42 protein-coding genes and 1 tRNA gene (1 of these 43 running past the window's edge) are annotated in these 57,671 nt (G+C 72.4%); 31 read left to right on the top strand and 12 right to left on the bottom strand.

Annotation, left to right across the window (positions count from 1 at the left end):
• The 3 genes from AOM00_RS01610 to AOM00_RS01600 all read left to right on the top strand — a co-directional run.
• On the top strand, window positions 1-824 hold the 3' portion of the coding sequence (locus tag AOM00_RS01610) for an MFS transporter (protein ID WP_062516137.1). Its footprint begins 472 nt before the window's first position; the window shows 824 of its 1,296 coding nt (coding positions 473-1,296); its start codon lies off the left edge, out of view; it ends in the stop codon at window positions 822-824.
• Between the two features lie 261 nt (window positions 825-1,085).
• Window positions 1,086-2,411, top strand: coding sequence for an MFS transporter (locus AOM00_RS01605; RefSeq protein ID WP_062516136.1), 1,326 nt, complete (start codon window positions 1,086-1,088; stop codon window positions 2,409-2,411).
• Window positions 2,412-2,654: 243 nt separating this feature from the next.
• On the top strand, window positions 2,655-6,821 hold the full coding sequence (locus AOM00_RS01600; protein ID WP_062516135.1) for a PDDEXK-like endonuclease domain-containing protein: 4,167 nt from the start codon (window positions 2,655-2,657) through the stop codon (window positions 6,819-6,821).
• 36 nt (window positions 6,822-6,857) lie between these two features.
• Here AOM00_RS01600 and AOM00_RS01595 read toward each other — a convergent pair whose 3' ends face one another.
• On the bottom strand, window positions 6,858-7,064 hold the full coding sequence (locus AOM00_RS01595) for an FmdB family zinc ribbon protein (RefSeq protein ID WP_062302211.1): 207 nt from the start codon (window positions 7,062-7,064) through the stop codon (window positions 6,858-6,860).
• Window positions 7,065-7,074: 10 nt separating this feature from the next.
• Window positions 7,075-7,704 carry a 5-formyltetrahydrofolate cyclo-ligase gene (locus AOM00_RS01590; protein ID WP_062516134.1) on the bottom strand — a complete coding sequence of 210 codons (630 nt, stop codon included), beginning with the start codon at window positions 7,702-7,704 and terminating at the stop codon, window positions 7,075-7,077.
• Window positions 7,705-7,771: 67 nt separating this feature from the next.
• Here AOM00_RS01590 and AOM00_RS01585 point away from each other — a divergent pair, with 67 nt between their 5' ends.
• From AOM00_RS01585 to AOM00_RS01570, 4 genes are all read left to right on the top strand, one after another.
• Window positions 7,772-9,004 (top strand): molybdopterin molybdotransferase MoeA, encoded by a 1,233-nt coding sequence (locus tag AOM00_RS01585; protein WP_082096413.1) that lies wholly within the window; start codon window positions 7,772-7,774, stop codon window positions 9,002-9,004.
• Entirely contained in the window at window positions 9,004-9,582 is a 579-nt protein-coding gene (locus tag AOM00_RS01580) for a GNAT family N-acetyltransferase (RefSeq protein WP_228373373.1), read from the top strand. The genes AOM00_RS01585 and AOM00_RS01580 overlap by 1 nt, the downstream gene beginning before the upstream one ends.
• Window positions 9,583-9,634: 52 nt before the next feature.
• Window positions 9,635-10,579 carry a hypothetical protein gene (locus AOM00_RS01575; RefSeq protein ID WP_062516132.1) on the top strand — a complete coding sequence of 315 codons (945 nt, stop codon included), beginning with the start codon at window positions 9,635-9,637 and terminating at the stop codon, window positions 10,577-10,579.
• Window positions 10,580-10,889: 310 nt separating this feature from the next.
• Window positions 10,890-12,782 (top strand): pectate lyase-like domain-containing protein, encoded by a 1,893-nt coding sequence (locus AOM00_RS01570; protein ID WP_062516131.1) that lies wholly within the window; start codon window positions 10,890-10,892, stop codon window positions 12,780-12,782.
• A 63-nt stretch (window positions 12,783-12,845) separates the two neighbouring features.
• On the opposite strand, the gene AOM00_RS01565 is transcribed toward AOM00_RS01570, so the two are convergent.
• Window positions 12,846-14,180, bottom strand: a complete 1,335-nt coding sequence (locus AOM00_RS01565) for a glycosyltransferase (RefSeq protein WP_062516130.1) — start codon at window positions 14,178-14,180, stop codon at window positions 12,846-12,848.
• 10 nt (window positions 14,181-14,190) lie between these two features.
• The gene (locus tag AOM00_RS01560) at window positions 14,191-16,401 is read right to left on the bottom strand and encodes a glycoside hydrolase domain-containing protein (RefSeq protein ID WP_062516129.1); all 2,211 of its coding nucleotides are present in this window, start codon (window positions 16,399-16,401) and stop codon (window positions 14,191-14,193) included.
• Window positions 16,402-16,622: 221 nt separating this feature from the next.
• Here AOM00_RS01560 and AOM00_RS01555 point away from each other — a divergent pair, with 221 nt between their 5' ends.
• Both AOM00_RS01555 and AOM00_RS01550 read left to right on the top strand, forming a co-directional pair.
• A complete protein-coding gene (locus tag AOM00_RS01555; RefSeq protein WP_062516128.1) occupies window positions 16,623-18,101 on the top strand; it encodes a glycoside hydrolase family 43 protein in 1,479 nt (492 codons plus the stop codon).
• A 48-nt stretch (window positions 18,102-18,149) separates the two neighbouring features.
• Window positions 18,150-18,225 (top strand) — tRNA-Ala (locus tag AOM00_RS01550).
• 101 nt (window positions 18,226-18,326) lie between these two features.
• On the opposite strand, the gene AOM00_RS01545 is transcribed toward AOM00_RS01550, so the two are convergent.
• On the bottom strand, window positions 18,327-19,130 hold the full coding sequence (locus AOM00_RS01545) for a M15 family metallopeptidase domain-containing protein (protein WP_156158975.1): 804 nt from the start codon (window positions 19,128-19,130) through the stop codon (window positions 18,327-18,329).
• A gap of 264 nt (window positions 19,131-19,394) precedes the next feature.
• Window positions 19,395-20,240 (bottom strand): Sir2 family NAD-dependent protein deacetylase, encoded by an 846-nt coding sequence (locus AOM00_RS01540; protein ID WP_062516126.1) that lies wholly within the window; start codon window positions 20,238-20,240, stop codon window positions 19,395-19,397.
• A 99-nt stretch (window positions 20,241-20,339) separates the two neighbouring features.
• On the opposite strand from AOM00_RS01540, the gene AOM00_RS01535 reads away from it, so the two are divergent.
• From AOM00_RS01535 to AOM00_RS01495, 9 genes are all read left to right on the top strand, one after another.
• Window positions 20,340-22,682 carry an AAA family ATPase gene (locus AOM00_RS01535; RefSeq protein ID WP_062516125.1) on the top strand — a complete coding sequence of 781 codons (2,343 nt, stop codon included), beginning with the start codon at window positions 20,340-20,342 and terminating at the stop codon, window positions 22,680-22,682.
• A 53-nt stretch (window positions 22,683-22,735) separates the two neighbouring features.
• Window positions 22,736-23,527, top strand: coding sequence for a transglutaminase-like domain-containing protein (locus tag AOM00_RS01530; RefSeq protein ID WP_062516302.1), 792 nt, complete (start codon window positions 22,736-22,738; stop codon window positions 23,525-23,527).
• Window positions 23,528-23,732: 205 nt separating this feature from the next.
• Window positions 23,733-24,677, top strand: coding sequence for an ABC transporter permease (locus AOM00_RS01525; protein WP_062516124.1), 945 nt, complete (start codon window positions 23,733-23,735; stop codon window positions 24,675-24,677).
• A complete protein-coding gene (locus AOM00_RS01520; RefSeq protein ID WP_062516123.1) occupies window positions 24,674-25,615 on the top strand; it encodes an ABC transporter permease in 942 nt (313 codons plus the stop codon). The genes AOM00_RS01525 and AOM00_RS01520 overlap by 4 nt, the downstream gene beginning before the upstream one ends.
• A gap of 28 nt (window positions 25,616-25,643) precedes the next feature.
• Window positions 25,644-27,224, top strand: a complete 1,581-nt coding sequence (locus AOM00_RS01515; protein WP_156158974.1) for an ABC transporter substrate-binding protein — start codon at window positions 25,644-25,646, stop codon at window positions 27,222-27,224.
• An 82-nt stretch (window positions 27,225-27,306) separates the two neighbouring features.
• Window positions 27,307-28,314: an ABC transporter ATP-binding protein gene (locus AOM00_RS01510; protein ID WP_062516121.1), complete on the top strand. Its 1,008-nt coding sequence runs from the start codon at window positions 27,307-27,309 to the stop codon at window positions 28,312-28,314.
• On the top strand, window positions 28,311-29,369 hold the full coding sequence (locus AOM00_RS01505; RefSeq protein ID WP_062516120.1) for an ABC transporter ATP-binding protein: 1,059 nt from the start codon (window positions 28,311-28,313) through the stop codon (window positions 29,367-29,369). Before AOM00_RS01510 ends, AOM00_RS01505 begins: the two co-directional genes overlap by 4 nt.
• Before the next feature lie 15 nt (window positions 29,370-29,384).
• A complete protein-coding gene (locus AOM00_RS01500) occupies window positions 29,385-31,055 on the top strand; it encodes an amidohydrolase (RefSeq protein ID WP_062516119.1) in 1,671 nt (556 codons plus the stop codon).
• 25 nt (window positions 31,056-31,080) lie between these two features.
• Window positions 31,081-32,448 carry an aspartate aminotransferase family protein gene (locus tag AOM00_RS01495; protein WP_062516118.1) on the top strand — a complete coding sequence of 456 codons (1,368 nt, stop codon included), beginning with the start codon at window positions 31,081-31,083 and terminating at the stop codon, window positions 32,446-32,448.
• A 166-nt stretch (window positions 32,449-32,614) separates the two neighbouring features.
• Here the strand turns inward: AOM00_RS01495 and pdxR are convergent, their stop codons facing one another.
• Window positions 32,615-34,156: a MocR-like pyridoxine biosynthesis transcription factor PdxR gene (pdxR, locus tag AOM00_RS01490; protein WP_062516117.1), complete on the bottom strand. Its 1,542-nt coding sequence runs from the start codon at window positions 34,154-34,156 to the stop codon at window positions 32,615-32,617.
• Between the two features lie 29 nt (window positions 34,157-34,185).
• Window positions 34,186-34,920, bottom strand: coding sequence for a sulfite exporter TauE/SafE family protein (locus AOM00_RS01485; RefSeq protein WP_062516116.1), 735 nt, complete (start codon window positions 34,918-34,920; stop codon window positions 34,186-34,188).
• Between the two features lie 230 nt (window positions 34,921-35,150).
• On the opposite strand from AOM00_RS01485, the gene AOM00_RS01480 reads away from it, so the two are divergent.
• Together AOM00_RS01480 and AOM00_RS01475 are read left to right on the top strand one after the other, a co-directional pair.
• Complete coding sequence (locus tag AOM00_RS01480; protein WP_062516115.1) at window positions 35,151-35,885, top strand: SDR family NAD(P)-dependent oxidoreductase; 735 nt, start codon at window positions 35,151-35,153, stop codon at window positions 35,883-35,885.
• A gap of 193 nt (window positions 35,886-36,078) precedes the next feature.
• Entirely contained in the window at window positions 36,079-37,026 is a 948-nt protein-coding gene (locus AOM00_RS01475; RefSeq protein ID WP_062516114.1) for an FKBP-type peptidyl-prolyl cis-trans isomerase, read from the top strand.
• Window positions 37,027-37,077: 51 nt separating this feature from the next.
• Here AOM00_RS01475 and AOM00_RS01470 read toward each other — a convergent pair whose 3' ends face one another.
• Together AOM00_RS01470 and AOM00_RS01465 are read right to left on the bottom strand one after the other, a co-directional pair.
• Window positions 37,078-38,277: an AI-2E family transporter gene (locus AOM00_RS01470; protein WP_062516113.1), complete on the bottom strand. Its 1,200-nt coding sequence runs from the start codon at window positions 38,275-38,277 to the stop codon at window positions 37,078-37,080.
• Window positions 38,274-38,870, bottom strand: a complete 597-nt coding sequence (locus tag AOM00_RS01465; RefSeq protein WP_062516112.1) for an HdeD family acid-resistance protein — start codon at window positions 38,868-38,870, stop codon at window positions 38,274-38,276. Before AOM00_RS01465 ends, AOM00_RS01470 begins: the two co-directional genes overlap by 4 nt.
• A 211-nt stretch (window positions 38,871-39,081) precedes the next feature.
• Between AOM00_RS01465 and AOM00_RS01460 the strand changes: the two genes are divergently transcribed.
• Window positions 39,082-39,525: an Lrp/AsnC family transcriptional regulator gene (locus AOM00_RS01460; protein ID WP_062516111.1), complete on the top strand. Its 444-nt coding sequence runs from the start codon at window positions 39,082-39,084 to the stop codon at window positions 39,523-39,525.
• A gap of 4 nt (window positions 39,526-39,529) precedes the next feature.
• Here the strand turns inward: AOM00_RS01460 and AOM00_RS01455 are convergent, their stop codons facing one another.
• Window positions 39,530-41,047, bottom strand: a complete 1,518-nt coding sequence (locus tag AOM00_RS01455) for a dolichyl-phosphate-mannose--protein mannosyltransferase (RefSeq protein ID WP_062516110.1) — start codon at window positions 41,045-41,047, stop codon at window positions 39,530-39,532.
• Window positions 41,048-41,260: 213 nt separating this feature from the next.
• Here AOM00_RS01455 and AOM00_RS01450 point away from each other — a divergent pair, with 213 nt between their 5' ends.
• The 3 genes from AOM00_RS01450 to rsmI all read left to right on the top strand — a co-directional run bounded on the left by AOM00_RS01450 (window position 41,261) and on the right by rsmI (window position 48,306).
• Window positions 41,261-42,475 (top strand): PASTA domain-containing protein, encoded by a 1,215-nt coding sequence (locus tag AOM00_RS01450; RefSeq protein WP_062516109.1) that lies wholly within the window; start codon window positions 41,261-41,263, stop codon window positions 42,473-42,475.
• 109 nt (window positions 42,476-42,584) lie between these two features.
• Complete coding sequence (locus AOM00_RS01445; RefSeq protein ID WP_156158973.1) at window positions 42,585-47,423, top strand: VWA domain-containing protein; 4,839 nt, start codon at window positions 42,585-42,587, stop codon at window positions 47,421-47,423.
• Window positions 47,424-47,463: 40 nt separating this feature from the next.
• Entirely contained in the window at window positions 47,464-48,306 is an 843-nt protein-coding gene (gene rsmI, locus AOM00_RS01440; protein WP_062516107.1) for a 16S rRNA (cytidine(1402)-2'-O)-methyltransferase, read from the top strand.
• A gap of 9 nt (window positions 48,307-48,315) precedes the next feature.
• Here the strand turns inward: rsmI and AOM00_RS01435 are convergent, their stop codons facing one another.
• Window positions 48,316-49,929 (bottom strand): DUF7937 domain-containing protein, encoded by a 1,614-nt coding sequence (locus AOM00_RS01435; protein ID WP_062516106.1) that lies wholly within the window; start codon window positions 49,927-49,929, stop codon window positions 48,316-48,318.
• A gap of 264 nt (window positions 49,930-50,193) precedes the next feature.
• Between AOM00_RS01435 and AOM00_RS15875 the strand changes: the two genes are divergently transcribed.
• From AOM00_RS15875 to AOM00_RS01400, 7 genes are all read left to right on the top strand, one after another.
• On the top strand, window positions 50,194-51,093 hold the full coding sequence (locus tag AOM00_RS15875; protein ID WP_267127705.1) for a M15 family metallopeptidase: 900 nt from the start codon (window positions 50,194-50,196) through the stop codon (window positions 51,091-51,093).
• A gap of 37 nt (window positions 51,094-51,130) precedes the next feature.
• On the top strand, window positions 51,131-52,201 hold the full coding sequence (locus tag AOM00_RS15735) for a M15 family metallopeptidase (protein WP_228373372.1): 1,071 nt from the start codon (window positions 51,131-51,133) through the stop codon (window positions 52,199-52,201).
• A gap of 53 nt (window positions 52,202-52,254) precedes the next feature.
• Window positions 52,255-54,042 carry a methionine--tRNA ligase gene (gene metG / locus AOM00_RS01420; protein WP_062516105.1) on the top strand — a complete coding sequence of 596 codons (1,788 nt, stop codon included), beginning with the start codon at window positions 52,255-52,257 and terminating at the stop codon, window positions 54,040-54,042.
• A gap of 3 nt (window positions 54,043-54,045) precedes the next feature.
• A complete protein-coding gene (locus tag AOM00_RS01415; RefSeq protein WP_062516104.1) occupies window positions 54,046-54,894 on the top strand; it encodes a TatD family hydrolase in 849 nt (282 codons plus the stop codon).
• A gap of 136 nt (window positions 54,895-55,030) precedes the next feature.
• Window positions 55,031-55,849 (top strand): aggregation-promoting factor C-terminal-like domain-containing protein, encoded by an 819-nt coding sequence (locus tag AOM00_RS01410; RefSeq protein ID WP_082096408.1) that lies wholly within the window; start codon window positions 55,031-55,033, stop codon window positions 55,847-55,849.
• 5 nt (window positions 55,850-55,854) lie between these two features.
• Entirely contained in the window at window positions 55,855-56,712 is an 858-nt protein-coding gene (gene rsmA, locus AOM00_RS01405; RefSeq protein ID WP_228373371.1) for a 16S rRNA (adenine(1518)-N(6)/adenine(1519)-N(6))-dimethyltransferase RsmA, read from the top strand.
• Entirely contained in the window at window positions 56,709-57,641 is a 933-nt protein-coding gene (locus tag AOM00_RS01400) for a 4-(cytidine 5'-diphospho)-2-C-methyl-D-erythritol kinase (protein ID WP_062516102.1), read from the top strand. Before rsmA ends, AOM00_RS01400 begins: the two co-directional genes overlap by 4 nt.
• The last annotated feature ends 30 nt before the right edge of the window (window positions 57,642-57,671 follow it).

Genomic DNA, 57,671 nt, shown 5'->3' with positions numbered 1-57,671 from the left:
CGCTGCTGCATGCCGCGGGCTGGACCACCACGTTCTCCGTGATCGCCGCCTTCGGCGTCGCGGTGGCGGTCGCGGCGGGCCTCGGGCTCCGCGCACCCGTGACGGACGATGCCCCGTTCGAGCGCGAGGGGATGTGGGCCGCGGTGCGGGGGACCACCGGCACCGCGGGCGCGCGGCTGGGCTTCTGGGTGCACTTCGTGACCCTGTTCCCCGTCAACACGCTCGCACTCGTGTGGGCCGTGCCCTTCTTCCTCACGGCGCAGGGCAAGACCCCGCAGGAGGCGAGCGCGCTCCTCACCTGCCTCACCGTGTCGGCGATGGCCGGCGGGCCGATCATCGGGCTGCTCACGGGACGTCACCCGCTGCGGCGCTCATGGCTCGCGCTCGGCTCCGCCGCCCTGTCCTTCGCGGCCTTCGCCGTGCTCCTGGTCTTCGACACCCCGCGTCCGACATGGCAGCTGGCGATGTTCATGGTGGCGGTGGGCCTCGGCGGTCCGGCGTCGGCGGTGGGCTTCGACTTCGCGCGGACGTTCTCGCTGCGTCACCGGCTCGGGACCGCGAGCGGCTTCGTCAACGTCGGGGGCTTCGGGGCGACCATCGTCGCGGTGCTCATGGTCGGGGCGGTGCTCCAGCTCACGTCGCCGGCGGGCGCGACCGTGTACACGCTCGACGAGTACCGCATCGCGTTCGGCTCGCTGCTGATCCTCTGGGTGTTCGGCACCGCCGGCGTGCTCGCCTCGCGCGCCCGCACCCGCGAGGACATGGCGCGTGAGGGCGTGCTGGTGCCGCCGCTGCGCGAGGTCATGCGACGCCGTCGTCGCTGAGCGGTGCGCGGCCGCATGAGCCGGCCCTCGCCCGAAGTGGTACGTGGTGGTCGGTTCTGCCAGGTTCTGCGCCTCGCAGGGGTAGCTGAGTGTCGCGCGCCTCCGGGCGCCGACCACCAGCGACCACTGCGGTGCAAGGATCCGCCAGATCCGACACTCATCTACCACCTTCCGGACGGAGGGGAAGAGGGGTGCCTGGGCCGGAGGTCCGGCGCGCCCCCTCGCTCGGGCGTTTAGCGTGGACCGACCCTGGGAGGATCCATGACCACGCCCGCGCAGCCTCGTGCCCGTGCGCCGCGCGTGGCCTGGATGGTCCTCATCGCCGGCATGGCGCTGTACTTCGTGGCGATCGTCAACCGCACCGCGCTCGGCGTGGCGGGAGTCGCCGCGCTCGACCGCTTCGGCATCGAGGCGGCGTGGCTGTCGATGCTCGCGATCGCCCAGGTCGCCACCTACGCCGCGCTCCAGCTGCCCGCCGGAGCGCTCCTCGACCGCTGGGGTGCGAGGCGGCTCATGGTCGGCGGTGCGATCCTCATGGCCGTGGGCACCGCGATGCTCGCGCTCACCACGAGCCTCCCGGTCGCGATCGCGGCGCGCGTGCTCATCGGCGCCGGCGATGCGCCCATCTTCATCTCCGCGTGCCGCCTCATCCCCCTGTGGTTCCCCGCGCGGCGCGTCCCCGTGCTCGTGCAGGTCACCGGCCTGGTGGGCCAGGCGGGGCAGCTGGCGACGTCGCTCCCCGTCGCGTGGCTGCTGCGCGACCTGGGCTGGACCTGGACCTTCACGGTGCTCGCCGGAGCCACGGTCGCGGTCGGCGCGCTCGCAGCCCGCAGCATCCGCGTACCGCCAGCGTCCGTCGAGCCCGCCGCACCTCCGGGGGCCCTCGCCGCCTCGTCCCTGCGCGCCTCGATCAGGACCGCGACACGTCCCGCGGGGACCCGGCTGGGATTCTGGACCCACTTCCTGTCGCTGTGCTCGGCCAACACGGTCGCGCTGCTGTGGGGTGTGCCGTTCTTCGTGAGCACGCAGGGCCTCGACCTCGGCGAGGCGAGCGCGCTGCTGATGATCATCACGCTCACCAAGATGGCGGCCGGCCCGCTCGCCGGCGCCTTCACCGCGCGGCATCCCCTGCGGCGCAGCTGGCTGGTCCTGGGCTCCGCGGTCGCGACCGCGCTCGCATGGGCCGCGATCCTGGTGCCGTCCACGCCACGGCCCGTGTGGGAGCTGGGCGTCCTCATGGCGGTCATCGGCGCGGGCGGCCCCGTGTCGCTCATCGCGCTCGACTATGCCCGCACCTTCGGCCCGGAGGAGGCGATGGGCACCGCCACGGGATTCGTCAACGTGGGCGGCTTCGCGTCGACCATCCTGGGCATCGTGCTCGTCGGCGTGACGCTGCAGCTGGTCTCGCCCGACGGCTCCTCGACCTACACGCTCGACGAGTACCGGATCGCCTTCGCCACGCTGCTGGTGCCGTGGGTGATCGGGGTGGCGGGGGTGCTCCGCAACCGGCGCCTCACCCGTGCCGACATGGCGGCCGCGGGCGTGGTGGTGCCGCCGCTGCGCGAGGCGCTCAGGCGCCCCCGATGAGGGGCGATGATGACGTTCACACCATCGGTTTGACGCGGGTGCCCGCGTGGTCCCACAATCCTGCCAACAGTGCGTGTCGGCTGCACAAGTCGGCGCGCACTGTCTCTTTTTGAGGGCGGCCGCACGGGCCTGTCACCGTTCCTCCTGGTTGGTCCGGATCATCCCGGGTGCGCGCGCACCCGCACGGCGGCGGTGGCGGCGTGGTGCGTCGAGCGGCCGTGACCGGACCGTTACCGTAGGACGGTGGTCGACTACATCGGGCGCGCGCTCGTCGCGGACGCCCTGCGCGAATGGAGGGAGCAGCTCCAGCAGCTCGCGACCGTCTCACCCCTGCGCGATCTCGCTGCGAGCGAGACCACGATCGTCGACCTGCGAGGCTCCCACCCCGGTGGTCTTGCGCCGCTGTTCGCGGGCCGCGCGACCGCGATCTCGTCGCTGATCCGCGATCCCGAGCAGTACGCCCAGGCGCTCCACCGCGTGCGGGTGATCCGCGAGAGCGCCGACCGCGTCAAGGCCGCGACCGGCGTGTGGACCGCCGCCATGGTGATCGGCACCGTGTCCTGGAGCGACGACGGCAGGCGACGCGAGGTCCCGCTGCTCATGCGTCCCGTGCACTTCGAGCCCGCGCGTCAGGGCGACGTCCTGGTGACGATGCTCGACGAGGTCGCGCTCAACCCCGTCTTCGTGTCCGAGGCGCGTGAGCGCGGCGTGTCGGCAGGTCTCGCGGGCGTGACCCCGGGCGCCGGTCCCGGGGTCGAGTTCGACCCCCGACCGTTGTGGCAGCACGTGCGCTCGCTCGAGGCGGCGTTCCCCGGCGTCGAGGTGGTCGACCGGCTGTTCATCGGCGTGTTCGACGACCCCGAGCAGCGCCTGCTGGACGACCTGGACGACATGGACGCCGTGATCGGCGCCTCCGATGTGCTCGCGGCGACCGCGGGCGACCGGGAGGCCCAGGCGATGCTCGCCCAGCCGCTGCCGGCGTTCCCGGTGGGCGACCGCGACCCGTTCGCCGAGCGGGGTGTGGGCGACCTCGACGACGCCGGCTTCGCGGCGCTCGACCTCATCGCGACCGGAAGGTCCGTGTTCCTCCAGGCCCCGCCCGGATCGGACCCCGCGGGAACGGTCGCGGCGATCGTGGCCGATGCCGCGGCGTCGGGTCGCGCCGTCATGGCCGTGGGCGGGACCGAGCAGTCCGTGCGCGCCGTCGCGCGCAGGCTCGACAAGGTCGGCGCGTCCGATGCCTTCATCTCGGGCGCGGTGGGCTCGTGGAACGAGACCGCCAGGCGCAGGCTCCTCACGTCGATGACCATGGGCGTCGAGGACGTCGACGACGAGGCGCTGCGCAGCTCCGGCGAGAGCCTGCTCACCGCGCGCCACGAGCTCCAGGCGCGTCTCGACGCCCTCCACCGCCCGCATCGTCCGTGGGACGTGAGCGCGTACGACGCCGTGCAGGCCGTGGTGCGGCTCATCTCGACGCTGCCGGCGCCGCAGACGCAGCTGCGGCTCGGTGCGGAGGCGGCCGCGCTGGTCGCGGAGCACGGCTTCGCGTCCGTGGCGCATGCCATGGTGGAGCGGCTCCGGCCCGATGCGCCCGAGGAGGAGCCCGCGCCGGCGCCGGAGCCCGAGCAGACCACCCTGGTGCCGTGGTGGTCGACCGTGACGGACGACCCGGCGGAGGGCGCGAAGCTCGACGAGGCCCTCGCGACGCTGGTGGTGCGGCACCTGCCCAAGATGCGCGCCGAGGCCCAGATCGCCGCCCATGAGACCGGCATGGACGAGGCGCCGACCATCTCCGCGTGGGCGGACCAGGTGGGGCTGTTCACCGACCTGCGGGTGACGCTCGAGATCTTCTCGCCCGCCGTCTTCCACCGCTCGCTGCATGACCTGGTGGCGGCGACCGCGCCTCCGGGGACGCCGCAGGCCGGCGAGCTCGCGCGCCGCGACCGGCGCGCCCTGCGCCGCCGCGCCGTCGAGCTGCTGCGCCCGGGCCGCTCCAAGGACGACCTTCACGAGAGCCTGGTCGCCGCCCATGCGCAGGCGCTGCGCTGGCGTGCCCACTGCTCGGCCGGCGGCTGGCCGGTGGTGCCGGACGACTTCGACCTGTACGCGGACCGTGTCGAGCAGGCGATCCGCCTGTGGTCGCGCATCGCGATCCCCGTCGCGACCGTCTCGGGCGAGAGCGAGCTGCTGGACCAGCCGTGGGACCGCGTCCGCGAGATCCTCGAGCGGCTCGCCGAAGGCGTCCCCGGGACGCTCGAGGCCGCCGAGGCCATGCCGATCGAGCGCGACCTCGAGTCCGCCGGCCTGGGCCCGCTGCTCGCGGAGCTGCGCGAGCGCGACCCCTCTCCCGAGCAGGTGCGGCGCGACCTCGAGTTCGCGTGGTGGGCCTCGGCCTTCGACGCGGTGGTCTCCGCGGACCCGCGCCTCACCGAGGAGGGCGCGATGGGCCGCGTGGTCGAGCGCTTCCTGGTGTGCGACCGCGAGTTCGCCGAGTCGCGCGTGGGCCCGCTCATGCGGGCCGTGGCCGAGCGGCGCCGCCTCGCGATCGCGCGCCACCCCGAATCCGCACGCGACCTGTTCGCGACCCTGGTCGAGGGCGCCGACGCGCCCTACCGCGACCTGTGGCGCGCGCACCCGGCGCTCGTCACCGCCCTGCGTCCCGCGGTCCTCGCGACAGCCGAGCAGGTGTCGCGGCTCGCGCCGCCGTCACGATGCGTGGACCTCGCCATCGTGTTCGGCGCGGAGTCGCTCGCGCTCGCGGAGACGGTGCCCACCCTGGCCCGTGCACGGCAGGTCGTGGTGGTCGGCGATGGCGAGGCGGCGACCCGCAGCGCCGTCACCGCGTTGTCGCGCCTCCTGCCGCGCGTGCCGCTGCACGCGATCCCGCAGCCCCGCGACCCCCGCGTCACCAGCGTGCTCGGCACGCTTGCCTACGGGCGCGCGCTCAGCTCGCTGCCGTCCGCCGGGGAGCCGCATGCGCTCGCCGTCACGGTGCTCGACGCGCAGGGCGCCCCCGTCGCCGGCGCGCGCACGGTCGAGTCGACCCGTACCGAGGTCATGGCGGTGGTCGAGCACGCCGACCGCCGGGTGCACGAGATGCCGCGCCGCACGCTCGCCGTCGTCGCGGGCAACGAGCTCCACGCCTCGCGCCTGCGCGACGCGCTCGAGGAGCGCGGTGCGCGCCTCGCGGAGACCGTCGCCGTGGTGACGCTCGGCAACGCCGCTGGTCTCGACGTGGACGAGGTCATCCTCACGCCCGGCTATGCGCGCGATGCCGACGGCACGCTGCCCGCGCGGCTCGGCGTGCTGTCCGAGGACTGGGGTGCCCACGCGCTCGCGCAGGCCCTGGTCGCGACGCACGAGCGGCTCACGGTGATCACCGCGCTGGGCGTCGACCACCTGGGGGCCATCGCCGAGGGCGTCGACGCCGAGGGCATCGACGGTTTGCGCGACCTGCTGGTCGCCTCCGACGCGGAGCCTGTGCCCGCCGAGCGGCCCGAGCCAGCGCCGGGGGACTGGTTGCTCGCGGACATCGCGGGGCGCCTGCGCTCCGAGGGGTATGCGGTCCACGTGCGCTACGGCGCCGGCGCGGACGCGATCCCGCTCGTCGTGGGAGGCCGCCACGACCGCGGCTTCAGCGTCGCGGTGGTGACCGACGAGGCAGCGCGGCTCGGAGGCGCCAGCGTGCGCGACCGCATGCGGCACCAGTACGCGAGCCTCGAGGTGCTCGGCTGGTCCGTGGTGTCGCTGTGGACGCTCGACGTGTTCATGGACCCCGACGCCGCCGTCGCCTCCATCATCGACGCGGTCGAGGGCAGGCGCGAGCCGCTCGTCTGGGAGCAGCCCGCGCTCGATCTGGGAGTCGAGACCTCCGCGATCCGCGTGCCGCTCGAGGACGTCTTCGACGTCGATGCGGTGGCCGATGTCACGGCGGAGGACGAGGAGCCGGATGCCGAGCCGCTCGTCGAGGTTCCTGCGCACACGGCGCCTGAACCCGCCGTCGAGGCGCCCGACATCACGCTGGGCATCTCCGTGATGCTCGCCGAGCAGATCCTCGCCGACAAGGTGGAGACCAGGGCGCTCGCGGTGCAGCAGGAGCTCGATCTCGACTCGCTCGCAGCCGAGGCGGAGGATGAGCAGATGAGCGACGCGCAGGACGCGGAGGCCGAGGACGCACCCGAGGACGTCGAGGACGCACCCGAGGACGCGGAACCCGCGAGCGAGGCCGACGCCGAGGCCGACCCGGCGCCCGCATCGTCCCCGCCGGCCATCCGTCCCGCCTCGCGCACCGCGGGGCGCCCCCTCATCCCCACGCGTTCGAGCGAGGACCTGGACGAGGGTTGGGGCGGCGGCTACGGCGGGTCGAGCCGCGACGACGAGATCAGGCGGGAGAAGCCGCCGCACTGGTGAGCAGGCGGCGGCGGGGGCGCGGCGCGCCCCCGAGCGTCACGAGGCGCTCGACGACGCCTTCGACTCCGAGCGCGAGTCCGTGCGGTAGAAGCCCGAGCCCTTGAAGGTCACGCCGACCGCGCCGAAGCGCTTGCGGACGGGCGCGGTGCATTCGGGGCACTCGGTGAGCGCGGGATCGTGGATGGACTGCACGGCATCGAACGCGTGGTCGCACGCGGTGCACGCGTAGGAGTACGTAGGCATGGGGGCCATTCTACGCGGGAAGCGAGTGGGCCCCTTCGGGGGTGATGACCATGTCCACCCCGAGGTCGTGGCTCTCGCGCGGGAGCGGCTCGCTCGCGCCGTCACGGACCTCGTTCGCGAACGTGAGCGCGATGACGGGGCTGCTGGGCCGCGCCTCCATGAGCGCGCGGTCGTACCAGCCGCCTCCCTGGCCCAGGCGCGTCCCGCTCGTGTCCACGGCGAGCGCGGGGACCACGATGACGTCGGCCTCCGCGAGGGTGCTGGACGGAAGGAAGTCGCCGCTGGGCTCGGGAGGCCGGCCCGGCGCGCGCTCGATGAGGTCCTCGACACCGCGGTAGACGCCCCAGCCTCGCTGCAGCCCGTCGCCGAGCAGCGGGATCAGCACCCGCACGCCGCGACGATGCAGGGCCTCGATCAGCGGACCGGTCCCGGGCTCGTGGGGCCGGGAGGCGTAGACCGACACGCAGCGCGCGGACTGGATCGCGGTGAGCGCGAGCACATGGTCGCGAAAGGCGGCGGCCGCCTCGTGGCGCCGCCGCTCGCTCCGTTGGAGCCTCTCGCGTCGGATGACTGCCCTGAGGTGCGCCTTCGCCTCGTCCGGTTCGAGCGATCGCACAGAGCTGTCGGACATCGGCGTCATGGGCACCATTGTGCCAAAGTTCGGTAAATCTTTGTTCCACCCTCGGGCATGTCCCTAGGCTTCCCCCATGCATCAGGCAGGAGGAGAGTTGCTCACCCGCACCCTCGACGAGCATCGTGCCGCGGTCTCCCAGGCCCTCGCACCCATCCCGCCGCTGACCGTGCTGGTCGGGGACGCCGCCGGGGCGACGCTCGTGGAGCCGCTCGTGGCGGGCTCCGCGCTCCCGCCTCACGACGTCGCCGCGTGGGACGGCTACGCCGTGCGGTCCGCCGACGTGCCGCACGTGCCTGTCATGCCCGTCGCGCACGAGGTCTCCTTCGCCGATCGCGGGCCACGTCGCCACCTCCCCGGGACGGCCGCACGGCTGTCCTCGGGCATGGCGATCCCTGCCGGCGCCGATGCGGTGGTACCGCTCGCCGCGACCGATCGCGGCGTGGCACGCGTCGCCGTCCACGGGGAGGTCGCGCCCGGCTCCGGGATCCGCGCGGCCGGGACCGATGCGGAGGCCGGTCGGATGCTCGTGCCCGCGGGCCGTCGGCTCGGCGGACGCGAGCTCGCCCTCGCAGCATCGCTGGGTCACGCGCGCCTTACGGTCCGTCCCGTGCCGCGCGTGGTGGTGGTCGCCACGGGCGGCGAGCTGGTCGATGCCGGTTCGGGACGCCCTGGCGTGCCCGAGGCCACCGCCCACCTCGTGGCGGTCTCGGCGCGCAACGCCGGGGCGCAGGCCTTCCGCGTGGGACCCGTGCCGGACGATCGCACCGCGTTGCGCACGGCGCTCGAGGACCAGCTGGTGCGTGCCGACCTGCTCATCGTCACGGGAGGCCTGAGCGAGGGGGAGAGCGACACAGTCGTGTCCGTGCTGCGAGAGCTGGGCACGGTGGACGATGTCGCGCTCGCGTTCGCGCCGGGGCCTCACCATGCCTTCGCGATGCTCGGCGAGGAGGGGGCGCGACGCGTGCCCACCATCGCGCTGCCGGGCGCGCCCGCCGCGGCCGCGCTCGCCTTCGAGGCCTATGTGAGACCCGCGCTCCGCCGCATGTGCGGCTTCTCCGAGGCCGTGCGCCCCGGGGTGAGGGCGCGCTTCGATCGGGGCTGGTCCTCCCCGGTGGGGATCACGCAGGCCGTGCCGGTGAAGCTGGGCCTCGACGCTGCCGGCACGGTCACGGCCACGCCCGCATGCGACCCGGGCGACGTCACGCTCGCGGCGCTGGGCGATGCGGACGGCATCGCGTGGGTCGACGCCTCCGTGACGGCGGTGAGCGCCGGCGATGTGATGCGTTGCACCGTCTGGGACGACTGATGCCGCGCGACCCGGAGCTCGTCGCGCCGGGGCTGCGCCTGCGCGCGCTGCGGCCTCGGGACGAGTCCGAGTGGCTCGCGCTGCGGTCGCGCAACCGCGACTGGCTGCGTCCGTGGGAGGCCACGTTGCCTCCCGAGGCGCAGGCGACCGACATGACCTTCCGCGCGTTCACGCGCCTCGAGCGGCGCCAGCGACGCGAGCTCACCGCGCTGCCGTACGCGATCGAGGTCGACGGCGCCCTCCAGGGGCGTGTGGCGGTCGCCGGCATCCAGTGGGGCGCGCAGCGCTCGGCGTCGCTCGGGTACTGGATCGACGAGGCCCACACCGGGCGGGGGATCGTGACCCGCGCCGCCGCGCTCGCCGCGGAGCATGCCTTCACGATCGGGCTTCACCGCCTCGAGATCGCGATCCGTCCCGAGAACGCCGCGAGCCGGCGTGTCGCGGAGAAGCTGGGCTTCATCGAGGAGGGTCTGCGACGCTCCTACCTCTTCATCGACGGCGGGTGGCGCGACCACATCGTGTTCTCGCGCACTCAAGACGAGCCGCGGATCGGTCGATATTGGGGAGGCGACGGCTGACACGCCGCGCGCCCTCCGCGGGTGCGGGCCTGCGCGGCCGTACGGTCGTGCCATGCTTCCCGCTGGACTGCTCGCGATCATCGCCCTCGGCATGGTGCTCGCCTTCGTCATCCCCCAGCGGATCCGTGAGCGCGCGGACTATGCGCTGGTGCGCACCGAGGACCGCTACTCCGCCGAGATGCGCGTGGTGAAGACCACCGCCGAGCGCGTCAAGCGCGCCGTCTCGCGCGCATCGTCCGACGCGGCCGATGTGCCGCTGCTGGTGACCGGCGCGGCGCGCGCCACCATCGCGCGCCTCGGTGCCGACTCCATGTCGCGTCCTGCGGGACCCATCGACAAGGCCGCGACGTCGGCGCAGCGCCAGTACCTCGCGATGCGCAAGGACCGGGCCGTCGCGCTCGCCGAGCGCAAGGCGCGTGCCCGCCGCCGTGCCCGGGTCGCGCTCGGCACCGCCGCGCTCGCGATCCTGTCGTGGATCCTGGTGCCCTTCACCGCTCTCCCCGCCCTTGTCGCGGCGGTCACCACGGCGATCTTCGCCGGCGTGCTGGTGCTCGGCGCACGCGCTGCCGCGGCACAGCGTCGCATCGACGCCCGCCTCGCGATGGTTGCTCGCGAGGTCGGGGCCGCGGCCACCGCGACGCAGGCGCTGCGCACCGTGGCCCGTGAGCGGGCCGCGGGCATCGACTCGCAGCCCTCCGACGTGGCGACCCAGGCGATCCAGGTGGTGACCGCCAAGGACATCGCCCCGCTCTCGGTGCCGATGCCCGTGGTCACGCAGGCCGCCCCGGTGGCCGAGCAGCCCGCGGTGGAGGAGTCCGCCGCGTGGAGCCCGCGCGAGCTGCCGGCCCCGAGCTACACGCTCAAGGCGGAGGTCCGTCAGGCGCAGGCCCGTCCGCTCGAGGACGGCGACATCGCCGCCGCCTCGTACCGCGAGGAGCGCCCGGCGACCGGCGCGCTGGACTCGATCCTCGAGCGTCGCCGCAGCGCCTCCGCGTGAGCTGACGCGGCCGCCGGTCGCGGCGTTGCCGTCGCGGCGCCCCCACGCAATGCGTGCGGATGGTGCGGTGTCGAGGTGCCGCGGCGCGTTGATCGGTGCCATCTGTGCGGGCCGCTTGCTGGTGCCGACACGATCCGCGCGCGTTGCCCCCTCTCCCCGTGCGACATCGACACGGTCCGCACCTGTTCCAGGCACCGGGTGGAGGCCGAGCCGCGTCATCTGTCCCTGTTGCACCCCTTCCTCCTATTGGTTACCGTCTGGTCAGTAATGGACAACGTGGTCCATTGCGCCTCAAGGAGGAGGACACCGCATGACGCACACGCATGCCGGTCGGACGGGGCGCGCCATCGCGCTCGCCGCCGGCCTCACGCTCGCCATCGGCGCGGCCGTCGCAGCGCCGGCCGCCGCCGCACGTCCCCAGCATCACGACCCCACGGCGCCGGACCTGGGTCCGAACGTCATCATCATCGATCCGAGCATGTCCACCGAGGAGATCCAGTCGATCGTGGACGATCTCGCGGACCAGCAGCGCGACGCGGAGATGACCACCGCTCGCCACGCCGTGCTGTTCCTGCCCGGCGAGTACGGGGAGCCCGGCGCGCCCCTGCACGTCGAGGTCGGCTACTACACCGAGGTCGCGGGCCTGGGCGCCCAGCCAGACGACGTCACGCTCACCGGCACAGTCGAGGTGTACAACCGCTGCCTCGGCGACGACGAGAACCCCAACTGCATCGCGCTGGTGAACTTCTGGCGCACGCTCTCCAACCTCGCGATCCACGTGGACGGCACCGGCCAGGACGGCTGCCGCGCCAGCGCCAACATCTGGGCCGTCTCGCAGGCGGTGTCCATGCGTCGCCTCGACATCTCGGGCGGCAACCTCTCGCTCATGGACTACTGCACCGCCGGCCCGCAGTACGCGAGCGGCGGCTTCATCGCGGACTCGCGCCTGCCCTACACGATCAACGGCTCGCAGCAGCAGTGGCTGGTGCGGGACTCGGAGGTCGCGGGCTGGAGCAACGGGGTGTGGAACCAGGTGTTCTCCGGGGTCGAGGGCGCGCCCAGCGAGGCGTCCTTCCCCGCCGAGACGTACACGACGCTCGACACCACCTCGGTGAGTCGCGAGAAGCCGTACCTCTACGTCGACGATGACGGCCGCTACCTGGTCCGCGTGCCGGCTGCGCAGCGCGACACGAGCGGCGTGAGCTGGGCGGACGGGATGACGCCGGGGCGCGACATCCCGATCGGCGACTTCTTCATCGCCAAGCCGGGGGACTCCGTCAAGGACATCAACAACGCGCTCGCGCGCGACAAGAACCTGCTGCTCACCCCCGGCGTCTACGACGTCGACCGCCCGATCGAGGTCAAGCGCGCCGACACCGTGGTGCTCGGGCTGGGCCACGCGACGCTCACCGCGCACCGCGGCGCGACGGCCATGAGGGTCGCCGATGTCCCGGGCGCGGTCATCGCGGGCATCACCATCGACGCGGGCGAGCAGGAGTCGAAGGTGCTCCTCGAGGTCGGCAAGCGGAACGGCAACCACGGCCACCATGCGCGCGCCGCGCGCAGCAACCCGACCACCCTCTCGGATGTCTACTTCCGCGTGGGAGGGCCTCACATCGGCAAGGCGGACACCGCGCTGGTGGTCAACAGCGACGACGTGCTCATCGACCACACCTGGGTGTGGCGGGGCGACCACGGTGTCGAGGGCTTCACCGAGGGGGTCAACGGCGACACCGACCGTTGGGCCACCAACACGGGCCGCAACGGCGTGATCGTCAACGGCGACCGCGTCACCGCCACGGGCCTGTTCGTCGAGCACTTCCAGCAGTACAACCTGCAGTGGAACGGCGAGGACGGCTCGGTCACGCTCTACCAGAACGAGCTGCCCTACGACCCGCCCACCCAGGCGGACTGGACCCAGCCCGACGGCACGCTCGGCTACCCGGGCTACAAGGTGGCTGACCACGTCACGTCGCACCGTCTCTACGGCGCGGGTGTCTACGTGTTCAACCAGAACAACCCGGCGATCGTCACGGCCAACGGGTTCGAGGTGCCGGAGGCCCCGGGCGTGCAGCTGCACCACATCATGACGGTCAACCTCAGCGCGGGCACCATCGAGCATGTGGTGAACGGCGTGGGCGGGACGGCCGACAACACGAACACGGGCACCCCGCAGTTCGTGATCGACTACCCGGCGCCGTAGCGCCGGGAGGGACGATGCGCGGGCCCCGCCCCCCGGGACCCGCGCATCGTCGCGCGTCGCCGGCTAGATCCGCACCCTGCGCGGGCTCGCGATGAGCGTGGGCACCGCCGCGGTCTCGGCTGCAGGTGCGGGGTCGAGCCGCGCGAAAAGCCGGTCGAAGACGTTGACGCGGTCGAACTGCATCGCGTGCTCGCGCGCGCGGTGCTCCCACCACTCGCGGTCGGCGTCGTCCATCCCCGCGGCGCACACGTTGAGCGCGACCGTGAGCGCGGACGGGTCGCCGGACGGCACCACCACGGCGGTGTCGCCCACGGCCTCGAGGATGCCGCCCGTGTCGCACGTGATGACGGGTCCGCCGCCCGCGAGCATCTTCTCCACCAGCGCGATGCCGAACGTCTCCGTGAACTCCGGAGCGGGCCGCGACGGCAGCGCGTACGCCGTGCAGGCCGCCATGAGGTGCGGCTTCTCCTCATCGCCCACGTCCTGCAGGAAGACGATGCGGTCCGATGCGGCGGTGCGCTTGGCGACCCGCTGGAAGTAGGGCAGGTCGGGGCCGCGCCCCGCGATGACCAGGGTCTGACCCTCGCAGCCCTCCGCGGCCGCGAAGCCCCGGATCAGGTCGTCGACGCCCTTGGCCTTCTGGAGGCGCGACAGGTAGAGGACGTACTCGCCGCGGCGCAGCCCTCGCGCCTCGAGCACGCGCTCGGTCTCGGCGGTGTCGAGGTCCAGGTACGCCGCGGTGTCGATCGCGGGGTAGGAGATCTGGACGCGCGCCTCGCACTGCGCGGCGAAGACCGTGCCGTACAGGGCGTCGAGCTCGGCTGCGGACTCGACGATCACGCGCTTGGTGTACTCGGACACCGCGACGCAGTGGTCCTGCGACAGGTAAGTCGAGAGGACGGCTGCGGCGGCGCCGAGCTCGCCGTGGTCCACCGCGGAGCGCACCACGTCGGTGACGTCCGAGCCCACCGCCTCGGCGATGGTCGTGACGTTGACGGGCAGGCCCGTCGAGCGCGCGATGCGCAGCGCATCGGCGACCGCGGTGGTGTGCGGGTGGAGGTACAGCGACATCGCGACGGTGGGGACGCCGTCCGTGAAGAGCTCGACCAGGCGGCCGGTCATGCCGGCGAGGTAGCGCCCGTCTGGGATCTTGTAGCCGCCCACCGGCCCCGGGCGCTCGACGGTGATGCCGGGGGAGTACGGAAGGACGGTGTCGAGAGGCTTGAGCGGCAGCCCGGTCTCCTCGAGGCGTTCGAGCGGCCACGTGACGATGCGCACATCGTCGAAGCCTCGCGTGAGCGCGACCTCGGCCAGGTTGCGCGCCTCGCCGCTGTGCCCGCAGATGACGGGATCGGCCCTGACGATGATGACGAGCCTGCGGTTGACCTCGGTGTTCATGACACCTCCTTCACGGGAGCAGCCCCACGGTGGGGCGAGGGGTGGACGGGGGACGGTGCTCGCGTCCCCAGGAGCTCGGGGAGTCCCCGAGCACGTAGCGCAGCTCGCCACCTTGGTGGAGCTCGGAGCCGCTGATCCAGGACGACTCGACGGGCGAGCCGTCGAGCGTGACGGACCGGATGTACTGGACCGGTCCGCCCGGCCGGGGCTCGATGAAGCCGTCGGCCACGATGTGGAGTTCTCCGCGTGCCATGCGCATCGTCGCTGATGCGAAGGCCGGGGGATGGAGCAGGAACACGTTCTGCCCTGCGACGGGGAACAGGCCCAGGCTGGCCCAGACGTACCACGACGATAACCCGCCCGAGTCGTCGTTTCCAGGGAGGCCTCCGCGACCCGGGCCGAACATCTGGTGGACGATGCCGTGGACCACCTCGGCGGTCCGGTCCGGACGGCCGGCGTAGTGGTAGGCCCACGGCGCCTCCATGTCCGGCTCGTTGTTGAGGCCCTCGAAACGGCCGAGCGAGTAGCCGGCGACCATCTCCTCCGCGGACGGCCGCTCCCCGGGCTGCGCGACCGGCTCCGCGCCGTAGCCGAAGAAGGCGTCGAGCAGCCCGACGAAGGCATCGTCCCCGCCGGCGAGCTCGATCCGGGCCGCCATGTCGTGCAGCAGCCGGAACGAGTAGTTGTAGCGCGTGCCCTCGTAGTAGGTGGACTCCTTGAGCAGGCCCGTCGAGGCGTCGAAGGCGTTGCGCCAGCGCGAGGCGAGCTCGACGTTCTCGTTGAGCTGCGTGCGGTCGCCCAGGAGCTCGGCGACCACACCGGTGCACCAGTAGCCGTACGCGAGGTCCAGGGTGTGGCTCATCGGCTGCGCGAGGCCCTGGAGCAGGAACTCCTCGCCGTAGGCGCGACGCAGATCCGTCTGCATGTGCACCAGGGCCCAGTCCCAGTCGATGCCGTGCGCGCCCAGATGGGCGAGGTCCGCGAGGAGCGTATGCACCAGCGCGCTGCCCTGCCGGCTGAAGCGGTCCGAGCCGCGCGCCATGCGGTACCCGATGGGGAGGTTGCCCTCCTGCTCGGCGATGGTGAGCATCGCGTTGGCGAACTCCACGGCGCGGTGGGGCAGCAGGGCCGTGAGCAGGGGGAGCTGCGTGCGGTAGATGTCCCACATGGTCGACACGTCGAAGACGAACGGGCCCTTCTGCGACCAGAACGGGCTCTCGTCGGGCGCGAAGCACGGCTTGATGAGCGAGTGGTAGAGCGCGCTCGCGAACACCTGGCGGCGCGACTCGTCCTCGGTCTCGACGCTGACGGCGCCCAGCAGCGACCGCCACGTCTCGCGCGTGCCGGCGAGGCGGCTCGCGAAGGTCCCGAGCTCGCCCAGGTCCGCACGGAGGTTCTTGCGCGCCTGGTCCACGCCGCGAAGCGAGAAGCCGATGCGCAGCTCGACCTGCTTGCCCGGCGCCGCCGGTCCCTTCCACATGAGGCCGAACGGTCGCAGCGTGCTGGGCCGGATCGAGTCCAGGTCGAGCCGCGTGCCCGCGGGCATGAGGCGCGAGTCGTACCAGAGCATCTGGCGCCAGTCCTCGGCGTCGCACTCGATGTAGACCGCGAGCGGCACGCCCTCGACGACGATCTCGCCCTGGACCACGCCGGGCTCGACGGACTCGAGCCGTGCGCGCAGCGGCAGCGTCGCGCCGTACGGGATCTCCAGGCCGCCCAGCGAGAAGTCCACCACCAGGCGTGCGGACGGGTGCTCGGGGAACGTGTAGCGGTGCACCACCGACTTGGGGCCCGCCGCGAGCTCCGCCTCGATCCCGTTCTCGAGCACCGCGTGGTAGTACCCGGGGTGGGCCTCCTCGTCGACGATCTCCCACGCTCGGTCGAGCTCGTCGAGCGGCTCGAGCATGGGGGTGACGCGGAAGTAGTTGTAGTACTTGCGGATCGCGCCGGTGCCGGACTGCTGGAAGTGCGTGAAGCCGGAGGCGACGTTGCGGTCGTGGAGCCGCGTGGGGACACCCTCGGTCGAGAGGTCGTAGAGGCCGTAGCCCGTCGGGTAGGCGCCCGAGTACGCGCATGCGGACACCATGCCGAGCGGGAAGCACGCGCCCGGGTGGGTGTTGCCCACCTGGGGCTTGGGCCACCACCATGTGGCGGCGATGCCCGTCGGGGTCGGGAGCGAGGTCGCCTCGGTGCCGACAAATGGATCGACGTCGTCGTACACGGCGGCACCTCCCTTCCCCGAAGCCTGCTCCTGACGAGCGGGGGACGCACGTCGGTGTGCGTCCTTGAGGAGAACCTAGGCGGGCCTCGTGTCGCGTCCATTGCGCAAATGTGACGGACTCTTTAACTTTCGCCGCGAGATCGCTCGGAGAGCGGTGGTCCCGCACCCGCCGCGACGCGCTCTAGAGTGGGTTCCGACCATGAATGTTGGGAGACGCAACAATGACGATGCCCATCCTCGCCGGCTTCTACCCGGACCCGTCGATCTGCCGCGTCGGTGAGACGTACTACCTCGCGAGCTCGACCTTCGAGTACGTCCCGGGCGTCCCGATCCACCGCTCGACGGACCTGGTGGCGTGGGAGCTGGTGGGGCATGCGCTGCCGGATGCCGAGGTGATCGACGCGGGGCACACCGTCGCCGACGCGAGCGGTGGCATCTACGCCCCCACGCTGCGTCACCATGACGGTCTGTTCTGGATGGTGACCACCAGCATCCGCAACGCGGGGCCCCGCGGCCAGCTCATCGTGCACTCCGAGGACCCGGCCGGGCCGTGGTCGGAGCCCGTGTACGTGCCCGGCACCGACGGCATCGACCCGGACCTCGCCTGGACCACCGACGGCCGCTGCCTCCTCACGTGGTGCGGGCACAACCCGCCCGCCATCTACCAGGTCGAGATCGACCCCTGCACGGGCGAGCGGTTCACCGAGCGCCGCGAGCTCTGGCGCGGCACCGAGATGAAGGACACCGAGGGTCCCCATCTGTTCGAGAAGGACGGCTGGTGGTACCTCGCGGTCGCCGAGGGCGGCACGTTCCTGGGCCACGGCGTCTCGATCGCGCGCTCGCGCGCCCCTGAAGGGCCCTTCGAGTCGAATCCCGCGAACCCGATCCTCACGCACCGGAGCATCGCGCACCCCGTCGAGGCGACCGGGCATCCGGACCTGGTCGAGCTCGCCGACGGCTCGTGGGCGATGGTCTACCTGGGCATCCGGCGAGGCGGCGCGTTCCCGGGCTTCCACGTCAACGGTCGCGAGACCTTCATCGCGGGCATCGACTGGGTGGACGGCTGGCCGGTGGTGGTCGAGGACCGGTTCGAGGCCGTGGCCGGCGACCGCTCCTGGGCGGACCCGTTCGAGGACGATGCGCTCGACGGCCGCTGGATCTCGCCCGGCCACGCGCCGGGCAGCCTGGTGCGCCGAGGCGACCGCGGCATCGTCCTCTCACCGGGGCGCGCGGCGGACGCGCCTGAGCAGGCGCAGGTGCTGTGCGCGCGCGTCACCGATGCGGATTGGGAGGCGACGGCCGAGGTCGCCGACGGCGATGCGTGCCTGAGCGTCCGCATCGACCCGCTGCACTGGATCGGCATCGAGCGCGTGGGGGAGCGCCTGCGCGTTCGCGCGGTCTCACGGCCCTTCGACCAGGTCCTCGCCGAGGCCGAGGCGCAGCCTGGCGACGTCCTCGCGCTGCGAGCTGTCGCGGCCCGGCAGCTCTACGGGCGCGGGGGCCCTGACGAGCTCCACGCGGGCGTGATCCGCGATGGCGGCTTCGTGGGCCTGGGAGTGGTGGACGGCCGCTACGTCTCGACCGAGGTGGCCGGCGGCTTCACCGGTCGTGTCCTAGGGATCGAGGCGGTCGGGGGTCCAGCGACCGTGTCGCGCGTGACCTACACCGCGATCGCCGACGACCGTGAGGTCCGCGCGTAGAACATGTACTTGCAAGCCCCAGAGAGGTGCTAATCTATTCAGGCACTTGGGGCTGTGGCGCAGTTGGTAGCGCGTCTCGTTCGCAATGAGAAGGTCAGGGGTTCGATTCCCCTCAGCTCCACCAGTGAGAAGGGCCGCACCGGAAGGTGCGGCCCTTCTGCTTCACCGCGAGCCGCATCCCTGCGCGACGCGCGACGCCGGCGCGGCCATGGGCATCGTGATGCGCTACTCGGTGAGCCGATTGGCGAGCGCCGCGACCACCTTGCGCGCGATCGCGGCCTCGTCGACGCTCACGTCGACCTTCACCCCCGCGGCGAGCTTCTCCAACTTCGCCTTGAGCGTCTCGACCTCGACCGCGAGCGCAGCGTTGTCGAACGTCGCACGTGCGGCGTAGGACAGGACGTCGTCGAGCGACATCTCGTCGGCTACGTCCTCAACCTTCTTGTCCTGCGCCGCGGCGATCGCACGCCGGGTGGCCCACGTGAGCTTGACCTTGCCCGCTGGGCCCTTGAGCTGCTTGATCACCTCGGCGGCGATCTCGTCCTTGGCTGCCATGAGCTCGTCCTCTTCGTACTCGAACGTATCCATATCGGGGTTGTGGTTCCAGTGCCAGCACTCGCCCACACGCTGGCCTTCGGCGTTGCTCCATCCGCGCTTGCCGGCCTCGAGAGCGAACGCGTGGTAAGTGGGGGTGTCGAAGCCGACGAGGCCCTGGAAGTCGACGGTGCGGCCCCTGCCGTGGTTGGAGGTGCCGGGGATCGCGGCGGAGGGGCGCCCGCTCCGGCGGTACCAGGCGACGCCGTTCCAGGTCCGGATGTCGAGCGCGCCGTTGTCACCCCGGAACAGCGGTTCCGAGGCGTCGGTGGTGTAGTAGTCCCGGAACACGGTGGCCTGCATCTCGAGCGTGCGCGTCGCATGGCCCGGGAGGGTGGTGCCGTGCCCGGTCGCGAGACGCAGGCTCTCGTAGGAGCGGGCGGTGCGTTCGAGCAGCTGGCCCGGCGTCGACAGGTCGACGAACATCTCAGCCATGGTTCCTCCGCGGGGTGGTGCGGTGGCGTCAGCCAGTCGGTCGGTCGGTCGAGTGGACCGACGGTGGCGGCTCGCGCCGCCGGACGTACGCCTCGACCACGTCGTTGCGGCCATCACGAGCACGGATGCGTCGGTCGTGCGCGCGGCGTTGCTTCCATGATCCCTCGACTTCGCATCCGAGGTCGGGGATGCGGTCGCGGTCGCCCCGGAAGGTGCGGCCCTCTCGCTGCGCCGCGAGCCGCGAGCCGCGCCCTGCGCGACGCGCTACGCGAGTGCGGACGCGAGAGCCTCGAGCGTCTCCGAGGTGCCGGCATCGATCTTGACCGCTGCGCGGCGGTCGCCCTTGGTGGCGCCCCGGTTGACGATCACGATCGGGGCTCCGCGGCGATGGGCGCGTTCCACAAGACGGAGCCCCGAGTTCACGGCCAGCGACGAGCCGGCGACCAGCAGCGCCTCCGCGTGGTCGACGATGCGCTCGGCCGCGCGTGCCTGCGCGGCGGGCACGAGCTCCCCGAAGAAGACGACGTCGGGCTTGAGGATCCCGCCGCATGCGGTGCAGCCCGGCACCGAGACGTGCTCCCACGACTCCGGCAGCACATCGCCGTCGGGCCCCAGGCGGACCCCGTCGGCGCGGGCGAGGGCCGGGTTGTCGCTCTCGAGACGCGCGGCGACCTCCTCGCGCGCGACTCGGGTGCCGCATGCGAGGCACGTCACCCCTCGCACGTTGCCGTGCAGCTCGACCACCTCGCGCGAGCCGGCGCGCAGGTGGAGACCGTCCACGTTCTGGGTCACGAGCCCCTTCACCACGCGTGCGTCCTCGAGCGCGGCGAGGGCGCGGTGCCCCGCATTCGGACGAGTCGAGGAGAAGGTCTGCCAGCCCAGGTGGGAGCCGACCCAGTAGCGCCGGCGCTTCGCCTCGTCGCCCACGAAGTCCTGGAAGGTCATGGGTGTGCGGCGTGGCGCGCTCTCGCTGCGGTAGTCGGGGATGCCGGAGTCCGTGGACAGGCCGGCACCCGTGAGGACCGCGATGGTCCGGCCCGTGAGCACCTCGAGCGCACGGGCGAGAAGGGGCGCCGCGAGCTCGGCACGTCGAGGCTCCACCGTCGTCATGGGTCTCCTCCCGGTGGTTCCGCGCGTGGTGCTGCGCTCTCGATGGTCGCATGCCGGCCGCGCACCGGTGTCCGCGCGCCTGGGTAGGCTCTCCCCACGATGAGCGAGCATCGCGCGAGGCGCCCCTGGGAGGGCATCACCCTCACCGAGGACTTCGAGCGCGCCCTCGAGATCCTTCACGACGGCGGGCATCTGTTCCTCACGGGCCGCGCGGGGACGGGCAAGTCCACCCTGATCCGGCACTTCCTCGCGACCACCGATCGCACGGCGGTCACCATCGCCCCCACCGGGATCGCCGCCCTCAACGTCGACGGCTACACCATCCACCGCCTCTTCTCCTTCCCCATGGGCGTGAACGAGGACATGGTGCGCGGTCCCGGCTACTACCCCGGGCGCTTCGCGAGCACCCTCGCCGGGCTCGACACCCTCATCATCGACGAGGCCTCGATGGTGCGCGCCGACCTGTTCGATGCGCTCGTAGCCGCGCTCGAGCGCTTCGGACCGCAGCCCGGCGAGCCGCTCGGAGGCGTGCAGCTGGTGCTCGTGGGCGACCTGCACCAGCTCCCGCCCGTGGTCCGGGACGACGAGGTCGACTTCTTCGACGAGCGCTACGGCACGCCCTACTTCTTCTCCGCGCGTCGCTTCGATCGTGAGACGTTCCCGGTCGTCGAGCTCACCACCGTGTTCCGCCAGGTGGGGGACACGCAGCTGGTGGACATCCTCAACGCGGTGCGCGACGGCGCGCTGCTCGAGGGCGCGAGGGCCGCCCTCAACGCACGCACCCACCCCGGGTTCGAGCCTCCGCACGACGAGTTCTGGCTGACGCTCGCCACCACCAACCGCATCGTCGGCGCGCGCAACCGGCGCGAGCTCGAGCGCCTACCCAGCCCCGTGCTCTCATATCAGGCCAGGCTCTCGGGCGACACCGACGGCTTCGAGCTGCCCGCCGAGTCGAGCCTGGACCTCGCCGTGGGTGCACAGGTGATGCTGCTCAACAACGACCCCGCCGACCGATGGGTGAACGGCACGCTCGGCCGCATCGTGCTCCTCGAGCGCGACGAGGACGGCCCCGTCGCGACCGTGCAGCTGCGCGACGGCCGCCAGGTGCGGGTGCGCCCCTACACCTGGGAGATCGCGCGTCCCGTGGTGTCGGGAGGGAGCCTGCACCGCGAGGTGGTCGGGACCTTCACCCAGCTGCCTATGAAGCTCGCGTGGGCCATCACCATCCACAAGGCCCAGGGGCAGACGCTCGACCGTGTGGTCGTCGACCTCACGGGAGGCACGTTCGCGAACGGCCAGCTCTACGTCGCGCTCAGCCGCTGCACGTCGTTGGAAGGCCTGGTGCTGCGCCGCGACGTGCTGCCGCGCGACCTCAAGACCGACGGTCGGATCCGGCGCTTCCTCGCGGCATCGCGCGGCGGCGACGGGGACGATGCGCGGGTGGGGCACGTATACGTCGCCGCGCTGACCGTCGGCACGGCGGGGGACCGGTACCGTCCTCGGCCCGTCGAGATCGCCGTGGTGACGGACGAGGGCGATGAGGCCACCACGGTGGTCAACCCCACGAGCGACCTGTACGAGGCGCACACCGAGTTCGGTCTCACCACGCGCGACGTCCAGCTCGCGCCCGTGCTCGCGGAGGCATGGGCATGCCTGTCGCCGCTGCTCGCTGGACGGGTGCCCATCGGCGTCGGCATCGACCGCACGCTCGGCTGGATCGACTTCGAGCTCAAGCGCAACGGCGTGGTCGAGCCGATGGCGCTCGGGGTGGAGCTGCCGATGCAGGCCCTCGATGCCGGGGAGCGCGTCGGGATCGCCGCGCCCACCGCGCTCGAACGCGCGCGGGCGCTGCGCGACGCGGGTGAGCGGTGGATCGCGCGTCGCGGCGACGATGCGCTCGCCGCGGGCACCACGTTCGCGGACTGGCCGCGCGGGCACGGCTTCCTGCAGTCGCGCATCGTGGACGCGCGAGAGGACGGCCCCGGCTTCGTCGTGGGTGGCAACCTGTCCGCGGAGGATGACCCGAGCGCGGTGCTCGCCGTGCTGCTGGCCCGTGCGTGGGGCCGTGTGCTGGACAAGGACGCCGCCGCGCTCGCGCGCATCCGCGCCGCCGAGGCGCACTTCGGCGTCGACGTCCTTCCCGGCGACCTCGAGCTCGAGGGCCCCACCGATGCATCGGTCGTGCTGGTGCCGGGCGCGCGCGTGTGCTTCACCGGCACCGTGGTCGCTGCGGGGCGAGGCGCGGTGGAGCGCGAGCTCATGATGCGGCTCGCCGAGGACGCCGGACTGGTGCCCGTGGCGACCGTCACCAAGACGCGCACGGATGTGCTGGTGGTCGCGGAGCGGGGCACGCAGTCGGGCAAGGCGCGCAAGGCGCTCGAGTGGGGCAAGCCCGTGATCGCCGCCGAGGACTTCCTCGCTTGGGTGGAGGCGGGAGGCTGACCCGAGACACGAGGGGCCTGGTCCCCGGCTCGGTGGCATGCGACGATGCAGCGGTGCGACGCGACGTGACCGCCTCCCTGACCCTCGATGCCGCCGGGCCCGCGCGCCTGGTGCTCGCCATCGCCGTGGCCGGCGACCAGGCGACGACGGAGACCCTCTCCGTGACGCAGGACGGCGTGCGGCTCGACGTCACGGAGCTCGCCGACCAGCACGGCACCAGGCTCCATGCGGTCGACGCGACCGCGGGCCGCGTCGAGGTCAGGTACTCGGCCCGCGTGGACGGCCGCGGCGAGACCGCCCCCGTCGACGCGCTCGACCCGATCCGCTACCTGCGGCCCAGCCGCTACTGCGAGTCGGACACGCTCGGGCCCGTGGCCGTCGCGGAGTTCGCCGGCCTCGACGGCGTCGACCTCCTGGCCGGGGTCTCGAGCTGGGTCGGCACCCATCTCGCCTACGACGGCAGCTCGACCGATCCCACCGGCGGCGCTGCCGCCACCCTGCTGTCCCGGCGCGGCGTCTGCCGCGACTTCGCACACCTCGTGGTCGCGCTCCTGCGCGCGCTCGACGTGCCCGCACGCGTGGTCGCGGTTTACGCGCCCGGGCTGGAGCCCATGGACTTCCACGCGGTGGCGGAGGCGCTCGTCGACGGGCGCTGGCTGGTGGTCGACGCGACCACCCTGGCACCGCGCCCGACGCTGGTCCGCATCGCGACCGGCCGGGATGCCGCGGACACCGCCTTCCTCACGACCATCGGCGAGCCGGTCGAGCTGGTCGGGATGGAGGTCACGGCGACCGCCGATGCCCTCCCGGACGACGACCCGCGGCTGCCTGTCTCGCTCGGCTGAGACGCGCCTCGCCCGCGCGATACGCGGCACCGTGTGACATCCGTGTTACCGCTGGCACCGTCCGCGTGACACGCGAGACACGCACGTGTCGTGCCGGTTAACGGTGGCCCGGACGTTCCCCCTGCCCGTGGTGCTTATCCCGGAGCCGCCCTCCCAGAAGGATCGATGTCGTCACAGAAGTCGACAACGAACCGAGGAGGTGACCGTGGCGAAGTATCTGGCCAAGAGGCTCGGATCCGCGCTTCTCGTGCTCTTCGCGCTCTCCCTGCTGTCCTTCGGGATGGTGCGGATGATGCCCGGCGACCCCGCGCTGCAGTACCTGAACATCGAGAACCCCGACCCTAACCAGCTCGCGGAGATCCGGGCCGAGCTCGGCCTCGACGCCCCCTGGTACACCCAGTACCTCGAGTGGGCGGGCGGCGTCCTCACGGGCGACTTCGGCTCCTCGCTCACCAAGTCCCAGGAGATCGGGACGATGCTCGGCGACCGCTTCCCGGTGTCGCTCCAGCTCGCGATCATCGCCGTGATCGTCGGCCTCCTCATCGGCCTGCCCAGCGGGGTCGTCTCCGCGGTGCGGCAGGGCACGCCGCTCGACGCGCTCATCCGCGGCGGCTCGTTCGTCTCGCTCTCCGTGCCGGCCTTCGCGATCGGTGCGGTGGTGATCATGCTCAACGCGCTCACGCTCAAGCTCCCGCTCATCGGCTTCACGCCGTGGGAGGTGAGCCCCCTCGGATCGATCCTGTCGCTGCTGGCACCCGCGCTGATCCTGTCGCTCGCGATGTCCGCGGTGATCTCGCGCTACTCGCGCGGCACCGTCCTGGACACGCTCTCGCAGGACTACATCCGCACCGCCCGCTCGAAGGGTGTGCCCACCGGGCGCATCGTCCGCGGCCACGCGCTCCGCAACGCGCTCATCCCCGTCACCACCGTGGTCGGCATCCAGCTCGCCGCGCTCATCGGCGGCACGGTCGTGATCGAGAACGTGTTCGCGATCCCCGGCATGGGCTCGATGCTCATCGAGGCGATCAACAGCTCGGACTACCCGACCATCCAGGCATGCGTGCTCGTGCTCGGCGCGTGCTTCGTCCTCATCAACCTCGTGGTGGACCTGCTCTACCCCGTGATCGACCCCCGGGTGCGTGCCTCGTGATCAAGCTCAAGAAGAACGCCGCGCTGGTCGCCGGCATCGCCGTCCTGGCGGCCTTGGCCCTCTACGGGCTCATCGTCCCGCTGGTCTCCCAGTGGGACCCGAACCTCACCGTCGGCATGCGCCTCGAGGGGCCGTCCGCCGAGCACTGGCTGGGCACCGATCACCTGGGTCGCGACAACTTCGTGCGCCTCGCGATCGCCGCACGGTACGCGCTCGCGATCTCCTTCATCTCGAGCATCATCTCGATGGTGCTCGGCACGGCGGTCGGCCTCCTCGCCGGCTATGCGGGAGGGCGGCTCGACAACCTGCTCATGCGCGGCACCGAGATCATCATGGCCATCCCCGCGATCCTGTTCGCCCTGGTGATCCGCGTCATCATCGGGCCCGGGTTCGTGCCGCTCCTCATCGCGATGGCGATCATCGGGGCGCCCGGCTTCGCCCGCATCATGCGCTCGCCCATCCTGGTGCTGCGCGATCGCGACTTCGTGGTCGCGGCCGAGATCGCGGGCGTGCGCAAGCCGTGGATCGCGGTCAGCCACCTGCTGCCCAACGCGACCACGCCGATGCTCGTGAACTTCGCCTCGACCGCGTCGCTCGCGGTGCTCATCGAGTCGAGCCTCAGCTTCCTGGGTCAGGGGGTCCAGGCGCCCGATGCGAGCGCCGGCCGCATGATCCAGGAGTCGATGCGCTTCATGAACGACGACCCGCTGCTCATCGTGCTCCCCGTGATCCTCATCACGCTCCTCACCGTGGGGTGGAACCTCCTGGCCGACGGCGTCCAGATGGCCCTCTCTCCCAAGGCCGGCAACCTCGCCGTGCCCACCCGTGGCCGCCGCCGCAAGAAGCTGCCCGGCGGTCCGACCCAGGCCACCGCGCCGACACGGCCGGAGGACGCGACACCCGCCCCACCAGTCCACCACGACTACGTCGGTGCCTGAGAACTGCATCAAGGAGGAGACCCGGATCATGAGCACCATCACCCGAGGAATCGGAGCAGCGGCCGCCGTCGCCCTGCTCGGCCTCTCGCTCGCCGCGTGCGCGAGCTCTGGCGAGGAGGCAGGTTCGAGCGAGTCGGCCGCGCCGCTCGCCGCCGTCGACGGCGGCAGCCTCGTCTACGCGAGCGACGTGCAGCCCATCACCGGCGGGCTCGACCCCTACCTCGCGAGCGCCTTCGCGAACATGAACGCGACCGTCCAGATCTACGAGCCCCTGCTCGCCAAGGATGCGGACGGCACGATCATCCCGTGGCTCGCCGAGTCGTGGGAGCAGGTCGACGACCTCACCTACACGTTCACGCTCCGCGACGGCGTCACGTTCTCCGACGGCAGCCCGCTCACGGTCGAGGACGTGATCTTCTCGATCGAGTCGATGCGGGCCTCCGCGGCCGGCGCGGCCAACTTCGCGACGCTGGGCGAGGTCACCGCGCTCGACGACTCGACCGTGCAGATCACCACCGTCGCGCCCGATGCGACCCTCATCAACGTGCTGGCCTACCGCGGCTCCGCGATCGTGAGCAAGGCCTGGTACGAGGCCGCCACGGAGGAGGAGCGCCAGCAGACCGCCATGGGTACCGGGCCGTTCGTGCTCGACACGTGGACCGACCAGGTCTCCATGACCTTCACCGCCAACGAGTCCTACTGGGGCGAGGCGCCGTCGGTCGACACCCTCGAGTTCGACTTCATCGGCGACGAGAACGCCCGCGCCGCGCAGCTCCGCCAGGGCTCCGGCACGGACATGGCATGGTTCCGCGACCCGACCCAGGTGTCCTCGCTCGAGGAGGAGGGCTACACGGTCGGTCAGAACGCCGCGACCCGCTCGCTCACCATGTACATCAACGCCACCGACGGTCCGCTCGCGGACGTCAAGGTGCGCCAGGCCGTCTCGAAGGCCATGGACCGTCAGGCCCTCATCGACTTCGCGATGGGCGGACTCGCCGAGCCGAGCCTCGTGGTGCCGGCCGGCGACCCGTGGGGCATCGAGCCCGACGAGTCGACGCCCAACTACACGCACGACGTCGACGGCGCGAAGGCGCTCCTCGCGGAGGCGGGCGAGACCAGCCCGACCATCCAGCTCACCTACGCGTCGGATGCGGCCTTCGCGCTCGACGTGCCGATGGTCGAGGTGCTCCAGCAGCAGCTCGCCGAGGCGGGCATCACCCTCGAGCTCGTCGGCAAGCCGTGGACCGAGGTCCTGCAGTCCTACATCGGCGGCACGTGGACCGACCTGCTCCTGGTGCCCGGCGTCTACCAGCCGGACCCCGCCTCGTACTTCTCGACCGTCCTGACCCCGGGGCTGCCCATGGCCACCACGGTCACCGCCGAGTCGCCTGAGGTCGCGCTCTACATGCAGCTGCGCTCCACGTTCGACGAGGCCGAGCGTGCCGAGATCCTCGCGCAGCTCGAGACCGCCGTCGCGGAGAACGTCAACGTGCTCGTGGCGTACACCGGCCCGCAGCGCTACGAGGTCTGGGGCGACACGGTCACCGGCTACGAGGTCGACCCGTACACCTACCGCGAGGGCCTCGCCGCCACGGCGAAGACCTCCTGACGCGCGGTGCCCGGCGGGCGGCGCACACCGCCCGCCGGGGACCCGCACCCCACCCACCCGCTTCACGAACGAGGAGGACGCCATGACCGCGACGATCGCCACCACCGACGCGCTCGCCGTCGAGGACCTCACCATCAGCTACGGCGGCGGCACCCCGGTCGTCTCGGGCGTCGACCTGCGCGTCGGCCCCGGCGAGATCCTGGGCGTGATCGGCGAGTCGGGCTGCGGGAAGTCGAGCATCGGCTTCGCCGTGCTGGGCCTGCTTCCCGCGAGCGCCCGAGTCGACGCCGACCGGCTCGACGTGGGTGAGCACGGGATGCTCGGCGCCGACGAGTCCGACTGGAACCAGGTCCGCGGCCGCGTCGCGTCGATGGTGTTCCAGGAGCCCATGTCCGCGCTCAACCCGTGCATGAGGGTGGGCGCGCAGATCGCCGAGGTGCTGCTGGTCCACGGCCTCGCCGACAAGAAGGCGGCCCACGCCCGCGCGCTCGACCTGCTGCGGCTGGTGCAGGTACCGGAGCCCGAGCTGCGCGCCAAGCAGTTCCCCCACCAGATGTCCGGCGGCATGCGCCAGCGCATCGTCATCGCGATGGCGATGGCCGCCAACCCGCAGCTCCTGGTCGCGGATGAGCCCACGACGGCGCTCGACGTCACCGTCCAGGCGCAGATCCTCGACCTGATCGACCGCATGCGGCGCGAGACCGGCGCAGGCGTGCTGCTCATCAGCCACGACCTGGGCGTCATCGCGCAGACCTGCGACCGCGTGGTCGTGATGTACGCCGGCGAGATCGTCGAGGAGGGCGTCCCGACGGAGGTCCTCGCGAACCCCTCGCACCCCTACACCGCGGCGCTCGTCGCCTCGATCCCGACCACCAGCACCGCCGCACGCGAGGACCTGCCGATGATCCCCGGCGGCGTCCGCGACGCGGACCGCGAGACCTCGGGATGCCGCTTCGCCGCACGATGCGCGTTCGCGGTCGAGGCCTGCGCGTCGCCCCAGGCGCTGGTCGAGGTGGAGCCCGCGCACACGGCCCGCTGCTGGCGCAGCGTCGAGCTCGATCTCACCGCACTCTCGGAGGTGAAGGCATGACCCTCACGGACCTCGACATCACGCCCCGACCCCGCGCGGTCGAGGACCCCCTCATGGTCCTCAACGGCGTCCGTCAGGAGTTCCCCGCCGCAGGCGGACGCACGGTGCACGCGCTCGACGGCGTGACACTCGAGGTCCAGCGCGGCGAGACGCTCGGCATCGTGGGCGAGTCGGGCTGCGGCAAGTCCACGCTCGCGCGGGCGGCTCTCCTGCTGCGCAAGCCGACGGCCGGGGAGATCCGATTCGACGGCAAGGACGCGCTCGCGATGCGGGGCGGGCGGCTCCGCGCGCACCGTCGCCGCGCGCAGATGGTCTTCCAGGACCCCAACGACTCGCTCGACCCGCGCTACAAGGTGCTCCGCTCCGTGATGGAGCCGCTGCTGTCCGCCGGGGTCCCTCGAGGCGAGGCGAGGGCCAAGGCGCTCGAGGCGCTCGAGGCCGTGGGGGCGCCCGACGGCGCGGCCGGGCGCTTCCCGCACGAGTTCTCCGGCGGTCAGCGCCAGCGCATCGCGATCGCCCGAGCGATCGCGACCGAGCCCGAGCTGGTGGTGCTCGACGAGCCGACCAGCGCGCTCGACGTCTCGATCCAGGCGCAGATCCTCAACCTGCTCCTCGAGCTTCAGGAGAGCAAGCAGCTCACCTACATGTTCATCTCCCACAACCTCGCGGTGATCCGCCACCTCTCGCACCGCGTCGCGGTCATGTACCTGGGCCGCATCGTCGAGGTCGGGCCCGCGTCGCAGGTGCTCGCGGATCCCCTGCACCCGTACACCGCGGCGCTCCTGTCCGCCGTGCCGGACCCCGACGCGGGCAGGCGCGAGCGGATCATCCTCCAGGGCGACCCGCCGAGCCCCACCCAGCGCGCCGCGGGCTGCGCGTTCGCGAGCCGCTGCTGGCTCGCCACCGAGCAGTGCCGCACCGAGGCGCCCCCGCTGGTCCACACCGATGTCGCGGCCAACCCCACCGGCGGCCATCTGGTCGCGTGCCACCGTCCCGGCGAGGGCCAGGAGGCGCTGCGCCTCGGCCTCCGTCCCGCATCGTCCACCACCGTCTGAAGAAGGAGCGTCACCATGACCGAGACCGTCACCATCCTCACCGCGAAGCTGGTCCGCACGCTGGACGATGCGGTGCCCACCGGCACCGCGGTCGCCGTCCGCGGCGACAGGATCCTCGCCGTGAGCGACGTGGAGCAGCTGCTCACCGCGTACCCCGGCGCCGAGGTTGACGACCGCTACGCGGACCAGGTGCTCGCACCCGGTTTCGTCGAGGCGCACTCCCACATGGGTGGGCATATGGAGAGCCCGTTCTTCCTGGGCTACTTCCCGCGCACCATGCCCGACGGTACGCCGCTGCCCGGTGCGCAGTCCTGGCAGGGCGTGCTCGACGCGCTCAAGGCGTGGGACGCCGAGCTGCCCGAGGGGGAGATCCTCAACGCGCGCGGCCTGGACATGCTCTTCCACCCGGGCGAGACGCTCGACCGCCACGCTCTGGACTCGGTGAGCTCGACCCGGGGGATCTACGTCATCCACGCGAGCGGCCATGTTGCGACCGCCAACTCGGTGCTGCTGGAGAAGGCCGGCTACGGCGCCGACACCGACATCGAGGGTGTCATCAAGGGCGAGGACGGCCTCCCCACGGGCGAGCTCCAGGAGCTGGGCGCGATGATGCCGGTGATGGCGGCGCTCGGCATGGACCTCAGCAAGGGCATGACCAGCGAGAAGGGCATGTACGACTTCGCCGCGGACGCCCGCAACCACGGGTGCACCACCGCGACGGACCTCGCGAGCTTCGACGCGGTCCGTCCCGGCGGTCTCGGCCTGCTGACCGAGGTCACCTCGCGCGAGGACTTCTCCCTCCGCCTGGTCCCCGCGACCTTCGGCGGCATGACCACGTCGGCGGAGGAGGCGCAGCAGATGGCCGGGCTCGTGAAGTCGATCCAGGACAAGGGCAACGCCAAGCTCCACCTCGGCACGGTGAAGCTGATGCTCGACGGCTCGATCCAGCAGCACACCGCCAAGCTTCAGGACCCGGGCTACGTGTGCGGCCACGACGACGGCATCTGGAACACCGACGCCGAGACCTTCCGCGCGCAGGTGAGCGCGTTCCACAAGGCCGGCCTCAACATCCACGTGCACTGCAACGGCGACGAGGCGACCGAGGTCTTCTGCGACGCGGTCGAGGAGGTGCTCGCGGAGGCGCCCCGGTGGAACCACCGCCACACCGTCACCCACTCCCAGCTGACCACCCGTGCGCAGTACAGGCGCATGGCCGAGCTGGGCATGTGCGCCAACATCTTCTCCAACCACATCTGGTACTGGGGAGACCAGCACATCGACCTCACGGTCGGCCAGGACCGCGTTCAGCGCATGAACGCGGCCCGCACCGCGCTCGACGCCGGCGTGACGATCGCGCTGCACTGCGACACCCCGGTCACGCCGCTCGACCCGTTGGCCACCGCCTCCTACGCGGCGGAGCGCCGCACCCCCACGGGTCGCTCGTGGGGCGACGCGGAGCGGATCTCCGTCAAGGAGGCGCTCGAGGCCATCACCATCGGCCCGGCCTACGTCCTCAAGCTCGACCACCTCATCGGCTCGATCGTCCCCGGCAAGTACGCGGACTTCGCGGTGCTCGACCGCGACCCGTTCGAGGTGGCCGAGGCCAAGGAGCTGCGCGACATCGCCGTCCTGGGCACCGTCGTCGGCGGCGTCCACTTCCCGTCCCCGGTTCCCGCGACCGTCTGACCCGGTACCTCCGAAGGAGACTGAGATGCCTATCCCCACCAGCCCCGAGGGCCAGGAGACCTACACGCTGGACCGCGCTCACGTGTTCCACTCGTGGTCGGCGCAGAAGCCGCTCGACCCGATGGTGATCACCGGGGGCGAGGGGTCCTACCTGTGGGACGCCGACGGCAAGCGCTACCTCGACTTCTCGTCGCAGCTGGTCTACACGAACGTGGGCCACCAGCACCCGAAGGTCGTCGCGGCGATCCAGGAGCAGGCGGCCACGCTCGCCACCATCGCCCCGGCGCACGCGAACGACAAGCGGTCGCTCGCCGCCAAGCTCATCACCGACCTCGCGCCCGAAGGCATGAACAAGGTGTTCTTCACCAACGGCGGCGCGGAGTCGATCGAGAACGCGATCCGCATGGCGCGGCTGCACACTGGCCGTACCAAGGTGATGTCGCAGTACCGCAGCTACCACGGCTCGACCGCGACTGCCATCCAGGTCACCGGCGACCCGCGTCGCTTCCCCAACGAATTCGTGCCCGCGGGCACGGTCCACTTCTTCGGGCCGTTCCTCTACCGCACGGTGTTCAACGCGACCACCGAGCAGGAGGAGTGCGAGCGCGCGCTCGAGCACCTCGAGCAGATGATCACGTTCGAGGGTCCGTCGACCATCGCGTCCATCGTCCTCGAGACGGTGCCCGGCACATCGGGCATCATGCCGCCTCCGCCGGGGTACCTCGCGGGGGTGCGCGAGCTGTGCGACCGCTTCGGGATCGTCATGATCTGCGACGAGGTCATGGCCGGCTTCGGCCGTACGGGGGCATGGTTCGCGATCGACCACTACGGCATCACGCCGGACCTCATCACGTTCGCGAAGGGCGTGAACTCCGGCTACGTGCCCATGGGCGGCGTCATCATCCGCGACGAGATCGCGGCGACGTTCGACGAGCGCGCGTTCCCCGGCGGGCTCACGTACTCGGGCCACCCGCTCGCCGCGGCGGCCGCGGTCGCGACCATCACCGCGATGCACGAGGAGCAGGTGGTGGAGAACGCTGCGCGCCTGGGCGCGGAGGTGTTCGGACCCGAGCTGCGTGCGATGGCGGAGCGGCATCCGTCGGTGGGCGATGTCCGCGGCCTGGGCGTGTTCTGGGCGCTGGACCTGGTCAAGGACCGCGAGACCAAGGAGCCGCTGGCGCCGTACGGCGGCGCATCGCCCGCCGTGACCGGCGTGCTCGGCGCCGCGAAGCAGGACGGGCTGCTGCTCTTCAACCAGTTCCACCGCATCCACCTCTGCCCCCCGTGCAACCTGTCGGACGAGGAGGCCCGCGAGGGCCTCGCGATCCTGGACAAGGCGCTCGAGGTGGCGGACGCGGCGTACGAGGGCGTGCGCGAGCCGGCGCTCGTCTAGCCGTCACGCGCGAAGGGGGCCGGCATCGCGCCGGCCCCCTTCGTGCGTCCCGATCCCTGACAGCGGCAACGGATCTCGCGGCGACACGCCGGTGAGAGGGGACGATGCGCGGGTGGCGGCCGGCGTGTCGGCGCGAGATCCGTTGGGAGTGTCGGGGCGGGAGGGGCTACTCCGCGAGCTGCTCGCGGATGGCCTCCGCCAGGAGCTCGACACCGCGCGGGATCGCCTGGAGGGCGATCGCGTTGAAGCCGATGCGGATCGCGTCGCGACGCGCGTCCTGAAGGTAGAAGCGCTCGCCGGCGTCGACGATGACGCCGCGTCGGCGCGCGAGCTCCGTCACGCGTGTGCCATCGAAGCCGGCGGGTCCGTTGAGCCAGACGCTGAGGCCGCCCGCCGGGACCGGCGGCAGCTCGAACGGCAGGTGGCGCTCGAGCTCCTCCATGAGCGTCTCGTACTTGCGGGCCAGGTGGCGGCGGTGCTGGCGCAGCGCGCGGTGGTACTCCCCGGACTCGATGAAGAGGCCGAGCGCGCGCTGGAGATGCCCGGACGGATGCTTGGTGAGGTAGCGCCGGCGCTCGCGCAGCGCGCTGATCAGCGCCGCATCGGCGACCACGAACCCGAGCCGCAGCCCCGGCGCCACGAACTTCGAGAAGGTGCCGACGTAGATGACGCGGCCGGTGCGGTCGAGCGACTTGAGCGACGGGGTCGGGCGGCCCTTGAACCGCACCTCCGAGTCGAAGTCGTCCTCGATCACCAGCGCATCCTCGCTCTGCGCGGCACGCAGGATCGCGGCGCGCCGCGCGTAGGTGGTGGTGACGGCGGTCGGGTGGTGGTGGCTCGGCGTGAGGTACACGAACTCGGACCGCGCGGCATCGGCGCGCGAGACGCGTGCGCCGCCGCTGTCGACCTCGATGGGGTGCAGCGTCGCGCCGGCGTTCCTGAAGATGTGCCACGCATCGACGTAGCCGGGATTCTCCACGCTGACGGTGTCGCCCTCGTGGATCAGCAGGTCCGCGAGCAGCGAGAGGGCCTGCTGCGCGCCGTTGGTGATGATCACCTCGGACGGCGTCACCGACATCCCGCGGGGCGGCAGGATCTCGCGGCACAGCGCCTGGACCAGGAGGTCGTCGTCGCCGTCGACCGAGTCGCGCAAGCTGCGCGCGAGGTGCGGACCCGCGAGCGCGTCGTTGAGCGAGCGCAGCCACGCCCGCGCGGGGAAGGTCGCGAGCTCGGGCTGGCCGGGAAGGAACGGGAAGGGGTAGCGGTGCCAGTCGGCGTGCGCGGCCGCGTGCTGGAGGTCCTCGCCGAGCGGCCGGGGAAGGCGAGCGGCCCAGTCGACCTGCCCCGTGGGGACGGGGCGCGAGCGCGAGGGGCGCGCCGGGGCCGCGGACGCGGCCCCGCTCACGGGCGTCGCGGCGATCCGCTCGGTGGCGGGGTACAGCCCTGAGCGCGGCCGCGACTCGATGAGCCCGAGCGCCGTGAGCTCCTGGTACGCCGCGGAGACGGTGTTGCGCGACACCCCGAGCACGCCCGCGAGATGGCGGGACGAGGGCAGCGGCCGGTTGGGCCTGAAGCGTCCCTCGAGCAGCGACTGCTCGAGGAAGCGCCGCACCTGCTGGAACAGCGGTTCGCGGCTGTCCGGGTCGATGTACTGGCGAGCGCGCGCGCCGATGGCTGCATCGGTCTCGCCGTGCAGGTCGTCGATCACCGGGGAACCTCCTGAGGGACGTGCCGGCGTCATGCCGTCACCCCTCGCGCCGCGAGCACGATGCCCGACACGAGCGACAGCACGAGCGCACCGGTCCGCACCACGCCGGGGGGCAGCCTCCGCACGAGCGGCGCCGACACGAGCGCGCCCACGATCACGGCGGGCGTCAGTGCGAGCCCGGAGAGCGCATCGGCCCCCAGGGTGACGGCGCCCTCGCCGGCTCGCGCCAAGGATAGCGACGCGAGCGACAGGGCGGATGTCACGGCGAAGTACGCGGACAGGGTCGAGCGCATGGTCCGTACGTCGTCGGGCCGGTACACCACGGCCATCGGCGGGCCCGGCAGCGCGGCGATCGGGGTGAGCGCCCCTCCGAGCGCGCCGGCCGCGGCGATGGACGCGGGCGTCATGCGTGCCCTCCACGCCAGCAGGGACAGGGCCGATGCGGCGGCGACGACGGCTCCGACGGTCACCTGGGTCGCGGCCTCGGGGGTCACGCGTGCGATCGCGGTCCCGACGAGGATGCCGGGAACCGCGGCGACGGAGGTGCGGACCAGGTCGGGCACGCTCAGCCACCGGCGCTCCGTCCACGCCACCGCGCACATCACCACCACGGTGATGGCGAGCACCGCGCCGATGCCCAGCTCGGGCGCGACGAGCACCAGCAGCGGCACCGCGACGATCCCGAACCCCATGCCCGTCGCGGCCTGCACCACCGTGGCCAGCACGACCACGAGCGAGGCGGCCGTCCACGCGAGGGCGGTCACCGGACCTCTCCGGGCGGCGGGCAGGGCAGGAGGACCATGACACGCATCGTGCTGGACCCGTGCCCGTCCGGCCAGGTCCACGTCGGGGCGAAGACGGCGGCCAGAAGTTACGTCGGGGAAACACGGTGGCACCCGGGCTGTGGCATCGTCTGGACCTGGCTCCCGGCTCGGGGGCCAGACAGGCTTGAGGGGTACGCCGCGCATCGGGCGCGGCCCGACAGGAGGTAGAGATGTCACAGCGCACGGCGGTCGTCACGGGAGCCAGCAGCGGGATCGGCGCGGCCAGCGCGCGCGCCCTCGCGGCCGACGGATGGCACGTGGTGATCGGGGCGCGCCGCGTGGACCGTCTCGAGGCGCTCGCGGCGGAGATCGGCGGCACGGCCATCGCTCTCGATGTCACCGATCAGGAGTCGGTGGACGCGTTCGCTGCCCGGATCGAGTCCTGCGACCTGCTCCTCAACAACGCCGGCGGTGCGCTCGGCACCACCTCGATCGCCGAGGGCGACATCGACGAGTGGCAGTGGATGTACGACGTCAACGTGCTCGGCACGTTGCGCGTGACCAAGGCGCTGCTGCCCAAGCTCGTCGCGTCCGGGGACGGCCAGGTCATCAACATCGGCTCGATCGCCGCGCGCGAGCCCTACAAGGGCGGCGGCGGGTACAACGCCGCGAAGCACGCGGTTGCCGCGATGACCCGCGTGCTGCGCATCGAGCTGCTCGGCCAGCCGGTCCGCGTGAGCGAGATCGACCCCGGCATGGTGGAGACCGAGTTCTCGCTGGTGCGCTTCGGCGGCGATGCCGACAAGGCCGCGAAGGTCTACGAAGGCGTCACCCCGATGAGCGCCGAGGACATCGCCGACGCGGTGCGCTGGGTCGCGTCCCGCCCCAAGCACGTCAACATCGACCAGATCCTCATGCTCGCGACGGCGCAGGCCTCGGCGCAGGTGGTGCATCGGGAACTCTGAGCAAACTCCCAGGCGCACAGGCGGGGGGTGCACCGGGGGCCGGGTACCCTGAACGGGTGCCCGCTTGCGGGGTCACGGCTGCGTCAGGATGCGGCCGGACCGGGAACCCTCGCGGACGCCCATCGGTTCCCATGGCGAAGCCGCATGCCCGTCCAGGGCATGCACGTCCTGGACACCCCCCGTGAGGAGATCCATGAAGAAGAACAAGCTGGCCGCGGTCGCGCTCGGCTCGGTGGCCATGCTCGGCCTCGCCGCGTGCAGCCCCGCCTCCGACGCGGACCCGTCGCCCTCGGCGTCGGCGGCCGCGGAGTCGCAGACGTCCGAGGCGGACCTCGCTGCGCTCTCGTCGATCGAGTGGGCGGATGCGGATGGCATCCCCGAGCTGACCTTCGAGAGCCCCCTGACCGTCGGCGACACCGCGCTCCTGCACGTGGCCGACGGCGATGGCGAGGTCATCGAGGAGGGCCAGCAGGTGGTGCTCGACTACGTGGTCTACACGGGCTCGGACGCCTCGGTCTACTACTCGACCTACGACACGGGCATGCCCGAGGCCGTCCCGATGGAGGAGGGCCAGGTCATCGACGAGCTCTACACCGAGATCGTGGGCGCGAACGTGGGCGACCAGTTCCTCTACGCCTTCCCGGACACCTCCTCGGAGGACGTCCCGACGCGCGTCATGGCTGTCACGGCCTCCGCCGCGGTCTCGCCGCTCGAGCGTGCCGAGGGCGCGTCGGTCGACGCGGTCGAGGGCCTGCCGACGGTGACGCTCGACGACACGGGCGCGCCGAGCATCGACTTCAGCGGGGCCAAGAAGCCCTCGGAGCTGGTGTCGCAGACCCTCATCGAGGGTGACGGCGAGACGGTCGAGAAGGGCGACCTCGTGTGGGTCAACTACAGCGGCTGGGTCTGGAAGGGCGAGGACACCTTCGACTCGTCGTGGGGCACCGGCTCTTCCGCGATGTTCCGCCTCACCTCGGACCAGCTCATCGAGGGCTGGGTCCAGGGTCTCGAGGGCGTGACGGTCGGCAGCCAGGTGCTCGTCATCGTCCCGCCGGACCTCGGCTACGGCGACCAGGACCTCGACGCGATCCCCGCGGGCTCGACGCTCGCCTTCGTGGTGGACGTGGTCGCGGCCGCCTGATCAGCGCGCTTCACGACGAAGGGCCCCGGCATCGCCGGGGCCCTTCGTCGTCTATCCGTCCTCGCCGGCCGGGGGCGGAGGCGCGTCCTCCGCCGCAGCGCTGCGCGCGTCGATCTCGATCACCTCGTACTTGCGGCCGGAGTTCTTGACGATCGCGGTGATGAGCGCCGCGACCGGCAGCGCCATGAATGCGCCGAGCGGACCCGCGATGGCACCGCCCGCGAGCGCGCCACCGAACGCGATCGCGCCGTTGAGCTCCATGGTCTGGGAGGAGAACCTCGGGCTCAGCCAGTAGTTCTCCGCCTGCTGGTAGACGAGCACCCACGCGAGCAGCACGAGCGCGGGCACCAGGCCCTGGACGGCCAGGATGATCACGATGGGCAGCGCGGCGCCGATGTAGGTGCCGATGAACGGGATGAACTCCGACACGAATCCCATGAACAGCGCGAGCGGGATCGCGTACACGAGCGGAAGCCCGACCAGGAGCATCACCACGAACGCGAGGCCGCCGCACACCCCCATGAGCAGCAGGCGCGAGTAGAAGTAGCCGCCCGTCTGCTCGATCGAGGTGTCCGCGATCCACGCGAAGGTGCGCTGGCGCTCCGGGGGCATGCGCGACATGAGGGCGCGCATGATCTGCGGCCATTGCGCCGCGATGTAGAACGCGAAGGTCGCGACCGTGAAGAGGTCGAAGACCAGGCCGATCCCCGAGGTCACCAGACCGAGCGCCTCGTCAGCCCAGCTGGCCAGGTCGAGCGACAGGCTCGACAGCGCGGAGTCCGCGCCGGAGGTGTCGATCGGGACGCCGAGCACGCGCTGGCTCCACTCGGTGAGGGAGGACGACCACCCGGGCAGCGACTCGCGGACCGAGTCCGCGAAGCGCGCGATCGCGGGGATGAGGACGCCGATCATGAACACCGAGAGGACCACGGCGGCGAGGTACATGAGGCCGACCGCCGCGCCGCGGCGGATGCCGTAGCGCCGGTGCAGGCCGGTGACGCCGGGCAGCATCGCCAGGGCGATGAAGAGCGCGAACACGATCAGCCCGAGCAGGTGACGCATCTGCACGCCGATCCAGATGGCGAGCACCACCACGAGCACCACGCGCACGGTTCGCCAGAGCGCGCGCCTGATGGCGGCGTCGAGCCACGGCGGGGGCGGCTGCTCGTCGGCGAGCGCCGCCTCGGCCGCCATGGCGCGCGCCACGTCCTCCGGTACCGGCTCGACCTCAGGGGTGTCCTGCGCGCTCACAGGGTCGCCTCCAGCTCGCGGCCGAAGGTGAAGGCACGGACCAGCCCCACGACGCCGAGGAGCACGAACACGGCCGCAGCGATCCACACGAGCACGGTCGCGGTCATCGCGGGGAACGCGATCACGGCGATGCCCGCGAGCAGGCCCACGATGCCGTAGGTGAGGGCCCACCCTCGCGAGCGTGCCTTCCCCGACTCGAGGATCACCATGATCCCGTCGATGATCCAGCCGATCCCGACGGTGAGCGCGACCACGATGAGCAGCACCGCGGTGGATGCCTCGAGGTTGCGCAGCATCACCACGCCGGCGATGAGCATGAGCACGCCCATCACGATCGACAGCGAGCGCAGGCCCGCGGACACCGCGGCTCCCAGCACGCCCATCGCGATGCGTGCGACGCCCGCGATCACGAAGTAGACGCCGGCGAGCGCCGCGCCGACCGCGAGCGTGCGCCCGGGCCACACGATGAGCGCGATCCCGACCGCGAGCGCGACCGCGCCCAGCACCGCGAACATGACCCTGACCAAGGTGATCGCCCGCGCGGTCAACGCGCGCGCGTCCAGCTCGAACCCCAGGTGTCTCTGCTCCTGCATCAACGGCTCCTCTCGCGCCCCGGCTCTGCGAGGCGGCTGCTCACACGCTACTGCGGCGCAGGTGTCGGCGCACAGGCCGCGTCACGCGTGCCGTCACCGAGGGGCCTGGGCAGCCGTGGTCGGCAGAAATCGCTGGCAGGTGGTGTCTGATCCGGCGAATACATGCGAGAATGGCCGTCCTGGTGCAGGTTGCTTGCGAGGGGGGAGAAGAATGTCGCTCGACGACCTGGACCGACGGATCATCGACGAGCTGCGGCTCGACGGGCGCGCGTCCTACGCGGAGATGGGACTGCGCATCGGCCTGTCGCCCTCGGCGGTGAAACGTCGGGTGGACCGCATGCTTGCGGACAACGTGATCCAAGGCTTCCGCGTCCGGCTCGATCCGGCGCTCGATGCCGGGGGGACCGAGGCCTATGTCGAGGTCTTCTGTCGCGGCACCGTCGCGCCTGAGGAGTTGCGGCGGATCCTCGCGTCGATCCCCAACGTGGTCGAGGCGTTCACGGTGACGGGTCAGGCGGACGCCATCGTCCGCCTGCGCGCCGCGACCATGCCTGACCTCGAGCTCGCGCTCGAGCAGGTGCGCCTCGCGCCGCAGGTGGACAAGACGCGCAGCGCGATCGTGCTGTCGCGGCTGGTCGAGAGCCGCGACGACTGACGCGTCAGACCCAGCTGGGCAGCCACATGTGCGCCTGCCAGTACTGGAACGGGATGGGCGTGCCCACCCACAGCGGCACGAAGAACCCGGAGATCACCAGGATCGCGGCGAGCACCAGGCCCACGCCGATGGTGCCGCGACGCGACCATCCGCCCTCCAGATGATCGGGCTGCGCGATCCGGCGCATCGCCCACACGAGGGTGAGCACCATGAACGGCGCGAACGCCACGGTGTAGAACGTGAAGATGGTGCGGTAGGCGTACGGCAGCCACGGCACCCAGCCGGCGAGCACGCCCAGCGACACGGTGAGCGCGAGGACGTCGCGGTGCCGGATCACGCGCCACAGCGCCCAGGCGAGCGCGGCCGTCGCGAGCCACCAGATGAAGGGGTTCCCGAGCGCGTGGATCGCGCTCACGCAGCGGTCGGCGCCGCACGCCGCATCCGGCGCGTCCTCGAAGTAGAAGGCCGTGGGCCTCCACTGCACCAGCCACGTCCACGGGTTCGACATGTAGTTGTGCTCCGACGTCAGGCCCGTGTGGAAGGTCCACATCTGCTGGTGGTAGTGGACCAGGGAGTTGAGCGCATCCGGCAGCCATGTGATCCCCTCGCCCGGATGCTGCTGCGCCCACGAACGGTCGTAGGAGCCGTCGGTGAGGAACCAGTTCGCCCACGTGGCGACATAGATCACGGGGATGATGACGAGCGTGGCGAGCGCGGCGGGGACAGCGCGCACGAAGGCGCCGACGGGCCACAGGTCCCACCCGAGGTCGCGGCGCGCCAGGGCGTCCCACACGACAGACAGCACCAGGAACGCGGCAGCGAAGTAGAGGCCGTTCCACTTGGTCGAGGCGGCGAGCGCGAAGGCCGCGATCGCCGCGAGCCGCCACCACCGGATGCCCGTGCGAGGTCCGGCGCCGGCGAGCGGCGCATCGTCCGCCAGGCCCATGCCGGCACGGTGCTCGGCGGTGCGGCGCTCGAGCAGCGCGAACGTGCGATCGCGGTCGACCACCAGCAGCCAGAAGCCGAGCACCACGAAGAACGCGAGGAAGCCGTCGAGCAGCGCCGTGCGGGACAGGACGATGAGCTCGCCGTCGACCGCCACGAGCACGCCCGCGACGGCGCCCCAGACGGTCGAGCGGAACAGGCGACGGGCGGTGAGAGCGACCAGCACCGCGAGCAGCGAGCCGAGCACCGCTCCCACGACGCGCCAGCCGAACGGGTCGTTGCCGAACAGCTCGATGCCGAGCGCGATGAGGAGCTTGCCCACCATCGGGTGGACCACGAAGTCGCCCTCGGTGCTCAGCCCGGACGTGTCCCCGGTCGCGAAGGCGCCGTCGTCGCCCTCCCAGTCGCCCTCGTAGCCGAGCTCGGTGAGGGAGAAGGCCCCGCGCGCATAGAACACCTCGTCGAAGACCAGCGCGTGCGGATCGGCGAGCGACGCGAGACGCAGCAGGGCGGCAAGCAGCCCCACGCCGACGGCCATGAGGGTGGCGCGCCAGCGCCAGAGCGTCGCGAGATTCACACGCGAAGCCTAATAGCGCGCCTTCGCGGAGCCCGCGGGGACGCGCGTGACAACGCGGCGGCACGGTGTGCCGAAGCGTCCTCGCGCCTGTGCTAGCCTCCGGACCGACTCACAAGTGCGCATGGGGCTGGGGGCTCGATGAGGACATGTAGCAGGTGCGGCGCGTCCCTCGACGGCGAGCGGACAGGGGTGTGCCCCGCGTGCGGAGCACCCGTGGAGGCGCCCCAGACAGTCTTCGGTGCGCCGCGCGCGCGTGAGCCTCGTCGGGCGCGCAAGGAGCGCGTCGCCGCGAACCCTCCGGTTCCCGCGCCTGAGAGCGCGGCACCGGCGGCGCCGGTGCCCGCGACCGCGTTCCCCGTGCCGGCCGCGCCGGCAGCGCCCATGCCGGCCGCTGCCGACGACGCGCCTGGCGATGCGGAGCCCGCCGCGCGTCCCCGCACCCGTGGCGGTCGCGCCTCGCTGGTGACGTTCACGGCGATCGCCGTGGTCGCCGCGATCGTGGCCGCGGGCGCGTTCGGCGCCGTCGCCGGCTGGTCCGTCGCCAACCGCACCGTGGTGAGCGGCGAGGCCGTCGGCACCACCAAGGTCGTCGCCGTCGACGTGCCCGCCTATGCCGCCGACGTCGTCGCGCTCATGCCGGACGTGCGCGGCCTCGACGAGGACCGTGCGCTCCAGACCATCGCCGATGCGGGCATCCCCGTCGACGCGGTGTCCGTGACCACGCGCCCTGCGGCGGGTGGCAGCGGTCGCGTCGTCGAGCAGACTCCGGTGTTCGGGTCGACCAACCCGAGCGCGGTCCAGATCATCGTGTCCGAGGCCGCGACGGTGCCCGCCTACGAGGGCCGCGACGCGGTCGACGTGCTCGCGGACCTCGAGGCGCTCGGCACGCGCGTGACCCAGGAGCGTCGCTACGTGCCCGGTGTGGACCCCGGCGCCGTCGCGGAGCTGTCCGCGAAGCCGGGCACCGAGCTCCCCGACGCCGTCACCCTGGTGATCGCCGACTCCCCGTCCACGGTCGCGCTCGCAGACCTGCTGCTCGACTACGACGGCTGGTGGGACACGGAGGACGACGTCCTCATCGGCGACCAGCCTCTCGACGATGCGCTCGAGTGCGGCGTCGACGAGTCGGGCGCGATCTACGAGTTCACGCTCGGCGGCGCGATCGACGTGGTCGAGGGCATGTACGGCATCCAGTCCTACGAGGAGGGCGGCACGGTCACCGTCACGGTGTTCCTCGACGGGGCCAAGGTCGACACGTGGAAGGTCACGCGGGGCAAGGCCACCGCGTTCTCGCTCGACACCGCCGACGCAGACGAGCTCACGCTCGTGGTCAAGGGTGCGTACGACGGTCCGGACGCGGTCACGCTCGTGGGCGCCGCGGGCTCCGGCAGCGTCGACGCCGTGAGCGCGCTCCGAGCGGGGCTGTGAGATGACAGGCGAGGCGCCGCAGCCTCCCGCCCGCCGTCGCCGCGGCCTCAGGATCACCGCGTGGGCGGTCGCAGGGGCCGTGGTCCTGTCGGGTCTCGGATGGGGCGCCATGACGTTCCTGACCGACGACGCGGACGGGTCCGGGCTTCTCGAGGCGCTCGAGGTCGCGCCGGACGGCGGGCTCTGGCGTGCGGTCGAGCCGACTGCGGGCTCGCCGGTGACCCTCGCCTCGCGGTCCCCGCAACGCCTCGCGTGGCCCGACCTCGCGGATGCCGGCTCGGTCATGGTCGACCTCGCTGTCGAGGCGGAGGAGCCCGGCTCCCTCGCGACGGGCGACGGCACCACGGTCGCGCGCTTCCCCGCCGGGAGCTCGAGCGCGCAGCTGGTGGTCGACGCCGGCCAGGCTCTCACGCTCGAGTCGTCCACCGCGGCGACGATCACCACCACCGCGGTCGGCACCTTCACCGTGGTGGGCGACGACGAGCGGCCGGCCCCGGGCGGCACGGTCGCGATCGCGCCCGAGCCGGTGGTCGGCACCGCGATCGGGCTCGGCGGCGCGGGCACCGCGGAGGCGCAGGCGTTCACCCCCCTGGGCCAGGGCGCGGTGCCGGCCGCGGGTGTGAGCGCCGTCTGGGTCTCGGTGGCGGTCTCGGGCGACGGCGGCGTGCGGCTCGCCTCGCGCGACGGCGCCCGTGTCTACGTCGAGCTCTCCGCCGGCGATGCTCAGGCGCTCGCGCTGGTGCCGCTCGATGCCGACGGCTTCGCCTCCTGGGAGGTCCTCGGATCGCCCCACGCCGTGGACATCACGGTGCTCGGCTGGGTCGGCGCCTCCGCCGCGACAGACGATGCGTCCGCGCTGGTCGGCTCGACGGTCGCGGTCGGCGCGCGCGAGGTCGCGCTCGGCTCCGACGGGGGCGACGTGTCCATCGACGCGGAGGGCATCGACGGGCTGCCGAGCGCAGGCATCGGCGCGCTGGTGCTCGACCTCGACACCGCGGGCGACGGCACGGTCGACGGGGGCCGCGCCGCGGGAGAGGGCGCGCTCGCAAGCGCCCACGGCGTCAGCGGAGCCGATCGCGTGCTCGCGACGGCCGCGGTGGCGCACGGTGCGGCGACGCTCTCGCTCGCCGGCACGGCGACGGTCGAGTCGGCGCGCGTGGTCGCCTACCTCCCGGGCGAGCCGTCGAGCGCGGACGATGCGGTCGAGGTGGTCATCGACAGCCCGGAGCAGGGCGCGTCGATCGACCTCGCGGAGACGGGCGCGACGCTCACGGTCACGGGCCGGGTCACGCGGTCCTCGGCGCCCGTCGCGGTGGTCGAGATCCTGGTCGGCGACCGGTTCGTCGGATCGGCCGCGGTCGACGCGACGCGTGATGAGCCGTCCTTCGCGCTCACCGTGCCGGCACCGGACGGCGAGGTCACCCTGACCGCCCGCGCCCGTGATCTCGCGGGTGCGACGGGCGAGGCGCACGTGACGGCGGACCTGGTCGCCCCCGCGCCGGAGGCCGATGTGGTGGCCGCCGACGTCGAGGTGGTCGAGGGTGATGCCGTGGTCGCGAGCAGCGACAGCACCATCGAGACGAGCGGGCCCATCGCCGCCGCGGTGGGCGACGTGATCGTCGTCGACCGTTCCGACCTCCTTCCCACCGGCGCCGTGCGCCGCGTCCGCGCGGTCCACGTCGACGGGGACAACGTGGTCTACGAGACCGAGCAGGCGGCGCTCACCGACGTGTTCCTCCAGCTGCACGTCTCGATCGAGGACGTGCCGGTGCTGCCGGTGCAGGAGGACGTCGAGGCGGCCGCGGCGACCGCCGGGAGCGGAGGTGCGCTGGGCGCGGCGCGCCGCTCGGCACCGATGATCGTGCTGCCCGCCGAGGGCGACGAGACCGATCGACGCGACGTCGCGGAGGTGTCGCTCGGGATCGCCGGATCGCTCAAGTCTGGCGACTTCGATGCGGACGACTACAAGGACGGCGGCAAGGAGGACGCCCCTGCCGAGAAGCCTCCCGTCGACGTCGACGGGGGTTGGGAGATCGGCTACAACTTCACCCTCACGACGACGCTCTCTGCGACCATCGACATCGACCTCTCGCTTGTCTGGCGCGACCCCTCGTCGGTGATCCGGACCTTCGAGATGGCGCAGACGACGGAGTTCAAGACCAGCACGTCCTACTTCGCGTACGCCTCGGTCGAGCGCAAGGTGACCAAGCCGCTTCCGGAGCAGGTGCTCGGCCGGATCCCCATCCCCACCGCGACGCCCGTACCCGTATGGGTGACGCTCAAGCTCAAGCCCGAGATCTACGCCTCGGCAGGCATCACGGGCAAGGTCGCGTTCAAGATCGAAGGCACGTTCAGCCGCACCTTCGGGGTGAGCTATCGCGAAGGGGAGTGGGCGCCGATCGCCGAGTCGTCCTCGGGGTCGAGCGTCCAGGAGCCGGGCGTGAGCATCGAGCTCGCAGGCAAGGTCGGCATCTCCGGCACGGTGAAGTTCCTCCTGTGGGACGTGGTCGGGGTGACCATCACGCTCGACGCGGGCATCGCGGTCGAGGTCACCATCAACGTGGGAGACGGTGGCGACTGGGAGGTCTACGCCGAGGCCGGCGCTGACGTCGGGGTGGTCGCGCAGGCGTTCGACCACGTCCTGGTCGAGCACTCGGTGCCGATCCTGAGCGAGAAGATCCCGATCGCGGACGGCGAGTGGGGCGAGGACGATGCCCCCACCGCGAGCTTCGTCGATACCGACACCACCACGGGTCCCGGTTCGCGGCCGCTCGTGCTCATCGTCGACACGTCCGGCTCGATGGGGGACGAGGACGGCAACGGCACCGTGAAGATGGCGGCCGCGCAGGCCGCGATCGGCTCGCTGCTGGACGAGCAGCCGCTCGGGTCGGAGCTGGGCATCTACACGTACCCGAGCTCGTCCGCGAGCTGCGCGCCGGGCCAATGGGCGATGCCGGTGCAGCGCGTCCTCAGCACCGGCGACGCGATGGGGGAGGTCTACGGGCTGACCCCCGACGGCGACACCCCGACCGCCGAGGCGCTGCGCGCCGCGGCCGACGACCTCCGCGCGCAGGGCATCGAGGGCGCGACCATCGTGCTCGTGTCCGACGGCGAGTACAGCTGCGAGGACCCGTGCCCGACGGCGTCGGAGATCCGCGCGAGCGGCTTCGACCTCCAGGTGATCGGCATCGCGCTCGACAACAGCGACGCTGGCCGGGAGCAGCTCGAGTGCGTGAGCGATGCGACCGGCGGCGAGACCTACAGCGTCGAGGACGGCGACGAGCTGCTCGAGAAGGTGCAGGAGCTCGCCGCGCCGGTGCTCGAGACCCACGTCGCCTTGCCCTCCCGCATCCCCGCGGACGGCTCCGCGGTGGTCGAGGTGACGGTGCGCAACGCGGCGGGCCGCGATGCCGAGGACGTCCGCGTCGCGCTCGATGCGGAGGGTGACGGCGTCGAGGTCGCCACCGAGCCGGGCCGCACCGCGAGCCTGGGCAACATCCCGGTGGGCGGCGAGGTGACGTTCCGCTGGACCCTTGCCTCGCCCGGCGCCCAGGAGGGCACCGTCGCGCTCACGGTCCACACGTGGGGCACCGGCGTGCGCCAGACGGTGTCGGAGGCGGACGTGCCGGTCGCGGCGCGCACCACGCTGGCGGTCGACACCGCCGGACCCGCGCTCGGGGAGGCGCTCGGTGCGGGCACGGACGTGGTCCTCGTGGGCGATGGGGCGGGCCTGGCCGCGGGCGCGGTCGACGACTGCGCCGGCGCCCTCGGAGAAGCGCTGGGCACGGTGATCGGCACGGACCGCGTGCGCGACGAGTCCTGCGCGGGTGCGACCATCTCGGCGGTCCTCGACGGCGAGCCGGGCGGCATCGCCCAGCTGGATGCGCTCGACGATGCCGCGCCCGGGCTGGTGATCGCGACGCTCGGCGCGGCGGACATCGGCCTCGGGGACCTGGTCGCCGCGTGCGCCGACCCCGACAGCGACGACCTCGCGTGCACGTGGGCGGATCCGCTCGCGGTGCGCGCGATGACGGCGGCGCAGGTGCTGGACCTGCGGGCCGTGCTCCGCGAGATCGTGGACGCGGCGCAGGAGGCGGCCGACGGCGCGGCCGTCCCCGTGGTGGTGCTCGAGTATCCGCAGCTGCTTCCCGGCGGCGTCGCGGCGTCATGTGCCGCGCCCTGGTCGGCGTCGCGCGTCGAGGTGGTCAACACGGTGGTCGCCGAGCTCGACCGCGCTCTGGCCGACGCCGTCGCGGCGCTCGCGGCGCAGGGCAGGCCCGTGCGCATCGCGTCCACGTCCACCGCGTTCCAGCCGAACCACACCTGGTGCGACGAGTCGCCGGGGCTCTCGGTCGGGCACGACGACGCCTGGACCGCGGTCCCGACCGCGGAGGGCGCCCAGGCGATCCTCACGGCGGCGTGGGAGTGGAGCGGGACGCAGGAGGCGATCGGCGGCACGGCCGCGGAACCCGTCGACGAGCCGCTGCTCGTCGAGCTCGCGCACGGCTGGGGAGACGCCCTCGCGGGCGCGCTCCCGGACGGCGCCGAGGTCGCGCTCGACGCGGAGGGGACGGTCGAGGCCCAGGCCACGGCGGGCGGCGCGCTCGCGGTCCGGGGCGAGGGCTTCGCTCCGGATTCTTCGGTGCTGGTGTCCCTCGACGGCGGCACGGTCGCGTTGGGCACGCTCCGCGCGGACTCGGCGGGCACGCTCGACGCGTCGGTGACCCTTCCCGCATCGCTCGCCAACGGGGCTCACGAGCTCTCGGTCGCCGGCGTGGACACCGACGGGGCGCGCACCCTCACGGCGGTGCTGCGGGTGGGCTCGCCCTATCCGTGGTGGATCGGGTACGCCGGGATCGTCTCGGTGATCGCGGCGGCGATGGCCCTGATCTTCGGCTTCCTCGCGTTCCGCACCGCGGTCGCGCGCCGCGAGCCCGCCGAGCTCTGACACGCCCGGAGCCGCACGGCCCGTGTGGGACGCTGGAGCCATGACTGGCCGCATCGTCCTCGCCGCGACTCCCATCGGCAACGTGGACGATGCGTCGCCACGGCTGCGGGAGGCGCTCGAGACCGCGGAGATCGTCGCGGCGGAGGACACGCGCCGAGTGCGCGACCTGGCGACCCGGCTGGGGATCCGCATCGCCGGCTCCGTGGTGGCGCATCACGACCACAACGAGGCGGCCTCCGCGGCGGAGCTGGTCGCGCGGGCACGCGAGGGCGCGACCATCGTGGTGGTCTCGGACGCCGGGATGCCGGCGGTCTCCGATCCCGGGTTCAGGGTGGTCGAGGCCGCGGTGCGCGAAGACGTCGAGGTGACGGTGCTGCCGGGGCCCTCCGCGGCGCTCGCGGCGCTCGCGTTGTCGGGGCTGCCCACCGATCGCTTCTGCTTCGAGGGCTTCCTCCCGCGCAAGCCGGGCGAGCGCTCGGCGCGGCTCGCGGCGCTCGCGCTCGAGGAGCGGACCATGGTGTTCTTCGAGGCGCCGCATCGGCTCGCCGCGACGCTCGCCGCCATGGGGGAGGCGTTCGGCGAGGACCGCCCCGCGGCCGTGTCCCGCGAGATCACCAAGACCTACGAGGAGACCCGACGCGGCACGCTCGGCGAGCTCGCGGCCTGGGCCGGTGACAAGGAGCCGCGCGGGGAGATCGTCGTCACGGTCGCGGGACGGGACGCCGCAGCGCTCACCGTCGAGGCGCTCGTGGCCGAGGTCCTCGCGCGCGTCGCGACCGGCGAGCGGGCCAAGTCCGCGGTCGCCGATGTGGCGGCCACCGCGGGTGTCCCGAGCCGCGAGCTCTATGCAGCCGTGCTCGCGGCTCGGGACGCTACCGCCTAGGAGCCGGGCCTAGTCGCGCTGCGCGAGGGCCGCGTCCACCGCGGGGTCGCCGAGCGAGCCGAGCCACTGGAGCAGGTCCGGGTAGGCGTTCGGGTGGGAAGCGACCGCCGCTCGCAGCGACGGCGCCTCAGCGGCGATGCGGTGCAGCATCGCGGCGTCGGTCGCCGGGTCGTGAGCCGCGGCGACCAGCGCCGGGTCGACCGCGGGTGCCGGGGGAGCCGGGGGAGCGGTCGGTGCCGGGGGAGCCGGAGGGGCCGGCGGGGCCGCCGCGGCCGGAGCGGCGGCAGGCACCGTCGGGACCGGTCCCGTGGCGGGCGCGGAGACGGGACGCGCGGGCGCGAACTGGCCGTAGTAGGCGCGCACGCTCGCGGGCACCAGCAGCATGGCGGCCACCGCGATGGGTGCGCCGAACGCGAGCAGCAGCTGGGTGCGGTCGACGGCCGCGTAGCCGTCCGACGCGTTGGCGGTGACCACCAGCAGCACGATGCCGAGCACGGCCACGGCCCCGAGCACGGCGAGCACGGTGTTGCGGTTGGTGCCGCCGTCACGCATGAGCGCCGCGCGCGCGACGAGCAGCGCGATGCCGATCACCGCGGTGAGCACCAGGAGCGTCGCCATGGTGCCGGTCGCCGTGTCGCCCGCGGCGAGGATGAGCACGTAGGTGGACGCCTCGGCGAACGCCAGCACCGAGAACCCGAGCAGGAGGATCGATGCGGCGGGGAGGTAGAGGTGCGGGCCCTCCGCGGGCGTCACGAAGTCGCGTGCGGACGGTGCCACCAGCACGGCTCCGAGCGCGAGCACGGCCCACAGCGCGGGCATGTTCGCGGCCACGGACTCGATGCCGTTGCCCGAGCCCTCGCTCATGAGCGAGATCAGCTGGGCCCCGAGCAGCGCGCCGGCGAATGCGATCGCCGCGGTCCGCGCGGTAGCGGAACGGAGCACGAGCGGCGCGCACATCGCGAGGATCATCGCGAGGCTGGTGAGGGCACGGACCCAGATCAGCGTGATGATCCAGCCGCCGAGCCAGCGGTACTCGTCGCCGATGGAGTGCACGAGCAGCGCGACCGTCGCGATGGTCGCGCTCACTAGCGCGAGGCCGGCGACACCGAGGCCGACGCGGCGCCACAGCTCGGCGATCCGCGCACGGTCCGTCGAGGCCGCGAGCTCGCACTCGCGGGGCTGCGCCGCGAGGATCGCGCCCGCGAGGCCGAGCGCGAGGCCGGGGCCCACGCCGACGTAGTCGTACGCGCTGCCCTCACCGAACGCGCTCGCGAAGTCGAGGATCAGGTGGATCACCACGACCGCCAGGTAAGGGGCGTTCGCCAGGGCGCGCAGCATCCCCACGCGGTCCGCGGTCAGGGTGGGCGGGATCACGCCCGAGCGGTGGAGGTACATCGCGGACAGCGACAGCACGCTGAGGATGGTGAGCAGCAGCACCTCGATGCGGTCGCTCGCCTGGGAGGCCGCGTTCCACGGCAGCGCCAGCGAGGTGAGGAGGAGCACCAGCGCCGCGCCGTCGCGCACGTAGTCCGAGACGGGGATCCCGCTGAAGATGCTCGCCTGCGCCTGTCCCGGCGGAGCGGCCTGCGGCTGCCCGTATCCGTAGCCCTGCTGCTGTTCCATGGCCCGCGGGCCTCCCCTCTGATGGTCCTGGGTGGTGGCCGCGCGCCGTGGGGGCGCGGTCTCGGCCACGCCCACCATATCGGCGGCGACAGGCCTCGTAGACGAGCCCGCGCGGTGATCGCGAGGCGCCGTGCCGGATATCGCGGGTTCGTCCGGAACGTCGCGGCGGGGGTGCCGCCTGCACGGCGACCCGGGGAGCCGCACGTACAGTCGTGGCGTGATCGACGTGACCCCTGCCCGCGCCTCCCGAACGGTCGCTGCCGCATGAGGGTCTCGCGCGAGCCGGTCTACGTGCATCGTCGCCGCCGCCTCGGAGCGGCGCTGCTCGTCGCGGTGGTCGGGACCCTGGCGGGGTTCGGCTCCGCCGAGATGGCGAGCCGCGTCCTCGGCACGGACGATCCCGCCGTGGCGGCGCTCGTGTCGTCCCCGGCGGGCGAGGCGACCGCCGCATCGTCCACCGCTGAGGCGACGCCGACACCGACACCGACGCCGTCGCCCTCCGCCGATGCCGCGTCCCCGGTCGCCCCGACACCCGAGCCGTCGCCCACGGCGACGGCCGCGCCCGCCTTCGACCTCACCGCCCTCTCGGTCGACGATCCCGACTCGCTCTGGGTCGTGGTGAACAAGCGCCGACCGCTCGACCCGCTCGACTACGCTCCCGCGGACCTGGTCGACGTGAGCGGGGTGCCGGGCGGGGCGACGATGCGCGAGGAGGCCGCGGCCGCGATGCAGGGCCTGTACCGTGCCGCCGAGGAGGCGGACGCCGCGTTCTCCATCACCACGGGCTACCGCGACCGGGGCCTGCAGCAGTACCTCTACAACGGCTACGTGGCGGAGAGCGGGCAGGAGGCGGCCGACCGGTTCTCCGCGCGGCCGGGCTACTCCGAGCACCAGACGGGTCTCGCGGTGGACATCCGCGCAGGGGCCTGCGAGCTCGAGCCGTGCTTCGCGGACACCGCAGCCGGGCGCTACGTCGCCGAGCATGCGTGGGAGCACGGGTTCATCGTGCGCTACCCCGCGGGCGCCGAGGACGTCACGGGGTACATCTACGAGCCGTGGCACCTCAGGTACGTGGGCGCGCGTCTCGCCGCTCACATGCACGACGAGGGGATCGCCACGCTCGAGGAGCTGTTCTCGCTCAAGGCGGCACCCGAGTACCGGTAGCGCGAGCGCCGGGCATGGGGGGGGTAGCGTCCCTCGCATGGCTCGGACGAGGCGCGCGGGCGCCGCCGTGGTGGCGGCGCTGATCCTGACCGCGCTCGTCGGAGCGCCTGCGGCGGCGGACCCGCTCCCGGGTGACGGCAAGCGCACCGTCTGGGTCGCCGCGGCGGACCTGGGCCTCCACGCGAGGCCGGCGAGCGCGTCGCCGGTGACCGTCCGCGCGCTCCGAGGATCCATCGCGACCTACTCCGGCGTCTCCCAGGGGAGCTGGGTGCGGGTCCGCATCGGCGGCACGGATGCCTGGGCCCCCGCGCGCTTCCTCACCACGGCGAAGCCGGCGTGGCGCGAGCGTCCCGTGTGGACCGTGCGCGACGGCGCGGCGTTGCGCGCCCTTCCCTTCGCGTCGTCCCCGGCCGTCACGACGACGTTCCTCGGCGAGCGCGGTCGACTCACGGGGATCTCGCGTGGCAGCCGTGTCCAGGTGAAGCATCGCGGTCGGTTCCTCTGGGTCCACAGCTCCGCCGTGTCCACGGCGCCGCGCTTCGCCGCCACCTCGACCCTGGTGCTGGTCAACAAGCGCAACCCCCTCGACCCGCGCGACCACGTGCCCGCGAACCTCGTGGTCGTGTCGGGCTCCTCGACGGCCCGCATGCGCGGGGCCGCAGCCTCCGCGATGGCGCGAATGCGCAGCGCCGCGGCGGCGGACGGCGTGTCCTTCAGCGTGATCAGCGCCTACCGGTCGTACGTGACCCAACGCTCCCTCTACGCGCGCTACGTCGCATCGCTGGGGCAGGCCGCGGCCGACAGGGTGTCGGCCCGTGCGGGCTACTCCGAGCACCAGACGGGACTCGCCGCGGACCTCGCCTCGGGTGGAGGCTGCCGGCTGGGCGCGTGCTTCGGCGACACCGCGGCGGGCAGATGGGTGCGGGCCAACGCCTACCGGTACGGGTTCGTCGTGCGCTACCCCGAGGGCTCGACCTCGATCACCGGGTACGCGTACGAGCCGTGGCACGTGCGGTACGTCGGCCGCGGGGTCGCGACGGCGATGCGCGAGGGCGGCTACGCGACCTACGAGCAGTACCTCGGTCGACCGGCCGCGCCCACGTACTGAGCGCATCGTCCGCCCCGGATCGCGGGCCTGCCGCGAACACTAGGATGGACGCCATGTCACGCATCCTGTCCGCGGTCGCCTGGCCGTATGCCAACGGCCCTCGTCACATCGGTCACGTCGCCGGCTTCGGCGTCCCTTCGGACGTCTTCAGCCGCTACATGCGCCTCGCGGGGCACGACGTCCTGATGGTCTCGGGCACCGACGAGCACGGCACCCCCATCCTGGTGCAGGCCGAGGGCGAGGGCGTGACCCCGCAGGAGCTGGCGGACCGCTACAACCGCGTCATCGTCGAGGACCTCACGCAGCTGGGGCTCAGCTACGACCTCTTCACGCGTACCACCACCGGCAACCACTACGCGGTGGCCCAGGCCATGTTCAAGGCCGTGCACAAGAACGGCTACATGATCTCGGAGACCACGCGCGGCGCGATCTCCCCGTCGACGGGCCGCACGCTGCCCGACCGCTACATCGAGGGCACCTGCCCCATCTGCGGCTCCGACGGTGCGCGCGGGGACCAGTGCGACAGCTGCGGCAACCAGCTCGACGCGATCGACCTCAAGAACCCCGTGAGCCGCATCAACGGCGAGACGCCCAAGTTCATCGAGACGGAGCACTTCTTCCTGGACCTGCCCGCGCTGGTCCAGCCGCTCACCGACTGGCTCGGCGCGCGCCACGGCTGGCGCCCCAACGTCCTCAACTTCTCGCGCAACCTGCTGGTCGATGTGCGCCCGCGCGCCATGACGCGCGACATCGACTGGGGCATCCCCGTCCCGCTCGACGGATGGTCGGACAACCCGAGCAAGCGGCTCTACGTGTGGTTCGACGCGGTCATCGGCTACCTCAGCGCCTCGATCGAGTGGGCGCGCCGCACGGACGACGCCGATGCGTGGCGTCAGTGGTGGAACAACGCCGAGGCGCTGTCCTACTACTTCATGGGCAAGGACAACATCACCTTCCACTCGCAGATCTGGCCGGGCGAGCTCATCGCCGCCAACGGCCGCGGCGCGCGCGGGGGGGAGCTGAGCGAGTTCGGCGACCTCCAGCTGCCCACCGAGGTGGTCTCGAGCGAGTTCCTCACCATGGAGTCCGCCAAGTTCTCCTCGTCGCGCGGCCACGTCATCTACGTGCGCGACATGCTCTCGCGCTACCAGCCCGACGCGCTGCGCTACTTCATCGCGGTCGCCGGGCCGGAGACCTCCGACGCGGACTTCACCTGGTCCGAGTTCAAGCGCCGCAACAACGACGAGCTGGTCGCGGGCTGGGGCAACCTGGTGAACCGCACCGCGTCGCTGCTGCACAAGAACGTGGGCGAGATCCCCGCGCTGGGCGACCTGCAGGACATCGACCGGGCCGCGCTCGCGGCCTCGGAGGCGGCGTTCGCCACGGTCGGCGACCACATCCGCACCCAGCGCCAGCGCGCCGCCATCAGCGAGACCATGCGCGTGATCGGCGACGCGAACAAGTACCTCGCCGACACCGCGCCGTGGAAGCTCAAGAACGAGGACCCCGAGCGCATGCGCACCGTGCTCGCGGTCGCCGCGCAGCTGGTCTCCGACGCGAACACCATGATGTCGCCGTTCCTGCCGCACAGCGCGCAGAAGGTCCACGAGGCGCTGGGCGGCACGGGCGTGCTCGCGCCGATGCCGCAGATGAACGAGGTCCAGGACCTCGACCTCGCCGACCGCCACTACCCGGTCATCCAGGGCGACTACTCGTCGGTGACCGGTTGGAGCCGCAACGAGCTCGTCGCCGGCACGGCGGTCCCTGCGCCGTCCCCGATCTTCCAGAAGCTCGACGACGAGATGGTCGAGGCGGAGCTCGAGCGGATGGCGGACGAGTAGACGATGCGTCCGGGAGCCTGGCCCCCCGCGCCTGAGGCGCTGCCCGTCCCGGTGGTGGACAACCACTGCCACCTCGAGTTCCCCGCAGGGGAGCCCGAGCTCACGGTCGAGCAGCGCCTCGCGGACGCGGCCGCCGTGGGCGTGGACCGCATCGTGCAGGTCGGATGCGAGCTCGACTCCGCGCGCTGGACCGCCGACGCCGTCGAGCGCTACCCCGCGATGCTCGGGGCGGTGGCGCTCCACCCCAACGAGGCGCCCCTGCACGCCTCCGGCGAGCATGAGTCGGGCATCGGGTACGAGGACGCGCTCGCGGAGATCGCCTCGCTCGCGCGGGGCGGACGGATCCGCGCGATCGGCGAGACGGGCCTCGACTTCTTCCGCACGGCGGAGGAGGGGCGCGAGGCGCAGGTCCGCTCGTTCCGCGACCACATCGCGCTGGCCAAGGAGCTGGACCTGCCGCTGCAGATCCACGATCGCGACGCGCATGCCGAGGTGCTCGACGTGCTCGCACGCGACGGCGCCCCCGAGCGCACGGTGTTCCACTGCTACTCCGGGGACGCCGGCATGGCGCGGCTGTGCGTCGATCGCGGCTACCACCTGTCCTTCGCCGGCACCGTGACGTTCAAGAACGCCGAGGGGCTGCGGGCGGCGCTCGCGGTGACGCCGCTCGAGAGGGTGATGGTCGAGACCGACGCGCCGTTCCTCACGCCGCACCCGCACCGTGGAGCGCCCAACGCCCCGTATCTGGTGCCGCTGACGATGCGGACGGTCGCGACCGTCCTCGACGTCGATCTCGACGTCGCCTGCGCCGCGATCTCTACAACGTCGGAAAAGATGTATGGCCCCTGGTAGCAGCTGTGGTGTGACGCATGTCACAGGACCTAGGTCTCAAGCGGGGTTGGACGACGCCGTTATCAATATGAGATAAAAGGCGTCAGACAGCGCGGCCTCGCCCCCCAGGCATCGGTCCGCAAGACGAGAGGACCACGTGAGCTACCGACGTTCCAACCCCCTGCCGGGAGGCCGCCGCGAGCGGCGCACCCGGCGCGGTGCGCGAACCCGCGTGCTGACCCAGGTCGGCACCGCCGTCGCGCTTGGCTCGTTCGCCATCGGCTCCTTCGCGGCGGCCGCCACCCCGGCGTTCGACGCACCGAGCCGGACCGCCGTGCAGGCGGATCTCGCGGCGCTGCCGGAGATCGAGACGCAGGTCGACGACGCGCCCGTCGTGACCACCGAGACCAAGTCCGTCGCCATCAAGCCCGACTCCGTCAAGGAGGAGGACCCCGACCTCGAGAAGGGTGTCGAGGAGGTCGTGACCGAGGGCGAGCCCGGCGAGCAGGTCATCACCTACGACGTCACGTACGTCGACGGCGTCGAGGTCTCGCGCGTCGAGTCGCTCAAGCTGACCGTCTCCCAGCCCACCGACGAGGTCATCGCGGTCGGCACCAAGGAGGAGGAAGAGGTCGCGAGCACCTCCGTGCCCGCCACCTCCAACGTCTCTCCCGGCACCGCCCGAGCGCTCGGCCAGCAGATGGCCGCCGACATCTACGGCTGGTCGGGCGACCAGTGGTCCTGCCTCGATGCGCTGTGGCAGCGTGAGTCCGGCTGGAACCCGAACGCCCACAACCCGTACTCCGGCGCGCACGGCATCCCACAGGCCCTCCCGGGCTCGAAGATGGCGAGCGCCGGCTCGGACTGGGCCACCAACCCCGCCACGCAGATCCGCTGGGGCCTCGGCTACATCAAGGGCCGCTACGGCACGCCGTGCGGTGCGTGGGGCCACTCGCAGTCGAAGGGCTGGTACTGAGCCCGGTGGCGAACCTCCTGGGTCCCACCGACATCCGGCTCCTGGCCCAGTCGCTCGACACCGCCCCGCACAAGAAGTGGGGTCAGAACTTCGTGGTGGATGCCGGCACCGTGCGACGGATCGCGCGCCTGTCCGGCGTCGGTGAGGGCGACCGCGTGGTCGAGGTCGGGCCCGGCCTGGGCTCGCTGACCCTCGCCCTGCTCGAGACGGGCGCGGACGTCACCGCGGTCGAGATCGACCCGGTGCTGGCCGGAGCCCTCCCCGCGACCGTCGCGGAGCGCGCTCCGGACGCCGTGTCCCGCTTCGACGTGATCCACCAGGACGCGCTCAAGGTCGAGGAGCTGCCGTCCGCCCCGCGCGCGCTGGTCGCCAACCTGCCCTACAACGTCTCGGTGCCGGTGATCCTGCACTTCCTCGAGATCTTCCCCAGCCTCGAGCGGGTGCTCGTGATGGTGCAGGCCGAGGTCGCGGACAGGCTCGCCGCGCCGCCCGGGTCGCGCACGTACGGCGTCCCGTCCGCCAAGGCCGCGTGGTACTGCGCCGTGCGCACGGCGGGAGACGTCGGGCGGGCCGTGTTCTGGCCCGTGCCGCGCGTCGACAGCCGGCTGGTGCTGATGGAGCGACGCGAGCCGCCGACCACGAGCGCGACCCGCGAGGATGTGTTCGCGGTGATCGACGCCGCGTTCTCGCAGCGCCGCAAGGCGTTGCGCGGCGCGCTGTCCGGGATCGCGGGCTCCGCGGCCGGCGCCGAGGACGCGCTGCGCGCCGCCGGGATCGAGCCGCTCACGCGTGGTGAGCAGCTCACCGTCGAGGACTTCTCCCGCATCGCCGAAGCGCTTCGCTCTGGCACAGTGGGGGCATGACCCGTACCGTCCGTGCGAAGGCGCCCGCGAAGGTGAACCTTCAGCTCACCGTGGGGCCACCCCGCGAGGACGGCTACCACCCCCTCATCACCGTCTTCCAGGCGCTCGACCTGTGGGAGGTGGTGGAGGCCACGCCGCGTGACGACGGCGAGATCCGCATCACCGTCGACGTCGCCGCGGGCGCGCCGGTCGATGCCCGCGGCGTGCCGCTCGACGAGTCGAACCTCGCATGGCGTGCGGCCGACCTGCTGGCGCGCCACTACGGCATCGCCGACGGCGTCGACCTGCACCTGGTCAAGGGCGTCCCGGTCGCGGGCGGCATGGCGGGCGGCTCGGCCGATGCTGCGGCCGCGCTGGTCGCGTGCGCAGAGGCGTGGGACACGGGCGCGAGCCGGAGCGAGCTCGCGGTGCTGGGCGCTCAGCTCGGCGCGGATGTGCCGTTCAGCCTCCACGGCCACACCGCCGTGGGGCTGGGCCGTGGTGACGAGCTCACGCCCGCGATGTCCCACGGCGAGTTCCACTGGGTGCTCGCGACGCAGTCCGCGGGCCTCTCCACGCCCACCGTGTTCGCGGAGCTCGATCGCCGCGTCGCGGTGCGGGAGCAGGTGTGGTCGGACTTCGAGGTGGACCGCGAGGTCATGGCGGCGCTCATGGCGGGCGACGCGGTCGAGCTGGGGCGCTGCCTCACCAACGACCTCGAGGGTCCGGCGATCTCGCTCATGCCGCGTCTGGCCGATGTCCTCGACGTCGCCGACGGCGCCGACGCCTGCGGTGCGATCGTCTCCGGCTCGGGCCCGACGGTGGCGGTGCTCGCGCGCTCACGCCAGCACGCGCTCACCATCGCGGCTCACCTGCGCGCCTCGCGGCTGGCCGACGCCGTGGTGACGGCCTCCGGCCCCGCCTCGGGGACCGTGCTGATCCAGGACTGACGCCCGCGCCCGCCCCTCCCGCGCCCGCCC

This window comes from Demequina gelatinilytica (genome assembly GCF_000971115.1).
Lineage (GTDB): Bacteria > Actinomycetota > Actinomycetes > Actinomycetales > Demequinaceae > Demequina > Demequina gelatinilytica.
Note: the sequence above shows the minus strand (reverse complement) of the source record. Positions and strands in the feature narration are given on the sequence as shown.

What these genes read in the sequence shown, in the direction of transcription:
- AOM00_RS01445 (WP_156158973.1), top strand. Translation starts at nt 42,585, where the DNA reads ATGACGTTCCTGACCGACGACGCGGACGGGTCCGGGCTTCTCGAGGCG.
- AOM00_RS01535 (WP_062516125.1), top strand. Translation starts at nt 20,340, where the DNA reads ATGAGCGAGCATCGCGCGAGGCGCCCCTGGGAGGGCATCACCCTCACC.
- AOM00_RS01505 (WP_062516120.1), top strand. Translation starts at nt 28,311, where the DNA reads ATGACCCTCACGGACCTCGACATCACGCCCCGACCCCGCGCGGTCGAG.
- AOM00_RS01460 (WP_062516111.1), top strand. Translation starts at nt 39,082, where the DNA reads ATGTCGCTCGACGACCTGGACCGACGGATCATCGACGAGCTGCGGCTC.
- AOM00_RS01595 (WP_062302211.1), bottom strand. Translation starts at nt 7,064, where the DNA reads ATGCCTACGTACTCCTACGCGTGCACCGCGTGCGACCACGCGTTCGAT.
- AOM00_RS01480 (WP_062516115.1), top strand. Translation starts at nt 35,151, where the DNA reads ATGTCACAGCGCACGGCGGTCGTCACGGGAGCCAGCAGCGGGATCGGC.
- AOM00_RS01500 (WP_062516119.1), top strand. Translation starts at nt 29,385, where the DNA reads ATGACCGAGACCGTCACCATCCTCACCGCGAAGCTGGTCCGCACGCTG.
- AOM00_RS01435 (WP_062516106.1), bottom strand. Translation starts at nt 49,929, where the DNA reads ATGGAACAGCAGCAGGGCTACGGATACGGGCAGCCGCAGGCCGCTCCG.
- AOM00_RS01580 (WP_228373373.1), top strand. Translation starts at nt 9,004, where the DNA reads ATGCCGCGCGACCCGGAGCTCGTCGCGCCGGGGCTGCGCCTGCGCGCG.
- AOM00_RS01540 (WP_062516126.1), bottom strand. Translation starts at nt 20,240, where the DNA reads ATGACGACGGTGGAGCCTCGACGTGCCGAGCTCGCGGCGCCCCTTCTC.
- AOM00_RS01465 (WP_062516112.1), bottom strand. Translation starts at nt 38,870, where the DNA reads ATGCAGGAGCAGAGACACCTGGGGTTCGAGCTGGACGCGCGCGCGTTG.
- AOM00_RS01495 (WP_062516118.1), top strand. Translation starts at nt 31,081, where the DNA reads ATGCCTATCCCCACCAGCCCCGAGGGCCAGGAGACCTACACGCTGGAC.
- rsmI (WP_062516107.1), top strand. Translation starts at nt 47,464, where the DNA reads ATGACTGGCCGCATCGTCCTCGCCGCGACTCCCATCGGCAACGTGGAC.
- metG (WP_062516105.1), top strand. Translation starts at nt 52,255, where the DNA reads ATGTCACGCATCCTGTCCGCGGTCGCCTGGCCGTATGCCAACGGCCCT.
- AOM00_RS01605 (WP_062516136.1), top strand. Translation starts at nt 1,086, where the DNA reads ATGACCACGCCCGCGCAGCCTCGTGCCCGTGCGCCGCGCGTGGCCTGG.
- AOM00_RS01575 (WP_062516132.1), top strand. Translation starts at nt 9,635, where the DNA reads ATGCTTCCCGCTGGACTGCTCGCGATCATCGCCCTCGGCATGGTGCTC.
- AOM00_RS01515 (WP_156158974.1), top strand. Translation starts at nt 25,644, where the DNA reads ATGAGCACCATCACCCGAGGAATCGGAGCAGCGGCCGCCGTCGCCCTG.
- AOM00_RS01585 (WP_082096413.1), top strand. Translation starts at nt 7,772, where the DNA reads ATGCATCAGGCAGGAGGAGAGTTGCTCACCCGCACCCTCGACGAGCAT.
- AOM00_RS01545 (WP_156158975.1), bottom strand. Translation starts at nt 19,130, where the DNA reads ATGGCTGAGATGTTCGTCGACCTGTCGACGCCGGGCCAGCTGCTCGAA.
- AOM00_RS01565 (WP_062516130.1), bottom strand. Translation starts at nt 14,180, where the DNA reads ATGAACACCGAGGTCAACCGCAGGCTCGTCATCATCGTCAGGGCCGAT.
- AOM00_RS01475 (WP_062516114.1), top strand. Translation starts at nt 36,079, where the DNA reads ATGAAGAAGAACAAGCTGGCCGCGGTCGCGCTCGGCTCGGTGGCCATG.
- AOM00_RS01590 (WP_062516134.1), bottom strand. Translation starts at nt 7,704, where the DNA reads ATGACGCCGATGTCCGACAGCTCTGTGCGATCGCTCGAACCGGACGAG.
- AOM00_RS01510 (WP_062516121.1), top strand. Translation starts at nt 27,307, where the DNA reads ATGACCGCGACGATCGCCACCACCGACGCGCTCGCCGTCGAGGACCTC.
- AOM00_RS01555 (WP_062516128.1), top strand. Translation starts at nt 16,623, where the DNA reads ATGACGATGCCCATCCTCGCCGGCTTCTACCCGGACCCGTCGATCTGC.
- AOM00_RS15735 (WP_228373372.1), top strand. Translation starts at nt 51,131, where the DNA reads ATGGCTCGGACGAGGCGCGCGGGCGCCGCCGTGGTGGCGGCGCTGATC.
- AOM00_RS01415 (WP_062516104.1), top strand. Translation starts at nt 54,046, where the DNA reads ATGCGTCCGGGAGCCTGGCCCCCCGCGCCTGAGGCGCTGCCCGTCCCG.
- AOM00_RS15875 (WP_267127705.1), top strand. Translation starts at nt 50,194, where the DNA reads ATGAGGGTCTCGCGCGAGCCGGTCTACGTGCATCGTCGCCGCCGCCTC.
- AOM00_RS01400 (WP_062516102.1), top strand. Translation starts at nt 56,709, where the DNA reads ATGACCCGTACCGTCCGTGCGAAGGCGCCCGCGAAGGTGAACCTTCAG.
- AOM00_RS01570 (WP_062516131.1), top strand. Translation starts at nt 10,890, where the DNA reads ATGACGCACACGCATGCCGGTCGGACGGGGCGCGCCATCGCGCTCGCC.